Origin of the sequence: Nocardiopsis sp. B62 (assembly GCF_018070675.1) — a bacterium.
Lineage (GTDB): Bacteria > Actinomycetota > Actinomycetes > Streptosporangiales > Streptosporangiaceae > Nocardiopsis > Nocardiopsis prasina.
Genome location: NZ_JAGPXK010000010.1, coordinates 115,344 through 170,573, shown reverse-complemented (window position 1 = coordinate 170,573; position 55,230 = coordinate 115,344). Strand labels below are relative to the sequence as shown.

Sequence of the window (55,230 nt, the reverse complement as noted above, 5' to 3'; positions counted from 1 at the left end):
CGTCCATGGACTGGACGAAGGCGGCCAGGGCCGCGTCGCGGTCAACCGTCTGACCGAGAGCGTCGAACATCAGCTCCGACACGTAGTTCTCGCGGCTGGCTGCCGGACGGTACCGCCAAGCACGACCCTCGCGTGCCCGGTCGACGACCTTCTTCTTGGCCAGTCGGTCGAGCACCGTCATGACGGTCGTGTGGGCCAGGTCCCGCTCGGCGAGAGCCTTACCGACCTCGCGAACCGTCATTGGTTCGTTGCGTGCCCACAGTACATCCATCACCGCGCGTTCAAGTTCGCCAAGCCGATTCATGAAAGCAAGTCTACGACCAGTAGTACTACTCGCCGTGGCACCCCCACGTTAATTCTCGATGGCTTTCGGGGTAGGGGTTTGGGACGCGGCCGACAGGGCCCGGGAACCGCCTCCGACGAGGGGCGGGACGGGCCGGGGGTGACCGAGGTCCCGCTCCTCCCGGGGCGGGCGGCCGAGGGGGAGACATGACTGACCGAGGAGAAGCGCCGTCCGAGGGGACGCGGTTCCAGCTTTCGATGGGTGACATCACCGAGCACCGGGCGGACGCGATCGTCAACGCCGCCAACAGCTCCCTGCTGGGCGGCGGCGGGGTGGACGGGGCCATCCACCGCAGGGGCGGCGGGGCGATCCTGGAGGAGTGCCGCGCCCTGCGCGCCTCCCGCTACGGGAAGGGGTTGCCCGCGGGTGGGGCGGTGGCGACCACGGCGGGGAGGTTGCCCGCCCGCTGGGTGATCCACACCGTCGGTCCGGTGTACAGCGGGACCGAGGACCGGTCGGCGGTGCTGGCCTCCTGTTTCACTGAGTCACTGCGGGTCGCCCACGAGCTGGGCGCGGAGTCGGTGGCCTTCCCCGCGATCTCCACGGGGGTGTACCGCTGGCCCCTGGACGACGCGGCTCGGATCGCCGCGCGGGCGCTGCGCACCGCGCCGGTCCGGGTGCCCAGGGTGGACCTGGTGCTCTTCGACGAGGCCGCCCTGGCCGCGTTCCGGCGGGCCTTCGAACCGGGCTGAGGAGGAGCGCGGCTCGATCGTGGCTCCCGCCCCCGTCTACCGCGCCGCCCGCGTCCGTCGTACGCTCCGTTCCATGGGACACCGGCATCCGAGCAAGCTCAAGAACCCCGAGGTGAGTCACGCGCGTGCCCGCTGGCTGTTGCGCGCGGAACTCGCGGGGTGTGACGCCTGCCGCTCCGAAGGCGACGAGGACGCCCTGGCCGACCTCGCGTCAGGCGGTGTCTTCGACTCCCTGATCACGGGTTTCGTGCTGTCCCGCGTCCAACAGTGGCACTCTCCGAGCCGCCCGTCCGAGTACCCGGCCACCGTGTACCGGATCGCCCCCATCGACGAACGCGACTTCTGGCGGCCCCCGACCCAGCACTGCATGCGTGTGTGCACGGTGACGGGGGCCGAGGGCGACGGCGTGGACACCCTCCCCGCGCTCCGGGAACTGCGTCTGATGTCGGCGCTGGACCGCTCCCTGGTCCTGGACGACATCATCGACGGTCTGGCCGAGACGGAGGGTTGACCTCGGGTCCCGTGCTCCGGCCTCCCCTGCTGGCCGCGCCCGGCCGCCGTTTGTCCCCCAATCACGACAAGCCGACCGCGGGCCGGTGCGAGAGGTGCGGCGAGTACCCGGAAGCGGGCGTGCGCACCTGCCCCCACCGCGGTCACCGCAACGGGTGAGCCGCTACTTACCGGGATCGGCGATCGGCGCCGGGTAGCCCTCGACACCCTCCCCGAACCCCTCCAGCCAGGGCGTGTGCGCTCGCGCGCCCGACAGCTCCGCGAGTTCGGGGACGTACCGGCGCACGTAGACGCCCTCGGGGTCGAACCGCCGCGCCTGCCGGGAGGGGTTGAACGCCCGGTTGGGTCGGGTGTCGTTGCCGGTACCCGCCGTCCACTGCCAGTTGCCGTACTCGTTGGCGACGTCTCCGTCGGTGAGGTGGGCGTCGAAGTGCGCGGCTCCCTCCCGCCAGTGCACCAGCAGCGTCTTGGTGAGGAAGGCGGCGGTGATCATGCGGGCGCGGTTGTGCATGAACCCCTCCTGGAGCAGCTGCCGCATGCCCGCGTCCACGATCGGCACACCGGTCCGGCCCTCCTTCCAGGCGGCCAGGGCGTCCCTGTCGTCGCGCCACTCGCGGTCACGCGCTCGGTAGTCACGGGTGTTGATCCACGGGAACGCCGCCGTGACCTGGTGGTGGAAGTCGCGCCAGGCGAGCTGGCGCACGTACTCGCTGCCGCCGGGGAGGTCCCGGGCGGCGGTGGCGATCTCCAGTGGTGAGAGGCAGCCGAACCTGAGGTCCGCGGACAGACGCGAGGTGGCCGCCCCGGGGAGGTCGTCGTTGCGATCCCCGTAGTCGGCCAGCCCCTCGTCGAGCCAGGCGCGCAGTCGTTCGCGCGCCATGGTCCAGCCGCCGGTCTGCCGGTCCGGGGCGAGGGCGCCGATCCCCTCGGCGTCGCTGTCCAGCTCGGGCAGGTCACCCGGTTCGAGCCCCTCGGGCAGTTCGAGGGCCTCCGGCGCGGGCAGCACCTCGCGCCAGCGCGCCCCCTCCCACGCCCGCCAGTAGGGGGTGAACACCTTGTAGTGGTCGCCGCTGGCCGGGGTGAGATCGCCGGGCGGCACCACGGTCAGCCCGGGGTGCTCGCACACCTCCAGTCCGGTGGCGCGCAGCGAGTCCAGCCGCCGTGCAGCGAACCGGGTCACGCCCGCGCTGAGGTGGACGGTGCGCGCTCCGGTCTCCCTGGCCAACCTCCCGACCTCGGTCGCCGTGTCGCCCCGGCGAAGGAGGAGGTCGCCGCCTCTCTCCCGCAGGCCCGAGCGCAGGTCCGCGAGGGCCTCGGCCAGGTGGGCGCGGCGGTTGCGGGCGGCGCGCGCCAGGAGGCCGGGTTCGAGGACGAAAACGGGGACCACCTGCGGGGAGGCGTGCAGGGCCGCGCTGAGCGCGGGGTGGTCGTTCGGGCGCAGGTCCTGCGTGAACAGGACGATGACGGGGGTGCCCAACAAGGACTCCTTCACTTTTCGACACCTTCACACTACTGGGTGTGTTCATTGGCGATTACCCGAGGTGGTCGGGGGTAGAGCCCCACCATGAACCCGCCTCCCCGTCCCGTCGTCGGAGTCTCCAGCTGCCTCATCGGCGCACCCGTGCGCTACAACGGCGGGCACTCGCGCTTCCGGTTCCTCACCGACGAGCTGGACCGGCACGTGGACTGGCTGCCGGTCTGCCCGGAGGCGGAGATCGGGCTCGGCGTGCCCCGCCCCACCCTGCGTCTCCAGGAGCGGCCTGAAACCGCCCCCGGTGAGGAGCGGGTCATCTCCAGCAAGGGCGGCGCCGACCACACGGACGACCTCGCCCGAGTCGCCGACCGGCACCTGCCCGAGCTGCGCCGCCTGGACGGATACGTGCTCAAGAACAAGTCGCCGAGCTGCGGCCTGTTCGCCCTGCCGGTCTTCGACGACCACGGCGACCGGGTGCGCGGGAACGGCCGGGGCGCCTTCGCCGCGCGGCTCACCGAGCTGTTGCCGCAACTACCCATGGAGGAGCAGGGCCGCCTGTCCGACCCCGTCCTGCGCGAGCACTTCGTGGAGCGGGTGTTCGCGCACTCCCGGCTGCGCGCCCTGCTGGAGGATGACTGGCGCCCGCGGGACCTCGTGGCGTTCCACACCCGGCACAAACTCCAGCTGATGGCGCACTCCCCGGACGGCTACCGCGAGACCGGGCGGATCGTGGCCCGGGCGGGCACCGGCGATCCCGAGGAGGTCGCGGCCACCTACGCGGAGGCCTTCCACCGGACCCTCGCTGTCAAGGGCAGTCGGGGCCGGCACGCCAACGTGCTCCAGCACGTCTTCGGGATGATCAGCCCGTTGTTGGACGACGCCCGCAGGCATGACCTGCTGGCCGCGATCGAGGACTACCGGGAGGGGCAGGCCCCGCTCAGCCTGCCGGTCGCGCTGTTGCGGCACCACTGTTCCGCCGAGGCCATGACCTGGGCCAACGAACAGACCTATCTGCGCCCCTACCCCGAGGCGCTGCGGCTGCGGCACCCGGTGGCGGTCTGATCCCACGTCGGAGTCGGACCCGGGGGAAGCCGGAGTCGGACTCGAGGGAAGAGCGCGGCGGGGCGGTTCGGGACGGCACCCGACAGCACGCGGCGCACCCCTGCGCAGCGAACACGTTCGGCTACATTGGGTGACAGTTCCCGGCCGCGTCGTGCGCGGTTTCCGGTTGCCCCCGACCCGAGGTCCCCGACGTGTTCGTCTCCCTGCCCCGACGCGCCGCTGTGCTCGTCTCCTCCTGCGCCGTCGTGCTGCTCGCCACGTCCCTGGCCACCGCTCCCCCGGAGCGCCTGGTCGAGCGGATCGGCCACCACCTGTCGCCCCCGAAACCGGAACTGACCCACGGCCACGCCCTCCTCCCCCCGTATCCGGCGACCACCCCCGCGCCCATCCCCAACCCGGGGCAGGTCGCCGTCTGCCAGGAACCCGGGCGCGACCAGGTCGTCACCCTGCCCGACCCCTCCGACGAGGAGGGCCGCCCCCTGTGGATACGCCGTCCACCCGGGCCCGACAGCACCGACCTGCCCGTCCTCTATCTGCTGCACGGCTCGGCCTCCACCCACCGGACCCTCATGGAAGCGGACCTGGGCACCCACCTGGACCGGCAGATGTGCCGCTCGGGGGTCGAGTTCGTCGTCGCGGCCCCCTACGGGCAGGAGGGCGGGGGCTCCACCACCGAATGGGGGGACGCCCACGACGGCCGCTTCTCGCTGGAGAGCTTCGTCACCCGGGACACCGTCGACGCGGTCGAGGGCGACCACCCGCGTCCCCGGTCTCTGCGGGCGATCGGCGGCTTCTCCATGGGCGGCTACGGCGCCGCCGCCCTGGCCCTGCGCCACCCCGACCTCTACACCCAGGTGGTCGGCTGGGCCGGGTACTACCGCGTGGACGATCCGCACGGAACCTTCGGCGGGGACACCGCGGCGCACTCCCCCGACCTCCTCCTGGGATCGGAGGACGTGCACGACCTCAGGTTCATGCTGGTGGAGGGCCGAGCGGACCACACCCCGCTCCAGGAGGGGAGCATCCAGGGGGAGGCCGAACGCTTCTCGGAACTGCTCGCCGATCACGGTATGACGGTCGACACCCTCAGGCCCCGGGGCGGCCACGACCTGGAGACCTGGCGGAGCACCTTCCCCGAGGCAGTGGACTTCCTGGTGTCCGGGTGGGCGGGTACACGGTGATCCGGGCCGGGTCAACCCCGGCCCCCTCGGACGTTCCGGTGGGGAACAGTGTGTACCTTCGTCGCTGTTGACGACTACGGCTCGCACACTCGTTGCTGACACGACTCGGAGGAACCACCGGTGTCCGGACCCCTGCCGCTGGGACAACAGACGGCGGTTCCCTCAAGGATCGCGACCGTCAGTCTGCACACCTCCCCGCTCGACCAGCCCGGCACCGGCGACGCCGGAGGGCTCAACGTGTACGTGGTCGAGGTGGCCCGGCGGATGGCCGAACGCAACGTGGCCGTGGACGTGTTCACCCGCGCGACCAGCGCCGACCTCCCTCCGGTCGTCGAGCTGGCGCCGGGTGTGAACGTGCGGCACATACCCGCCGGACCCTACGGCCACCTCGACAAGAACACCCTCGCCGACCACCTGTGTCCGTTCGTGTTCGGGATGCTGCGCGCCGAGGCCCAGGCCGACCCGGGCCACTACGACCTCGTCCACGGCCACTACTGGCTCTCCGGCAGGGCCGGGGTGATGGCCGCCCGCCGTTGGGGCGTGCCCATGGTGCAGTCCATGCACACCATGGCCCGGGTGAAGAACGCCGCGCTGGCCGAGGGCGACTCCCCCGAACCGGAGGCGCGGGTGCGCGGCGAGGACCAGCTGGTGCGCCAGGCGGACCGGCTCATCGCCAACACCGACGACGAGGCGCGCCAGCTCACCGGCTTCTACGGTGCCCGGAACGAGCAGATCAACACGATCCCGCCCGGGGTCGACCTGGAGACCTTCACCCCCGGCTCACGCACGGAGGCCCTGGAGCGGGTCGGGCTGCCCCGGGACGCCGAACTCCTGCTGTTCGTGGGCCGTGTCCAGCGGCTCAAGGCCCCCGACGTGCTCATCCGCGCCGCCGCCGACCTGCTCGAACGCGACCCGTCCCTGCGCTCCCGCCTGGTGGTCGGGGTCGTCGGGGGACTCTCCGGGGGCGGCCGACACGAACCACGGCTGCTCACCGACCTCGCGCGATCGCTGGGCGTCGCCGACGTGGTCCGGATGGAACCCCCCCAGGACCGCGCGCGCCTGGCCGACTACTACCGGGCCGCGACCGTGACCGTCGTCCCCTCCTACTCCGAGTCCTTCGGTCTGGTGGCCGTGGAGTCGCAGGCCTGCGGCACCCCCGTTCTGGCCGCACGGGTCGGCGGCCTGACCACGGCGGTCTCCGAGGGCGTCTCCGGGATCCTCGTGGACGGGCACGACCCCCGGCACTACGCCGCCGAGCTGCACCGGATGATCACCGAACCGGCCTGGCGTGCCAAGCTGGCCGGGGCGGGTCCACGCCACGCCGCCACCCTGGGGTGGTCGCGGACGGTGGACGAACTCCTGGACGTGTACCGGGACACCCTCAACCCGCGCGGGCTCCGGCTCGCCGCGGCCCGTTGACCGCGGGGGGTCGCACCGAAGTGACGAGAGGCGAGGACGTGGCAGCGGAAACAGAGCGCGAGAGCGCCATCAGGGCGATCGACGAAGCCGTCACCGAGGCCGGTCTCGAGGTCGAACGCCCGCGTGAGGGGTCGTTCCTGGTGACGATCCCCGGCACGGCCAAGCTCAGGACCATGGTGTGGCTGGAGGCCGGACCGCACAGCCTCACCCTCACCTCGTTCTTCTGCCGCCAGCCCGACGAGAACCACGCCGGGTTCTACCAGTGGCTGACCCGGCGCAGCTCCGACATGTACGGGATGGCGTTCGTCTCCGATGACGTCGGCGACGTGTACGTGCGGGGACGCCTTCCGCTGGGCGGCGTGACCCCCGCCGAGGTGGACCGGCTTCTGGGCTGCGTGCTCACCTACTCCGACGAGAACTTCAACACCGCGCTGGAGCTGGGCTTCGCCACGGCGATCCGCAAGGAGTGGAAGTGGCGGACCGCCCGCGGCCACGACACCCGCAACCTGAGCGCCTTCGCGCACCTGGCCGAACCCGAACAGTAGGCCCCGCCGTGGGCGGTCACCCGCGCGGCATCGCTAGGCTGGCTCCCATGGGAACTCTGGTACTGCTTCGACACGGCGAGAGTGTCTGGAACGCGAAGGGCCTGTTCACCGGCTGGGTGGACGTGGACCTCTCCGCGCAGGGCGAGGAGGAGGCCCGCCGCGGCGGCGAACTCCTCAAGGCCGCCGGGGTGACCCCGGACATCCTGCACACCTCTCTGCTCAAGCGCGCGATCCGCACCGCGAACCTCGCGCTGGAGACCGCCGACCTGCACTGGCTGCCGGTCCAGCGGTCCTGGCGCCTCAACGAGCGCCACTACGGCGCCCTCCAGGGCAAGGACAAGGCGCAGACCCGCGAGGAGTACGGCGACGACCAGTTCATGGTCTGGCGCCGCTCCTACGACACGCCCCCGCCGCCCATCGCCGACGACGACCCCTACTCGCAGGCCGGGGACGCGCGTTACGGCCTGCTCCCGTCGGAGCTGCTGCCGCGCACCGAGTGCCTGAAGGACGTCCTGGACCGCGCCCTGCCGTACTGGTACGACAACATCGTCCCGGACCTGGCCGCCGGCAGGACCGTCCTGGTCACCGCGCACGGCAACTCGCTGCGCGCGCTGGTCAAGCACCTCGACGGGATCAGCGACGCCGACATCGCGGGGCTGAACATCCCCACCGGCATCCCGCTGGTGTACGAGCTGGACGACCAGTTCCAGCCCACCAACCCGGGCGGCACCTACCTCGACCCGGAGGCCGCGAAGTCGGCCATCGAGGCCGTGGCCAACCAGGGCAAGAAGTAGTCCGAACCCCGATCTCCCGTGCCCGCGCCGCCACCAGGCGGTGCGGGCACCGTCGTGTCGGGGGTCAGTAGACCAGGGCCTGGGCGCCGTCCCGGAGGCTCTCCTCCACGAAGGTGGCCGCTCCCGCGATGCGCACGCCCTCGAGCAGGTCGTCCTGGGTGAGCTCCCTGCGGGCCGCGCACTGCGTGCAGACCGTGACGCCGCCCGCGGCGAGCACCGCCGCCAGCAGGTCCTGGAGCGGGGCGGCGTGGGGGAGGTCGAACTTCTCGGCTCGGCCGGGCACCGCGAACCACGCGGCCTCGCCGGTCAGCCAGAGCGACACGTCCACGCCGCTGGCGACCGCCGTGGCCGCGACGGTGAAGGCCTGGTTGCAGCGCTCCGGGGAGTCCTCACCGGCGGTGACCTTGATCACCAGGGAACGAGTCATGCGGTCAGCCTACTCAGAACGCGGCGGCGGTGACGACCGTGCCGGCGATCGCGCAGAGGGCGAAGGCGGTCAGGAGCAGGACGGCCTCACGGCGGCGGGGCGAGACGCGGGCAGGGCCCTCCTCCACGCCGTGCTCGACGGTGAGCGGGGCGCCCTCGGAGGCGATCAGCACCACGCGGCCGTCGCGCACGTCGACCTCGCCGCTGACACGCACGCGCGCCCCCTGGCGGATGATCCACTCGCGGTACTCGAACTCGATCGTCTCGCCCCGGAAGACGCCGGAGATACGGCCGCGCACGCGCGGCAGCAGGTCGTCGGCGGCGGCGGCGACCCCGGGCTGGGGGCGGCCGACCAGGCGCTTGAGGCACAGCTCGGGGTCACGCGGCTCCGCACCGGCGGGGTCGACGTAGACGCGCTCGGCCGCACCGGTGCGTCCCTCGGCGACCAGCCCGAACAGCTCGTCGGAGCCGTAGTCGGCGATCGAGTCGCAGGCCCGCTCGGTGACCGCGCCCTCGGCCCGGTCGCGGACCAGCGGCCGGTAGTGGCGCAGCACCTCGTGGCCGTGCCACACGCACTCCGAACCCGCCAGCCCGGACTCGATGAGACCGGAGGGCCCGGCGGCGGCGACACCGGTGAGCGTCACCCGCTGGCCCTTGCGGGGCACCAGGGCGCCGGGCAGGAGCTGGGCCAGCCCGCGCTGTCGCAGCCAGCGGCGCAGGGCGACGACGGTCAACGGCAGGAGGACCACCGCGACGGCGAGCAGCGCCACACCGATCACCATGAACACAGGCAGCCCCTTAGTAAGCGCGTCGGAGGTCAAGGACGACTGCGGGCGCCGAGCCCCAAGGACACACCGCGTCTGCTGACAATCTTTACCAGTTCTCCAGGAAAGCGGGGCCAATTGGGCATGTCCAGTCCAAGGCTCCTCGACGGCACGGAACGCACCCCTGCCGGGTGTTCGCCGAACATGCCCTAGGCTCGGTGGCTATGGATGCTGAGGTACACCCCGATCTGGAGAAACTGTCGTTCCTGTTCGGGCGCTGGGAGGGCGTCGGCGTGGCCGGTTACGCCGACGAGGAGGAGCTCCAGTTCGGACAGGAGGTCGAGTTCACCGTCAGGGACGGTTCCCCGTACCTGGACTACCGGAGCCGGGCCTGGCGCATGAAGGCCGACGGGACGCTCGGAGAGCTCATCACCGAGGAGTCCGGTTACTGGCGCGCGCTGTCCGAGGAGGACACCGCCCGGTACGCCAAGGACGACGAGAAGAACATCATCCACCTGGAAGTGCTGGTCGCTCACAACGAGGGCTTCATCGAGTCCTACCTGGGCAACGTGTTCGCGAACCGGGTGGAGATGGCCACCAACGCGGTGGTGCACACCATCACGGGACTTGAGGTCCAGGCCTCACACCGTCTCTACGGGCTGTTCGGCGAGGACCGGGACACCCTGGGCTACGCCTGGGACCTGGCCGCGCGCGGGCACGACCTGCGCTCGTACATGTCGGCGCAGCTCAAGAAGGCCGGAAGCAAGTAGCAGTGGCCGCGCTCCGACCGTGGTCGGAGGAGGGCATGGGCGAACCCCGGGCTCTGTCCCGCGGGTGCGGGGCCGGTCGGACCAGATCCGGCAGCCCGGGGTTCGGGTGTCCGTCAGGTATTCGCACGAACGACGTCGAGCGAATGCTCGGCGTCGCCCTAGCGGACGGCCACCTCGCCAGTCCTTGAGTGAATCATTTCTCGGACCACCTCCTTTCCTGCGTGCTCCGAAGGTACGTCCCGTGGCCGGGGTGGGGCAAGTGATTTTCGGAGCTCCGTATTCCCTGTTCAGAGCGGTGCTCCGGGGTGTTTGGCGGGCCGGATAACCTCGGTTCCATGACTTCGCCGTTGCTGACCACACCGGGTGCCGTGAGCGCCGACAGCCCCGACTCCGACGTCGCCGCGCACTACGGCGACCCCTCCCACGAGGCACGCGCGATGGAACGCTCCAGCGCCTGGGTGGACCGGAGCAACCGTGGCGTGGTGCGCGTGACCGGACCGGACCGCCTGAGCTGGCTCAACGACATCACCAGCCAGCTGACCCGCGACCTGGCCCCCGGGGTCGCCACCGAGTCGCTGGTCCTGGACACCCGGGGCCACCTGCGACACCACCTGTCCCTGGTGGACGACGGTGAGACGACCTGGATCCACACCGAACCCGGTGGCGGACCCGCGCTGGCGGAGTTCCTGGACTCGATGGTGTTCATGCTGCGGGTGGAGGTCGAGGACCGGTCCGACGCGCTCTCCGTGCTGACCGTGCTGGGCCCGGAGCGCTCCCGCGTGGCGACCGTGGCCGAGGGCCTGGTCCAGCGGGACGCAGAGGACCAGATCGACCTGTTCGTGCCCTCGGGCGACCTCGTGGCCGTCACCGAGAAGCTCACCGCCGCCGGAGCCCGCCCGGCGGGCATGTGGCCCTACGAGGCCCACCGGATCGCCGCGCACCGCGCCCGCCCGGGGCTGGACTCGGACGAGCGGTCCATCCCGCACGAGATGGACTGGATCGGCTCCGCCGTTCACCTGGAGAAGGGCTGCTACCCCGGCCAGGAGACGGTGGCACGGGTGCACAACCTGGGCCGCCCGCCGCGCCGCCTGGTGATGCTGCACCTGGACGGAACCGTAGAGCGGCTGCCGAAGCTGGGGAGTGACATCGAGCTGGCCGGGCGCAAGGTGGGCCGGGTCGGGACGTCGTCCCGTCACCACGAACTGGGCCCGATCGCCCTCGGCCTGGTCAAGCGCACCGTCCCGGTCGACGCCGACGTGGTCGTGGACGGGATCGCCGCGGGCCAGGAGGTCGTCGTGGACCCGGACACGGGCGCCAACGCGAACCTCGACGACTTCCGCCGCAAGCCCAGGTAGCCGTCACCGGTCGGGTCGGGGCGCGGCCCCGACCGGTCGTCCCGGTCCTGCGGACCGGACGCGACGATGCGGGCGACGCAGGGGCGGCGACGGGTGCGAGACGACAGCCTCCCGGCCACACACGGCTCCCACAGGGCGGATGTCCTCTGGCGGAGGCCGCCTGGCCGCGTCGCGTTGACAGGGACTCCCCTGGCGGGTGTGAACTGTGGTGAACCACCGGACGCTGCTGAAGGGGAACCCCGTGAGCCCGAATATCGCCACCAACACCGCCGTCGACCGGGAGGCGCTGATCGAGTTCGTCACACCCCGGCACAGGGCGCTGCTGATCACCCAGCGCAGGGACGGCTCCCCGCAGGCCTCCCCGGTCACCTGCGGAGTGGACGGCCAGGGACGGATCGTGGTGTCCACCTACCCCGAGCGCGCCAAGGCACGTAACGCGGCGCGCGAGGGGCGGGTGAGCGTGGTCGTGCTCTCCGACGACTTCGAGGGCCCCTGGGTGCAGGTCGACGGGACCGCCGAGGTGCTCAGCGGGAAGGAGGCGGTCGAACCGCTGGTGGAGTACTTCCGGGTGATCTCCGGGGAGCACCCCGACTGGGAGGAGTACCGCCAGGCGATGCGCGGCCAGGGCAAGGCACTGGTGCGCGTCACTCCGCGGCGGTGGGGGCCGGTGGCCACCGGAGGGTTCCCGGCGGGCAGGGCTCCGCAGGCCTGAGCCGGAGGCCACTCCCGGCTGTTGGAGGCCGCCCGGACACGCGGCGGGGCCCGGTGGCGGTGCCAGGACACGGCCACGGGCACGGTGGACATGTGCGCCTGCTGGAGGTGCTCGGCCCGGACGTGGGCGTCGCCCGACTCATCGGCGGACTGCTCGTCCCGGTCACCCCGAGGACGACACGGCGTCCTCGGTGACGCCTCCGAGTGGGTCCTGTCCCACCTGGGGTGGCTCCCCAACCCGGGTGTGACCACCCTTCTCGCCCTTCTCACCCACACCCCGGAGCGCCCCGAGCACCCGGACGCCTGGGCGCCCGGACGCCCCGACCACGGTCGGGAAAGGTGTGACCCGACGACGGACGCGACGTGCGCCCCGGCGACGCTCACCGCAGAGCCCGGCACCGATCACGCGGGCCTCGATGCCTCCCACGGTGCCGTCGCCCGCGTCGCCGGGGCGCCCTCGCGAACTCGGGGCGTCAGACCGTGAGGACGATCTTGCCCCGCGTGCGACCGGTCTGGTTCAGGCGCCAGGCCTCGGCCGCCTCCGCCAACGGGAACTCCCTGTCGATGTGCACGCTCAGCACGCCCCGGTCCGCCAGACCGGAGAGTTCGACCAGGTCATCGTGGTCGGGCCGGACCCACACGTACTGCCCACCGGTCGCGAGGACCTCGTGGTCGGCGATCGAGACCACCCTCTCCGGGTTCTCGGTGACCGGAAGCGCGGCCACCCCGCCGCCGACGAAGTCGAGGACCGCGTCCACGCCCTCGGGGGCCAGTGCCCGAACCCGCTCGGTGAGACCGTCGCCGTAGGTGACCGGCTCGGCGCCCAGCGCTCGGAGGTGGTCGTGGTTGCGCTCGCTCGCCGTACCGATGACCCTCGCGCCCAGCGCGACCGCGATCTGCACGGCGAACGCGCCCACGCCGCCCGCGGCGGCGTGCACCAGCACCGTGTCACCGGAACCCGCCGAGACGCGCTTGAGGGACTGCAGGGCCGTGAGGCCCGCGAGGGGCACCCCCGCCGCCTCCTGCCAACTCAGCGTGGCGGGCTTGGGCGCGATCAGTCGCACGCTCGCGGAGACCAGCTCGGCGTAGGTGCCGTTCTTGGCCCAGTCCTTGCGGACGTACCCGTAGACCTCGTCGCCGACCGCGTACTCCCCCGCGTCGAACCCGACGGCCTCGACGACACCGGCCACGTCCCACCCCGGGATGAGCGGGAAGCCCGCCTCCATCACGGGATCCAGACCACCGGTGGCGAGCTTCCAGTCCACGGGGTTCACCCCGGCCGCGCGCACGCGGATCAGGACCTCCCCCGGGGCCACCTTGGGATCGGGCAGATCCACCAGGGCGAGGTCGTCGGCGGAACCGTACTGCTGTAGTGCTATTGCCTTCATGTCGGGTGACAAGGCGGTGACCTTGCGATTCATTCCTTACACAAGCGGCCGGGCCCGGTGGGAAGTCCCACCGGGCCCGGTCGTTTCGCACCGGTACGCCGGTGCCGCGGTGCGCGAGGCGCCCTAGCGCAGGGCGGCGGCCAGACGCTCGTCGTGCAGGCGCTCGCCCCAGGCCGGGGGAAGCGGGTTCAACTGACCCACGCGCCAGCGCAGCAGCAGGTCGGCCAGCTGCGGGTTGCGCGGCAGGGCCGGGCCGTGCAGGTAGGTGCCCAGGATCTGGCCCTGGTAGGCACCCTCGGTGTGGTCGTCGTTGCCGATGCCCTTCACCGTGGTGGACAGCGGACGGGCCTGCGGGCCGATCGCGGTGCGCCCCTGGTGGTTCTCGAAACCGGTGATCCGGCCGACTCCCAGGGCAGGCTCGACGTCCGCGACGATCTCGCCCACCGCGCGGGTCTGGCCGCGGGTGCTGCGGATGTCGAGGATGCCCACGCCCGGAAGCGGGTTGGCCTCGTCGTCGCCGTAGCTCTCACCGATGATCTGGTAGCCCGCGCAGACCGCGAACACGCACGCGCCGCGCGCGGCGGCCCGGGCCAGGCCTCCGTCGGCGCGGAGCCGGTCGGCGGCCAGGATCTGCGGCCGGTCCTCGCCGCCGCCGAGCAGGTAGATGTCTCCCTGCTCGGGCACCGAGTCGCTGGAGTGGACGTGCACGATCTCGGTGGGGATGCCGCGCAGTTCCGCGCGGCGCTTGAGGATGAGGACGTTGCCCTGGTCCCCGTAGGTGCTGAGCAGGTCGGGGTAGATCCACACGATCCGCAGGGCGCTGCTGGTGTTCGACATGGGTGTGTGTCTCCTACTGGACGCGGCCGTACGCCGTGCGGATCTGCTGGAAGGCTGTGTAGTTGGCGATGACGTCGACCTTGGTGATGTCGGGGCGCTCGGCCTTGAGCTTGGCCAGCACCTCGTCCACGCGGTCGGCGACCTCGAAGGGCACCTCGTCGGTCTCCAGGCGCAGCGCGAGGTCGGTGCGGCGCTCGCCCATGACGAACACCCTCCGGTCGCGCAGCACCGTGTAGTCCACGTCCCAGAGCCAGGAGGTGTCCTTGCCGTCGGGGATCTGGGCGTTCACCGCGAGGATCACGGGGACGCGGGGCGGGTCCAGGACCGCGAAGGACTCCAGCCATCCGGCCGGGTTCTTGGAGAGCAGGAGGCGGACCTCGACGCCCATGGTGACCACCGAGGTGTAGCGCCCGGCCACCGAGGTAACCTCGCGCAGCCGCTCGATGGTGCGCTCGGGGTGCATGCCGTAACCGGCGGCCGTGGCAGCGGCGATCGCGGCGTTGGCCCGGTTCGCGTCGCCGGGCAGGTTCATCCGGAGCTTGATCTGCTGACCGTCGGGGGCGACCAGCACGTCGTTGTCGTTGTCCACTGCCCACGTGGCGCTGGGACGGGCCAGGCCGCACTCGGGGCACTCCCAGTGCGGGTCGGTCTCGCGCTTGAGGTGGCCGCCGCACTCGGGGCAGCACCAGGAGTCCTCCTTCCAGCGCTGACCGGCCGACACCCAGGTGGCGTTGGGGGCGCCGAGCCCCGCCCAGGCCACCAACGGGTCGTCGGCGTTGGCGATGACGTGGGTGTCGGTCTGCGCGAGGGCGGTCCGCCACTTCTTCGCGAGCAGGTTGATCTCCGAGGCGCGGTCCATCTGGTCGCGGCTCAGGTTCATCAGGACCACGAAGGAGGGGTTGGTGGCCTTGAGCACCTGCGGGAGGTACTTCTCGTCCACCTCCAGCACACCGTTGACCGCCGACTTGTTGTCGGACAGGGCGGTGATGTGCCCGGTGGGCATGTTCGCGCCGTACTCGTTGGTCGCCACGTCACCGAACTCGCGCAGGGCCTGCGCGATGAGCCGGGTGGTGGTCGTCTTGCCGTTGGTGGCACTGATCAGGGCCAGGCGACGGCCCTGGGCGAGCTTGGCGAGCAGGTCGGGTTCGACCTTGAGGGCGACGCGCCCACCGATGACGGAGCCGTCTCCGCGTCCGGTGGCCCTGGACAGGCTCGCTGCGCTCCTGCCAAGTACCGAGGCCAGTTGGGCGCGCAAGGGAAGCTCGCTCATCAAATCTCCACGATCGGTAGATCACCCGCACGAACGCGCTTCGGCGGCGGGCGATGTGTCGGGCCAAGCTTATTGTCCACCGAACCTCAGACCCGCCAGTCCAGACGCTCGGGCGGCGGCCCGAGGTTGGGCGGGACCTTCTCGGGGTCGGTGCGGCCCACGGTTCCGAGCGCCTCGGCGGCGTTGGGACCGTCGTCCCCCCTGGTCGCCCCGGGGGTGTCGTCCCGAACCATGCGGTCCGGTGCGGCGGCGCCCTCCGGTGTCGCGGTGCCCCCGGACGGTTCGGAACGGCCCGCGTGCGCCCTTCGGAGCCCGCCGTTCCCTGTGCCGCCCCGGGACGCCGGTGCTCTGGTGGTGGCTCCGGTGCCACCACTCGACCCAACGTTCCCGCTGGTACCGGTGTTCCGGGTGTCGTCCACCGTAGCCAGGGTGGCCGTGGACAGGGTGAGGATACCCGGGTTGGTGTCGGCGAGGATCGGCCCGCCCGGGGTCAGGACGAGGGCTGCGGTGGACGGCAGCCCTCGAAGGGCTCGCGCGTCCAGGCCGAGGGAGCGCGCACCCGGCCCCTGCTCCTCGTCTGTGGGTGCCGGGGTGTCGATCTCGGCGGCCTGGCTGGTGACCCGGCCCCACGCCGTGGTCGATCTCACATGGCGGACCAGGTCGAGGGGGACGATCGAAGCGGCGGCGTTGCGGATCAGCGCACCGGACTCGGTGTGCGGTGAGGGGAACAGGAGATCGTCGTCCTCCTCGTCGTCCTCGGACGGTTCGAGCACCGTGCCGCCCACCGCCGCACCGATCACCTCGGTGAGCCGGTGCACCTCCAGGTCGCGCGGGTCGGCCGCGACGGAGACCGCCGCCTCCACCGCTCTCGCGACCTCCTCGGCGTCGTCGTCCAGGCCCATCACCACCGGCAGGCAGGCCGGGTCGGAGAAACGTTCGAGAGCCGCGGGGACGGCGGTGCGGAACAGCAGGACCACCTCCACGTCCCCCTCGGACGCCGCCGCCAGGACCTGTTCCACCTCGTCCTTCGGGAGGGTCTCCGCGCCGCAGACCACCACGCTGCGCGTCCGCCGCGACCGGGCACCGGGACGCCGTCCGCCGGTGGCGGGTTCGGGGGCGCGGGCCTCCAGCAGTTCACTGAGCGCGGCCACGGCGTAGGTCCCGTAGACCCTGGCCGCGCCCTCGCCCGAGGCCCGGTCCGTGGAGATGATCTTGACCTGGGCGTAGGCTCCGTCGTCGGCCCGGGTGCCCACGGCCTCGAAGGGGCTGAGCCGGTTCTCCAGCGTCCACGCCCGTTCGCGTATCCCGGGGTCGTCCGCGCACCGCTCCCGCACCCGAGCGCGCTCCGCCTCCGTGAGCAGGGCCAGGGCGGGGTCGTCCTCGGCCGTGTCGTCCTCGGGGGTGACCAGGGCGCGCAGTCCGCCGATGAGTCGGGCGACGCCCACGCCCGGGCCGAGCACCTCCAGCAGGCGCAGCAGCAGGGTCTCGTCGGCGTCCGCGTCCTCCAACCTCCCGGAGGCCGCGGCCGCCGCCGAGAGGATGCGGGCCCGCTGTCCGGCGTCCAGGTTGGTGCCCAGGGTCATCCGTGGCAGGTCGGCCGGGAGCACCCAGCGACGGGGCCCCACGGCGCAGCGCCGGGCCAGCCGGACCAGCTCGCTGGTGACGGAGCGCCCGGTGAGGTCCACGACGGTGAGGTCGCCGCCCTCGCGGAGCCGGGAGATCCCGATCGTGGTGAGCAGCGCGGACCAGCCCGCCTCCCGGCCGCCGACCACGAGCACCGACGAGACCCCCGCGGGCACCGTCACGCCGTACCAGCGGGGCTGGGCCTCGAAGGCGCGCGCGGCGGCCTGCCACTCGGTGTACCGGCGCGCGTGTTCGCGCTGCTGCTCGTGCAGGGCCCGCTCCCGTTCGGCCCGTTCCTCGGCCAGACGCGCCTCGGCGCGTTCGAGCCGGGTGGCCATCACCTGCCTGCTCTGGAGCAGCGCGAAGACCACCGGCGCCGCGATCGCCGCGCAGGCGCACACGCCGCCCAGGGCCAGGCTCCCGGGGAGGATCCTCAGGGTCCACAGCAGTGGGCAGAGCAGGGCGAACAACCCCAGCCCACCCAGGGCGAAGTAGAGCGGCCGGTTGGTCTGGGCCTCACTGTCGAGCTGCCCGGCGACCCACTCCCGGCTCAGCGTCCGGGCGTCCGAGGGCGCGGGACGGCGAGGGGCCGGTCCCGGCGGCGGCAGCACGACTCTGTGCCGCCAACCGAGGTAGGTGCGTCCCGCCTCGCCTCGCGTGCTGGCCGCGGCCGCTGACGACCGTGCTGTGGGCACCGTCCGAACACCTCCTGACCGGCGGGGGGAGTACCACCGGAATACCTTCACGCGGGGTCCGGCCAGGGGGTCGGAGGTCGGGGCTGGGGGCCCGCGCCCGGCGTGCTTGCCACGGGCCGCGTCCCGCCGGGGAGCGGGCGCCGGGGGCGTCCGGACCCTCCGCAGGACACGAACCGTGATCTTCAGTCAAGCAGGGCCGTCCACCGCTTTCCAGCCCCCGTCCCGGGCCTGGGGAAAACCCGCCATCCGAAGGTCCGGACCCGCCTTGGGCGCGGGTCCGATGTTTCCGAGCCCTCGGCGGGGCATGGAACAAGGGACAGAGGAACCAGAGATCGAGTCCGTTCCAAAGGAGTGACCCCCATCCCGGAACAGATCCTCCTCGCAGCTCCGTCCTCCCCCGTGTTCCCCTTGGCCGCGGCCCTGATCCTCGCCGCCCTCGTCACCTGCCTGTTCATGGCTTTCAGATGGAACCGGCGGTACCGCGGACCGACCGGAGGGGCGTCGGCCGCCGAGGCCCCCACCCGTGAGGAGCGCGGTCGGGTCGCCCCGTACCTGCGCTCCGGCGAGACCGCCCCCGGCCCCGAACTGAGTCGGCTGACGGTGGCCTCCGCACGGGAGCTCCTGCGGGTGTGGGAGAACCCGTGGGCCGCGTACGGATTTCTCCTGTACCTGGCGTGGATGGCTCTGAGTCTGGGACGAACGGTGTGGAGCGGCGCCGCGTCCCCGGGCGTCCTGGCCGCCTTCCTGCCCGTGCTGGCGCTCCTGGCCCTGGTCTTCGTGCTGAGACGGCGCCGGGTCCTGTGCCGCTCCCGACAGGCGATCGAAGCCAACGCGGACCTGGCCGCGTGGGCCCCGCCCCCGGAGCCCGCGACCGGCTGGGACCAGCTCCGCAGGCCCTACTGACCCCAGGCACGAGGAGGCGATTGGACGTGCCGGAACTGATGGTGCGGGTGGGACTGCTGGTCCTCGCCCTGGTCTTCCTGTCAGCGTTCCTGTTCACCCTGGTCCGCTCACGCCGATGGCGACGCGAACACGGCGAGGCGGCGGAGCCGCCGCTCGTCGACCCCGAGCTGACTCGGTTCGGAACGCCCTTCTCCCCGACCCGGACCCGAGCGGCCCGGTTGGTGCGGGAGGGACGCGCCGCCGACGATCCCGCCACGGCGCACGTGGTCGTCCTGCTCGCGGAGCGGGAACTCGGGACGACCGAGAACCCGTGGCGGTCACGCGGCGGGGTCCTGCTCCTCCTGGCTCAGCTCCAGCTGGTCCTCTCCCAACTCCTCACCCTGGGAGTCGGACCGCCCGTCATCCTCGTGACCCTGGCGCTGCTCGCGGGGTTCACCGTGGGCTTGGGTGCGCTGGGCGCACGGGGCGCCCTGAGACGGCGGGAGCGAACCGAACACGCGCTGAAGGTCAACCAGGCCCTGGCCGCCGAGCTCGACGGGACCCCGAGGCCCCGAGAAAAGGGGCCGACATAATGGGTGCGAGCGCGCGCTCGGGAAACCCCCCGGGGCGCGGTCGCCTGGGCCTCCCTCCCCCATCCCCCGTCACACGCCCCGCCCAGGTGCTCCCGGGCGCGCGGGTCCGGATGACGAGGAGTCCCCCATGTCCGACCCCCAGTTCTCCGCCTTCGTCCTGCAGCCGATCGCGCTCCTACTCCAGACCGCCGGTCTGGTCCACCTGATCCTGGCCGTGCTCTGGAACCGGCGGCGGGGGCGGTACGGCTGGAGCGAACGGGCCCGGTGGCTCAGTGCCCCTGGGAGCGCGGAGACGAGCCGGGTCCGCCCCTACCTGCGCGACGGAGCGACCGCCCCCGACCCCGAACTGGCCCACCTCACGGTGAGGGTGGCCGAGCACCGTGTGCGGCAGTTCGAGAACCCCTGGCAGGTCACGGGCGCGAGCCTGGCCGCGATGGGGATCGGCCTCTTCGCGGTCGGCCAGGCGTACTCCGGGCACGCCCCTCACATCCTGTGGTTGGGGCTCGTCCTGTTCACCCTCGCCACGACCGCGCCCCTCTACCGCCGGAGCGTGCTCGACCGGGCGGAGCGGGCGCTGGAGACCAACCGGGACCTGGCCTCGCAGTACGACGGTCCCGTCGGCGAGCCTCCGCAGCAAGCGGCGCCCCGCGAGCGCTGAGGACACACGAAACGGCGCGGCGCCGGTGTCGGACGGAGCGATTCGTCCGGCACGGGCGCCGCGCGCGGGTGGTACTGGTGTCAGGCCTCGACCTGAACGTCGATGACCTTGCCGACCTCGGCCGTCACACGGAACTCCCCGGTGAAGCCCTGGGAGGCCAGGACCCGCAGCTTCCACTCGCCGTCGGCGGCGAAGAAGCGGAAGGTGCCCTCGTCCCCGGTGGCGACCTCCCCGACGAAGTCGTCGGAGGAGTTCAGCAGACGCGCGTAGGCGCCGCGCAGGGGCTGACCGTCACGGGTCACCGTGCCCTGGATGACCGCCTGGTTGCCCGCGTCGACGTCGGCCAGGGCCACGCCTCCCTCGGGTGCTCCGCAGCTGTCACTCACTTGGCCTCAGCCTCTCCGAGCTCGACCGGAACGCCCACGAGGGAGCCGTACTCGGTCCACGAGCCGTCGTAGTTCTTGACGTTCTCCAGCCCGACGATCTCGTGCAGGGCGAACCAGGTGTGCGAGGAGCGCTCGCCGATACGGCAGTAGGCGATGATGTCCTTGTCGAGGTCCACCCCGGCATCGGTGTAGAGCTCGCGCAGCTCTTCGGCGGTCTTGAAGGTGCCGTCCTCGTTGGCCGTCTTGGCCCACGGGATGTTGCGCGCGGTCGGGATGTGGCCCGGACGCTGCGAGGTCTCCTGCGGCAGGTGCGCGGGGGCCAGCAGCTTGCCCGTGAACTCGTCGGGCGAGCGGACGTCGACCAGGTCCTTGGTGCCGATGGCCTCGACGACCTCGTCACGGAAGGCGCGGATCGAGGAGTCCTGCTCCTTGGCCTGGTAGTCGGTGGCGGCCCGCTCCGGGACCTCCTCCACGAGCTCGCGGGAGTCGAGCTCCCACTTCTTGCGGCCGCCGTCGAGCAGGCGGACGTTGTCGTGGCCGTAGAGCTTGAAGTACCAGTAGGCGTAGGCGGCGAACCAGTTGTTGTTGCCGCCGTACAGGATGACCTGGTCGTCGTTGCCGATGCCCTTGGCGGACAGCAGCTTCTCGAAGCCGGTGCGGTCCACGAAGTCGCGGCGGACCGGGTCCTGGAGGTCCGTCTTCCAGTCGATCTTGACGGCGCCGGGGATGTGGCCCTTGTCGTAGGCGGACGTGTCCTCGTCCACCTCGACCAGAACGACGTTGGCGTCGTCCAGGTGAGCCTCCACCCATTCGGCGTCCACGAGGACGTCGGAGCGGCTCATGAGGAACCTCCTGTGCTTTCTGTGTGTCGCGTGTGCGGTCGGTGCGTCGCGTTCCGGGCGCGCGGTGCCCGGAACAGGGGTCTCAGGCGGCCTTCCCTTCCCTGACGACCCCCGGGTCTTCCGGAGGTGGGGAGGGAGAGGAGAGGCGTTACGCGTGGGAAAGGGCGGTCGCGGCGGCGGTGGCGAGTCGTTCCGGGCACGGTGGCGGGTGTCCTCGGGGTCGCCGACGGAGAACGACGGAGGAGAGATCCGCCGCGGGTTCGTCGGGTTCCGGGAGTGACGACGGACGAAGGCCGTCGTCTCCACGTGTGCTCGAGAGGGGGTGCCGGTCGCACGGAGCGAGCGGGGGCTCGGAAGTGGCCCGTCCGCCCTAGGGACACGGACAGAGCGCGGCAGCGACGCGGCAGAAGTCCACCGCTCGTCGCTTCGTCAGATACGCGCTCGTCAAGGAAGTCACGTCCTAGACGCTACAGCCCGCACGGCGATCTTGTCACGGGTGTCCTGGATCACAGGACGACCGTCCCAGCATGTGGGACGGGGGCCGTGGAATCGCCGGATTGTCGGACGTCGTCAGCGCACGGCCTCGCCGAGGGCGGCGATCACGTCGGCCTTGCGGGGCTGGCCTCCGGCCCTTCGAACCACCCGGCCGTCCGCGTCGAGCACGAACACCGTCGGGGTCCCCTGGACCTCCAGCCGACGCACGAGGTCAAGCCGGGACTCGGCGTCGACCTCCACGTGCGCCACCCCCTCGACCATGCCCGCCACGTCCTCCAGGACACGGCGGGTGGCGCGGCAGGGCTGGCAGAAGGCGCTGGAGAACTGCACGAGCGTGGCCCGCGCGCCCAGCTCGGCACCGAGCAGGTCGGGGCCGAGCGTCTCCACCGCCGAGGCCATCAGACGGCCTCGGAGCCCATCAGCGGGACGTCGCTGCCCGTACCGGTGATCCTGAGGCCGTTCGAGGTGGCCTCCATGTCCCTGGCGGTCAGGCCGAAGGGCAGCTCGGGCACCTGGGCGCTGAAGGTCAGCATGTTCGAGACCATGGCGTCGACGTTGACGGGGACGTCCGCCACCTCGATGCCGACCGGGGTCACGTACAGGGTGTCCCCGTCGACGGAGAACTCGCCACCGCTGGAGACCGAGACGCTCCGGCCCATCTCGGGGACGGCCAGCTCGCCGTTGATGCGCGGCTCACCGTTCTCGGTCGTGATGGTCATGCCCTCGGGCAGGTACGGGTTGAAGTAGGCGTAGGGCACCACGAAGGAACCGTCCACCTGGCCGGCGGTCACGGTGGGCTGGTCCATGAGGTCGCTCAGCGGCGCGTCGACGTCGGAGGCGGTGGCCTCGATCTGCTCGACCGTCACACCGCCCATCGTGGCGCTGTCGGCCTGGATGTTGACCTCGGTGTAGGTACCGCTGACCACCTGGGGCAGGAAGGCCCAGCCCTCGATGGACACGTCCGGTTCGTCGGACATCTCCATCTGCTGTGCCAGGCGCTCGGCCAGGGTGTTCTGCGCGAACGAACGCGCTCCCACGTCAGCCACCACTACGAGGGCGGCGAGAAGGATCAGGAAGACGACAAGGAACTTGCGCATCGGGGCTCCCAGCAACTTTCTTTCGCTCCGGCGCGGCTCTCGGCTGGGTCATCCGGCCGGTCTCGGTCACACGCCATCGGCACCCGACGGGCGCCGGTCATGAAAAACCTGTAGGGAAGGGTACTTCACCCGGGATGAGACGCGGGGCGCCCGGAATTGGTTGCGCCGGGGGCGTGGTCACGGGCGGTACGGCGTCCCTCCGACCCACGCCGGAGGGACTTTCTGGGGCACGAAGTGCCTGGTCAGCGGGGCATCAGCATGGCGGCGAGGCCGTCCGTGGCAGCCGCACCGGAGAGGGAGAGCTCGATCACGTTGGTGGCCACCACGTGCCCGGAGAGGCGGCGTGTGAACTCCATGACGTGCGGCTGCTGCTCGTGCTCCTCCTGGGCCAGCTCGTCGCGGTAGATCGCGTAGACGATCCGCTGGAGGGGAGCGCTGGGCACGGTGTGCGAAGCGAACAGCAGGGTGTCCGGCTCGCGCTTGGAGACCTCGGCCACGACGGCGTTGGCGAGCTGGTCGAACCCGCCGCCCTCGCCGTCGGCGAGCGTGTAGATGGTGATGACGCCGCGGACCTTGCTGGGCGCCGCGGCGGGCGCGCCCTCGTAGAGGTCGTCGTAGTTCTCGGCGTTGCGGCGCTTGCGGCGCACGGGCTCCTCCTGGGGCTCGTCGTCGAGTTCGTCTTCGTCGTCGTACTCGTCGTCGAAGTAGTCGTCGTACCCGTCGTCATAGGGGTCGCGGCGCGGCTTGGCGGCCAGCGCCCCGGCGCCCCAGAGGGAGGAGACCGCGCCGAGGACCAGCAGCGGGCCGAGGGCGCCCAGCCCCAGGCGTCCGACCACGACGGCGAGGAGCACGGAGAGCGCGACCAGACCCAGCACCGCCAGGTCGGTCCGTCCGGGGCCGCGGGTCCCGCGCCGCACGACGGCGACGATCGCGATGACGAGGAGGACGGCGACGAAGCCCTGCACGCCGTTGGTGAGCGAGCGAGGGATGAGGTCGTAGTGGTCTCCCAGCGGGGGGAAGGCCGCGTCGAACCGGCCGCTGATGCGGTCGACGCTGAGCACCACCAGGGGAACGATGGTCAGGGCGGTGACGAAGAGGCGCGTGGTGAAGAGACCGTTGGGTGAACGGACCGCGAACTCCATGGCGCCCCAGGCCGCGTAGAGCGGACCCAGGAGGCTGACGCCGATGTGCAGCAGTCGGAAGGTGAGCTGCCCGAAGTCGAAGAGCACCCCGATGACCGCGGCGCTGAGGCCGACGGTGACCGCCAGGGACGCGATCAGCCATGCGATCGCGGAGACACTGGGACGGCGTTGGGCATACGCGGTCAGCGCGGCGGTGGCGCTCCAGCCCACCAACGCGCTGATGAATGTCAGTCCTACCGTGACCATCCCGACCATGATGCTGCACCGCAAAGGGTGGATGTGCACCGCGTGCACTATTAGCGGGAAGCCGACCGGGAAGATCCCGCAGAGTGGAGGCCGAAACCGTGTTTGACACTGTGATCTTCATCACCAGGTTTGGCGCTCTCGCCCTGTCGCGGCATGGCACCCGTGGGTGGTCATAAGCTCGCAGTACGCGGGGAAGCGCCACCCCGGACATCCGGAGGGCTGCCTCCCCCACCACAGCCAGGAGAGAACCGTGTCACACGACGCCGTTTCCCCGAAACCGGTCGGCCCCGGAGCCGCTTTCTTCGACGTGGACAACACGCTCATGCGAGGCGCGTCGATCTACCACTTCGCCCGCGGACTGGCCTCCCGGGACCTCTTCACCACCAGGGACCTGATGCGGTTCGCGTGGGGACAGACGGTGTTCCGGGTGACCGGCAGCGAGCAGCCGGAGCACATCAACGCCGCGCGCGAGGCCGCCCTGGCCTTCGTCGCCGGACACGGCGTCGACGACCTGGTCGCGCTGTGCGAGGAGATCTACGACGACACCATGGCCGACCGCATCTGGGAGGGCACCCGGGCACTCGTGCAGGAGCACCTGGACGCGGGCCGACCGGTGTGGCTGGTCACCGCGACCCCGGTGGAGCTGGCACAGATCATCCGCCGCCGCCTGGGGCTGACCGGCGCGCTGGGCACCGAGGCGGAGTGCGTCGACGGTGTGTACACGGGGCGGCTCAACGGCGACCTCATGCACGGTCCGGCCAAGGCCGTGGCGGTGCGCGCGCTGGCGCGGAGGGAGGGGTGGGACCTGTCGGCCTGTTCGGCCTACAGCGACTCCTCGAACGACCTGCCCCTGCTGTCGTTGGTCGGCGACCCGCACGCGGTCAACCCGGACGGGGACCTTCGCCGCTACGCGCGCACCCACGAATGGCCGGTGCACGACTTCCGCAGACACCGGGCAGCCCTGAAGGTGGCCCTGCCCGCCGCTGTGGCGGGCGCTGTGGCCGGAGCCGTGGCCGTGCGTGCCGTCAGACACCGCAGAGCCCTCAGCCTGCGCTGAGCACTCCAGGACCTGCTCCGAGCACTCCAGGAGCGGGCCCGGCCCCGGGACCACGCGCGGTTCGCCGGTGGGACCCGCACGCGCCCACGGCACCCGCGACCGTCACCGTCGCCGATAGAACACGGGCAGAGCCCGCATGCGCTCCTCTCGCAGGGCGTCGCGGATCCTCCCGAAGAAGCTCGGCCTGGTGATCTGGGCGACCAGGAAGCGCACCGGACCGCCGGGCAGGCGCACGTGGTTCACGAGCGTGTAGGGCGCCTCGTCCAGGGGCTGGAGCAGCGTGGAGTTGTCCACCCCCACCCTGTCGACGTACCAGTGGGCCAGCTCCTCCCACACCTCGACCGCGCGTTCGGGGTCGGGGGCGGTGAAGTGGTTGAGCAGGTACGTGGCCGAGGGGTCGTCGCCGGTCTCACCGATGCGCCGCGTGTTGCGGGCGGTCATCAGGAGCTCGCCGTCGAGTTGGCGGTAGGCGTCGGAGTCCAGCACGTCCGCCACGTCGTCGGGTGAGGTCACGGCGACGAGCAGGACGACGTCGTAGCCGGGTCCGCCCTCCAGCGGCGGCATGAGCACCGCCTCGTACACCGTGGTCGCGACCACCGAGGGCAGCTCCTCCAGTTCGTCGGCCAGCACCCGGAACCTCGCCAGGGTGCGTTCCCTCTCCTCGTCGCGCCACACGAAGGGGCCCCGTGCGGGCGGGGCCACCCGTGCGCCCACGTACACGTAGCCGTACGGGTGGGGTTCGAGGAAACCGGTCCGGTCCGACTCCGGGCTGTTCCTGGGCATGGCGTGCGCCTCCTCCGTCGCGGGGCGTGGAGGCCCCCTCACCGTCCGTACGAACGACTCTATCCCCGAAGCTTTGCCTTCCCCAACAGTTCGGGAAGACAAATCATATGATCGTAGACATGACTGAAGACAGGGCACCGGAGTCCCCGGACGAACGGGACCGCGCACTCCTGGCGGAGCTGGGCGTCGTTCCGCAGTTGGAGGTCTACTTCCGCCGAGCGCGGGTGGACATGCCCGCCGACATCGCGGAGGTGTTCTCCCTGCACGGACTGACCGCGCGCCACGGCGGAGTGCTCGGGCAACTGGCGGTGGTGCCGTCGATCGGCGTGAGCGAACTGGCCAGGCGGATGGCGGTGTCCCTGCCGACCACCAGTGAGCTGGCCGGAGACCTCAGACGCGCCGGACTCGTGGTGGCGGAGGAGGACCCGGACAACCGCAGACGCACTCTGCTGAGCCTGGCCGACGACTACCGGCCCTCTGTGGAGTCACTGGTGGCGGCGCGGGCGGCGCCTCTGCGGCGCGCGATGGAACGCCTGCCGGAACGGGACAGACAGGGGTTCGCCGCCGGACTGCGCGCCTGGGCGGACGAGATGCGCGACTGCTGAGGCCCGACGGGGCGGTGACTACCGGCCCAGGGTCGCGCGGGCCAGGGCCAGGACGTGCACCGGACGGAGCCCGGAGCCCCGAGGCGAGCCGCCCCGGCTGTGCGCGTAGGACTCGAAGGCCTCGACGGAGCTGTAGGACGGTGCCCAGTCCAGGGCGCGGCTGAGCGGCGCGGGGTCCAGCGCCGAAGCGCTCAGTCCCTCACGCACCGCGCGGGCGCCGCTGGAGCTGGCGTAGTCGATCCGTCCGTGCCTGGCCACTCCGCGCAGCACTCTGAGGCCGCGTGCGGGCACCGGGAGGCGCCGACCGCCGATACGGCGAAGGCAGTGGGAGAGCGGGACCGCGTCGGCCCCGGAGACGTCGAAGAACCCGGTCCGGTCGCTGAGCGCCATGCGCACGAGCGCCTCGGCCCCGTCGTCCTCGTGCAGGAACTGCACGCGCGGGTCGCGGCCCATCACGGTGGGCACGACACGGGAGTCCATGTAACGGGTGAGTGGGGTGTCCACGGAGGGACCGATGAGGTTCGCGAACCTCAGGACGGCCACGGACAGGTCCGGGCGGCGGCGCTGGAGGCCGCGCGTGTGGCGTTCGACCTCGGCCGCGTCGTCGGCGTCGAGGGTGGCGCTGGAGCGCACCACCAGCCGACGAACGGTGGAGGAGCGCTGGGCTGCACCGAGGACCCGCATGGTGCCCAGGAGGTTGTCCTCCCGGTTGGGGTCGTTCGTGGTGTCCAGGCCCAGGTGCAGGACCAGGTCGGCGCCGGACTCGGCGACGATGCGGTCCAGGCTGCCGTCGTGCAGGTCGACGTGCTGGTACTCGACCCCGGTGGTGCCTCTCGGTGGAGGGGCGGAGTCGGCCCCGATCACCCGGTGCACACCGGGCCCCTGGCTCAGGGTCTGGGCGACCCCGGCCGCGAGGGGGCTGGAGACCCCGGTGACGAGTACGACACGAGCCATGGAGACACGTTCCTTGGAAGGAGACGGCGGTGGTCCGGATGGGCCACGTACCGCTCACCCCGACGGAGGCGACCCGGTGAAGGTGACCTGTGATTCACAACAGTGGTGCACCCGGAAAATTCCGTTGCCCCGGCTGACGCCGGGCAAGGGAAGTGAAGTGTCTCCGCGTCCGGGGCGTGCCAGCGGCCCGCCCGCGCCCGCGGAGAGACAACCTACGTCGCGAAAGCTCCTACTTCTTGTTGCGACGCGCCACACGCGTGCGCTTGAGCAGCTTGCGGTGCTTCTTCTTCGCCATCCGCTTGCGGCGCTTCTTGATGACGGAACCCATGGGATCACCTTCTCGCTGACGAGTGAGTACGGACATGCCGAACCACTGGTGACGAACACCTGCTGGCTCGGATGCGGTTGCTGGGCTCGCCCGGGCACACGCGCGCTGAGCGCGGGTGGCCGGTGCGACCGGGGCGGGCCCCGGGGAGGACGACGGTCACTTGTACACACGTCTACCGCACCCGTGGGCCCAGCTTACCGCTAAGGGCAACCCGGGCGGATCACGCCCCCGGGACGGACGGACCGTCACCGTAGAGCACGGCGGCCGGTTCGGCATAGCTGACACTGGCCAGTCGCTGATCCGCGAAGGTCAGCGACGTGACACTGGCGAGGTTACATTCCCGCAGGTCGGGTCGGTGCCACAGGCGCCTGCCCTCGGCCGCGCGACGGGCCATCCAGATCGGCAGCTGGTGGCTGACACACACGGCCTCGCGCCCCCAGGCGGCCCGACGGACGACCTTGATGACCTCGACCATGCGGTTGACGATGTCCTGGTAAGGCTCGCCCCACGAGGGCCGGAAGGGGTTGTACAAGCGCTTGAGCACCTGGGGGTCGCGCGCCGACTTGGAGGACAGCGACATCCCCTCGAACTTGTTGGCCGCCTCGACCAACCGGTCGTCCAGGGTCACCGGAAGGTCGAACGCCTTCTGGAGGGGGACGGAGGTCTCCTGGGTGCGGTCCAGCGGCGACGAGTACAGGGCGGCGATGTCGTGGCCCTCGAACCAGTCGGAGGCCATCTCCGCCATCCGCTGTCCCCGGTCACTCAGGTGGTAGTCGGGGAGTCTGCCGTACAGGACCTTCTCGGGGTTGTACACCTCTCCGTGCCGGAGCAGGTGGACGACGGTGGTGGTGGTCATCGTGGAGGTACTTCCTTCCGGGAAGCGGGTCGGGTCAGCCCTGGGACTGGGCCTGTGCCGCGGCCCGGGCGGCCGCGGGCAGGGCCTCGACCACCCTGTCGACGGCGGCCTCGTCGTGCGCGGAGGAGAAGAACCACGCTTCGAAGGCGGCGGGCGGCAGGTAGACGCCCTGTTCGAGCATGGAGTGGAAGAACGCGGCGAACACCCTGGTGTCCGTCGTGCGGGCGCTGTCGAAGTCCGTGACCTCTCGGTCGGTGAAGAAGACCGTGAACAGGTTGCCGCCGCCCTGGATGCGGTGGGTGACGCCCTCCGCGCTGAGCGCCTTGGAGATCTCGCTCTCCACCTGGGCGGAGACCCGGTCGATGTGCGCGTAGACCTCGGGGGTCGCACCGCGCAGGGTGGCCAGTCCAGCAGCCGTGGCCAGCGGGTTCCCGGAGAGCGTGCCCGCCTGGTACACGGGGCCGTTCGGGGCGAGGCGGTCCATGATCTCGGCGCGGCCGCCGAACGCCGCGGCGGGAAGGCCACCGCCCATGACCTTGCCGAACGTCATGAGGTCGGGGGCCACACCCTCCAGGCCGAACCAGCCGGAGGCACTGACCCGGAAGCCGGTGAGGACCTCGTCGAGGACCAGCAGGGCGCCGTGGGCGTGCGCGATCTCCTTGAGGCGGGCGTTGAACCCGGCCCTGGGCGGGACGACGCCCATGTTGGCGGGGCAGGCCTCGGCGATCACGCAGGCGATCTCGTCACCGTGCTCGGCGAAGGCGCGCTCCACGGCCTCGACGTCGTTGTAGGGCAGCACCAGGGTGTCGGCGGCGCTGGCCCCGGTGACGCCCGGGGAGTCCGGCAGGGCGAAGGTGGCCAGGCCCGAACCGGCGGCGGCCAGGAGGGCGTCGACGTGGCCGTGGTAGTTGCCCGCGAACTTGACGATCTTGCTGCGCCCGGTGAACCCGCGCGCGAGGCGGATCGCGGACATGGTGGCCTCGGTCCCGGAGTTGACCAGGCGGACCTTCTCGACGGGGGTGCGCTCGACGATCAGCTCGGCCAGCTCGACCTCACCGGGGGTCGGGGCGCCGTAGGAGGTTCCGGCCGCGACGGCGCCGTGGAGGGCCTCCACGACGCTGGGGGCGGCGTGCCCGAGGACGAGTGGCCCCCACGAGCAGACGAGGTCGACGTACTGGCGACCGTCGGAGTCCGTGAGGTAGGGGCCTTCACCCTTGACGAAGAACGGCGGGGTGCCGCCGACCGCCCCGAAGGCGCGCACGGGCGAGTTCACGCCGCCGGGAACCACGGCGGACGCCCGCTGGAAGAGCTCTGCTGAAGTCTGTTGAGTACCCACCTCACCAGTGTGTCAGCTGTGTTCTCCCCCGCGACCGTGACCCGCCCCGCAACGCACGCGTGCCCCGCCGGGGGGAGGACGGGGCACGCGTGGAGGGGGAGGTTGGCTCAGACGTTGCTGTGGGAGTCCTGGCCGATGCGCTCGGCCTCGGGGCCGTGCTCCGAGCCCTGGGCGCGCACCAGGGGGCGCAGGCGGTCGTTCTCGGCCAGTTTGTCGACGACCGCGGTCATCGGGCGGGCGGCCAGCAGCGAGACCAGGGTGGCCACGATGGCACCGACGAGCAGGCCCACGGTGACGTCGTGGGGGTAGTGGGCGCCGACGAAGACCCGGGAGAAGGCCTCCAGGACGGCGAAGACCGCGGCCACGACGGCGAACCGGCGCCAGGCGACGATCACCGCGGCGGCCGCGGCACCGGCGATGGCGGCGTGGTTGCTCGGGAAGGACCAGTCACCGATGGGGTCGCACGTGGCGATGGTGTTCAGGTCCGTCATGGCCTGGCAGGGGCGCAGCTGTTCGAAGAACGACTTGATGGTCCTGCTGACCGCGTAGGCGATGACGGTGGCGACCGGGGCGAAGAGCGCGAGGCCGACCAGGCGCGAGCTGACGGAGCGGGCTCGCCACCAGGCCATGAGGAAGAGGATCGCGAACACACCGAGGAAGAGGTCGGTGCCCCATTCCGCGGCCGTCTGCATCCAGGGGTCGAGTCCGTCCGCGAACTCGATCACGGATCGTGACCAGGCGGCGCTGACGTCGAAGATGTCGGAGACCATCTCTCTCCAGGGGTGGTACGGGGAGGAGAGTCGCCCTGACGGCAGGGGGAAGACGGGGCGACGTCCCGGTGACGGGACTCCCACGAGCGAATGAAGGGAAGGTCCTTATCCTGTCATCCGCTCGACCCCCCTGAGTCCCGGGAAGCCGAACAACGAAGAAAGACACATGGTCAGCCCCCGTCGAAGTGACACGCGGCCCCGGCCGCGACCCCGCTTCTACCGAGAAGTAACTTGGGTCCCGTCCACTCGCTCACTCACGGACCGGAGCTGGCATGGCAACGGACTTCACCACGGCGGACCTGATCGACGACCACGGCGACACCCTGCGCAGCTGCTCCACGCAGTTCCGGCAGTACGGGGGGCACCGGGTGTTCTCCGGGCCGGTCCGCACCGTCCGCTGCCACGAGGACAACGGCCTGGTCAAGCAGATCCTCAACACCCCCGGCGAGGGCGCCGTCCTGGTGGTGGACGGCAACGGCTCCCTGCGCAGCGCCCTGATGGGCGACATGATCGCCGAGGCCGCCGTGCGCAACGGCTGGGCCGGGGTGGTCGTCAACGGCGCCGTCCGCGACACCGTCGCCCTGGGCGGGCTGGCGCTCGGGGTGAAGGCCCTGGGCTCCAACCCCCGCAAGTCCCTCAAGGACGCCGCCGGACGCCAGGACGTACCGGTGACCTTCGGGGACGTCACGTTCGTCCCGGGAGAGTGGCTCTACAGCGACCACGACGGGATCGTGGTCAACGCCACCGAGGTCTAGGTCGCGCTTCTTGGATCATTCCGCGCTCGGGCCGTCTGGCCCGTTACGCCAGGACTGGTCCCCGACGAAGGGCACCGCGCATCCCAGCAGGATCACGGGCATCAACAGCACCCCCGTGAGGGCCGCCCACCGGGGCTCCGGAAGGAGGCCGACGGCCCCCGTGAGAACCCCGACCGCCACGACACCCCCGCCCACGGACCAGCGCGCCCGGTTCCACCATCGGACGGCGGGGGTGTCGTGTCCCTCACGGGCGCGCACCACCAAAACCAGCAGGCCGAGGGCCATCAGGAAGACGGCCAGGAGGAGGGCCATCAGCTGGTCGGTGGACATCGGCAGCTCACGCCCGGACTCCGAGTGCAGCATGACCACGTGGACGGCCAGCAGGAACGCGGCCAGCACGGCCAGGTTCAGGTCCAGCAGCCTGCCCAGCGAACGCCCGGACCAGAACACCGGCAGCCGGAGCGCACGTTGGAAACCGGCTCCCAGGCGAGCGCCGACGGTCAGTGCCGTGACCAGCAGCAGGATGGTCCCCGGCACTGCCGTGGTGAACAGCCAGCGGGGGGTCATCGTGGGCTCCCCGTCGAGCCCGACCTTCCCGCTGGGGACCACCTCCGGAATCTCCGGCCACAGGGTCACCGTCACCCCCACGGCGACCAGCGCCATGAGCGAGGCAAGGACCGCTCCGACCCACGGAACGGGAACAGCTCCACTTCCGACAACGGTTTCCGACGAGTTCGCCGCCATCCGACTCCCACCCTTCGATTCACGCTCTTTCTCGATGGGAGAAACGCTAGGAATTCCGCGCGGCGGGCGCATCGGCCCGGGGGCACACACGGGTCATGTGCCTGGCCAGGGGCGGACCATGCCGGAGGTCATGGTCCGAACGTGCCCTTGTCCATGACCCTTCGCGCATTCTCGTGAACGGCCCCGCGGCTACTCTCGAAGAATGCGGAAGAACGATTCCCTGCCCGACCTCTCCTCCTGGGTGGCGCTCCGCGCAGACCGCCCTCCCCGGGTCCTGAACCTGCTGTTCTGGGCTGCCGTGGTCTCCACCGGACTCACCTACGGGTTCGTGTTCCTCGTCGCCCCGGAGTTGTTTCCTTCCGGCGACCCGCTGGTCGACGTGGTGATCCTGGTGATCATCGTGTGTCTGGTGGTCTCCTGCGCGCTGTGGCCGCTGCTGGCCTGGTCGCCCTCGGCCTGGTGGGGACACCGGGCGGCCAGCGTCCTGTTCCTGGCCGTGTCCGTGTTCTCGCTGGCCTCCAACAACTACACCGTGCTGGTCCTGGTGTGTCTGGCCACCATGAACGCGATCGCCGTGTTCGGGATCGCCGGAGCCTGCGGCTACGCGGCCTTCCTCGGCGGGGTGAACCTCCTGCTGGTCCTGTTGGTCCCCGGCGACCCGCTGCTGATCGGCCTCGTGACGACCGGCAGCTCCCTGGTCCTGGTGCTGGCCTCGGGCCTGGTGTACGTCGCCCTGCTCGTGGCCTCCCAGCGGGCCGAACGGACCCGGGAGCTGCTGGCCGAACTGGAGGAGGCCCACGCGGAACTGGGCCGCCACGCGGAGCGCGTGCGTGAGCTGACCGTCTCCGAGGAGCGGGCGCGGATGTCGAGGGAGATGCACGACAGCACCGGGCACTACCTGACCGCCCTGGCCATGACGCTCTCGAACGCGTCGCGCTTTCGCACCGCCCGCCCCGAGGCGGCCTGGGCGGAGGTGGAGCAGGCCCGGGAACTGGCCCGGGACGCCCTCACCGACACCCGCCGCTGGGTGCGCGCCCTGCGCCCGCTCCAGCTGGAGGGGCACGCGGGCACGACGGCCATGCGGGCGATGGCCGAGTCCTTCGACGGCGGCGGTGCGCGCATCGTCTTCACCGATGCCGGGGCCTGGCCTCGTCTGTCTCAGGAGGCCGAGCTGGTCTGTTACCGGGCGCTCCAAGAGGGGCTGACCAACGCGATGCGTCACTCCGGTGGAGACCGGGTCGAGGTGGAGGTGGGCGGATCGGCGGAGGGCGCGTGCGTGTCGGTGACCGACAACGGCACCGGCGCCGAGGAGGGCGCGGCCCGAGGCGGGTTCGGCCTGCGCGGCCTGCGCGAGCGGGTGGCCTCCGTGGCCGGATCCATGGACACCGAGAAGCCGCCGGGTGGCGGGTTCCGGCTCCTGGTGACCGTTCCCGCCGAGTCCCGGGCCGAGAGCACCGCCCCGGTCATGGCCGGGGGTGCCGGGTGAGGCCGGTCTCGGTGCTGATCGTGGACGACCAGATCCTGCTCCGGCAGGGCCTGCGCAAACTGCTGGAGATCGAGGACGGCGTCGAGGTCGTCGGCGACGCGTCCGACGGGGTCGAGGCACTGGAGTTCCTGGCCTCGGCGCCGCCGCCGGACGTCGCCCTGGTGGACGCCCGTATGCCGCGCATGGACGGGATCGAACTCATCACTCGGATGCGCGCGGAGCATCCGGGCGTGCCCGCGGTCATCCTGACCACGTTCGACGACGACGAACTCGTCTTCGGCGGGCTGCGCTCGGGCGCCCGGGGCTATCTGCTCAAGGACGTCCCTCCCGAGGAGCTGGTGCTGGCGATCCGCCAAGCCGCGCGGGGCGAGACCGTCCTGGGCGGCCCGGCCGCGGACCACCTGGTGGCCGCCCTGACCGCTCCCCCGGCACCGGTGCCCTCCCCCGTGCGGCCGTCGGCGCTGTCGGAGCGCGAGTGGGAGGTGGCGCGCGTGGTGGGCACGGGCGCCACCAACCGGGAGATCGCCCGCACCCTGTTCATCACCGAGGGCACGGCCAAGAACCACGTCACGAGCATCCTGCGCAAACTGGACCTGCGCGACCGCACCGCACTGGCCCTGTGGGTCGGGGAGCACCGCGCCTGACCGGCGACGTCAGACCGCACAGAACTCCAGGATGGGGTCCCGGGTGTCCGCGACCCGCGAGAGCGCCTTGGCCAGGCCGGGCTCGTCACCGAAGTCGAGTTCCACCAGCACGGCATGGACCGCGTCGGCCCGCTCGGTCACCTCTCTGACCGGACCGTCGCGGGAGAGGAGCTCCTCCAGGGCCTCGACGTCGAGTAGGTGCTGGTCCAGGTCGGTGTAGTGCTGGTCCTGGAAGGGCACCCCGTCGACCAGCAGGTCCTGCTCCAGGGACTCCGCAGCGGTGTCCACGATGTCGATGTGCGTCTCGATGTCGGCACAGAGGCTCTCCACCCCCTCGGCGTCGACACCTTCCGGCTCGTCCACTCCGGAGGTCTCCGCGACGGGACGGGGTCCGAAGGGGGCCGGCCCTCCGGGGACGCACCCGACGGCCAGGAACAGCAAGGGGAGGAGGGCGGGGAGGACCCGGGCCCGCGCTGCCCGGGACCGGCGCGGGGATGGGGACCGGGGTGGGGGAAGTGTGTGGGTGGGTTCGCTCACAGGGGAGAAGTTACGGCATCGCGGCGATCCGGGCGCGTGGTCACGGCACCCGGCCGCGCGGCCCTCAGGCACCCGGGAGCGCGAACTCCTCGCTGGCGTCGTTGAGGATGTCCAGGACGGCGATCGGGTCCGGCAGGACCACCGCGCCCTCCACGTCGCGGGGGTTGCGGATCCAGGTGACGCGTCCCCCGGAAGCCAGCACGGAGGGAGCGCCCAGGACGAAGCTGTCCCGGCAGTGCCAGCGCAGACCCGGCATCGCCTCCACGGCCTCCGGGACGCAGTCCAGATGACACGACCACCACTCGTCCTCGTCCATCGGGGAGCGGGTGGCGACGAAGAACATGTAACGCGAGTCCAGGGCCGCGACCGGGCCCGCCGGTACGCCCGCGCGGCCCATGCGCGCCAGAGCCATCACACCGGCCTCACGGGGAACGTCCAGGACGTCGAAGACCCGGCCGGTCGGGAGCACGATGTTCGCCTGGGGGCTGGCCGTCCACCACCGGCGGATCGTCTCCGCGTCGGTGCTGGCCTCCACACCCCAGGCCGCGGTCACCGGGTGCGCAGCCGGGTCCGGACAGCCCATCCGGTCGCACGTACACGCCCGGTCCTCACCCGGGGCCGTGCCCCGCACCACCGGCCAGCCCAGTTCGGCGAAGCGCAGGGCCGACTCCATCATGCTGTCCGTAGCGTGGCGTCGTTTCCGTCGGTACAACACGTCGGCCATTTGGAACTCCCCGGTCGTGATCGGTGCGGGCGCGGCCGGGTGGAAGGGCCGGGCGCCCGGCGGCCGCGACCGGGGCGTGGGCCTCGCCGCGTCAACGCAGCAGGCGGGCCGCCTCGGTGGCCCAGTACGTCAGGATCTGTTCGGCCCCCGCGCGCCGGTAGGAGGTCAGGGTCTCCAGGATGGCCCGCTCACGGTCGAGCCAGCCCCTCTCGGCCGCCGCCTCGATCATCGCGTACTCGCCACTGACCTGATAGGCCGACACGGGTACCGGAGAGGACTCGGCGACCTTGGCGACCACGTCGAGGTAGGCCAGGCCCGGCTTCACCATGACCATGTCGGCGCCCTCGGCGACGTCCAGGGCCACCTCGCGCAGGGACTCTCGGACGTTGGCCGGGTCCTGCTGGTATCCGGAGCGGTCCCCGGACTGGGGGGCGCCCTCGGCGGCCTCACGGAAGGGACCGTAGAACACCGAGGCGTACTTGGCCGCGTAGGCCAGGATCGGCACGTGCGGGAAGCCCGCCCGGTCGAGCCCGTCGCGGATCGCCCCGACCTGGCCGTCCATCATGCCGCTGGGTGCCACCACGGCGGCCCCGGCCTCGGCCTGGGCGACGGCGATGGACGCGTACCGCTCCAGGGTGAGGTCGTTGTTGACGTGCCCGTCCTCCTCGAGCGGACCGCAGTGGCCGTGGTCGGTGTACTCGCACAGGCAGAGGTCGGCCATCACCACGATGTCGTCGCCGACCTCGGCCGCGAGGTCGCGCAGCGCCACCTGAACCACCCCGTCGGGGTCGTCGGCCTGCGAGCCCACCGAGTCCTTGTGCTCGGGGATGCCGAACAGCATGAGCCCGCCGACCCCGGCCTCCACCGCCTCACGGGCGGCCTTGCGCAGGCTGTCCCGTGTGTGCTGCACCTGACCGGGCATCGAGGAGATCGCCACCGGATCGGTGAGCCCCTCCTTGACGAACATGGGCAGGATCAGGTTCTCCGGGAGAACCCGGGTCTGCGCGACCAGGCGGCGCAGCGCCGGTCCTCGGCGCAGTCGGCGCGGCCGGGCGACGGGGAACTCCGCGTCATGGCTGGCGGTCATGGGTACTCCCGGATGGGCTGGTGGTGGTCGGGAGCCGAGGGCACGGCTCGGGGTTCGCTGTTCAGAGCTTGCGGCGGCGACCGCGGCGCTTCTGGCTGGGCTTGAGGACCGGCTTGCCCGCGTTGATCGCTTCCTGGCGCCTGGCCGCACCGTACTCCGAAAGCGCCTCCGCGAGGGCGGAAACCGAGGCTTTCGGCGCGACCACGTCCACGCGCAGGCCGAACTCGATGGCGGTCTTCTCGGTCTCCGGGCCGATCACGGCGATCGCGGTGGTGTTGTGCGGCTTGCCCGCGATCCCCACGAGGTTGCGCACCGTGGACGAGGACGTGAAGAGCACCGCGTCGAAGCCGCCGCCCTTGATCGCCTCGCGGACCGGCTGGGGCGGGGGCGCCGCCCGCACGGTGCGGTAGGCGGTGACGTCGTCGATCTCCCAGCCGAGGTCGGTGAGCCCGGCGGCGAGGGTCTCGGTGGCGATGTCCGCGCGCGGCAGCAGGACCCTCTCGATGGGGTCGATCTCGGCGTCGTAGGGCGGCCAGACCTCAACCAGGCCCTTGCTGGACTGGGCGTCCTCGGCGGGCTCCAGGTCGGGCTGGATACCGAAGTCGCGGACGGCCTGCGCGGTGGCCTCGCCGACCACGGCGACCTTGACCCCCGCGAACGCGCGGGCGTCCAGGCCGTACGACTCCAGGCGCTCGCGGATGGCCCGGACGGCGTTGACGGAGGTGAAGGCCACCCACTGGTAGCGGCCGGTCACCAGGCCCCGCACGGCGCGTTCCATCTGCTGCGGGGTGCGCGGCGGCTCCACCGAGATGGTGGGCACCTCCTCGGGCACCGCTCCGTAGCCGCGCAGCTGGTCGGAGAGGGCCACGGCCTGCTCCTTGGTGCGGGGCACCAGGACCCGCCATCCGAACAGCGGGCGGGTCTCGTACCAGGACTGCTCGGCCTGGCGGGCCACCGGGGAGCCGACGATCATCAGCGCGGGCGCCGTGACGTGGTGGTTCTTGGCGTCGGTGGACTTGAGTTCGGCAACCAGGCGGGCCAGCGTCGAGGTGACGGTGGTCTGCCGGGTGGTGCCGCCCGCGCGCACGACCGCCACGGGGGTGGTGGCGGGACGGCCACCGGCGATGAGGGCCTTGCACACGACGTCGAAGCCGGGTCCCCGGTGCTCGGGCGCCTCCTCCGGCGGGGCGTCGGCGCCCAGGATGACCAGGGGAGCGTCGCTGGCGGCGGCCTCCTGCCAGTCGACCTCCTTGTCGCCGTGCGGTCGGGCGTGCAACACACGCAGCTCGGCCTCGTCGTCGCCGAGCAGGGAGATGCCACCGAAGGTCGGGACGGAGGTGATCGAGGAGACCCCGGGGGCGACCTCAGCCTCGATCCCGGCCTCCCGGCAGGCGGCGACCAGGGCGGCGCCCCGGCAGCCGAAGAACGGGTCACCCGAGTACAGGCGCACCACCCGCTGGCCCTCGCGGGCATGGGTGACGGCGAGCGAGTTGACGTCGCCGCCGCACTGGGCGGCCTCCACCACCGTGACGTCCTCGGAGCAGTGCGCGAGCAGCTCCTCGCGGAAACCGGCGAGCTCCTCGGCCGCGGGCTCCCTGAGGGTGATGACCACGTCGGCCCGGCGCAGCAGCTCGGCGCCGCGCAGGGTCAGGAGGTCGGCGCCTCCCGGACCGGCACCGACCAGGGCGACGTGACCGGCCCCGCGCTCGCGGCGACGCGGTTCCTCCGGCTGGGGGCTGGCGTTGGCGTTCACGTACTGGCTCCTCGTTTGTGGGTCGCCCGCGCCCCGGGGTGCGGAGTCCGGGGCGGTGACGGGGAGGTGGTGGTGCGGTGGCGTCCGGACCCTTTCTCGCGGGGCGCGGGCGAAGTTGCCCCTGCTGTGCCTTGCTCCGCGGGCCCCGCCGTGTCGCACGGCGGGGGCCCACCCGGGTTCGGCCGCCCGCCCGGCGCGTTCGGCGGCGTGCGGGACGTCAGTGGACCGGGTCGCACGGCCTAGGGGGTGTCCCGCTCGGCGAAGGCCTCGGCGACGATGCGGTCGGCGCCCTCGGCGATCATCTGGCGGGCGAGCTCCCGGCCGAGCCCGACGGCGGCGTCGAGGTCCTCCGGCGAGTCCAGGTCGATGGTGCGCTCGCGCCGCACGGCGGTGGCGCCGTTGGTGGCGACCACGGCTGCGCGCAGGCGCAGGCGGCCCTCCGCGTACTCGGCGAAGGCGCCGACCGGGGCAGCGCACCCGGCCTCCAGCTCGGACAGCACGGTGCGCTCGGCGACGACCTCGGCGCGGGTGACCGGGTGGTCGACGGAACCCAGGTAGGCGAGGTCGGTCCCGGCGCGCTCGGTGCGGCACTCCACGGCGAGGGCGCCCTGACCGGGGGCGGGCAGCATCTGCTCTGGCTCGAAAACGTCGGTGACGTCGTCGCGGCGGCCCACGCGGCCCAGACCGGCGTAGGCCAGGACCACGGCGTCGAGTTCGCCGGAGGAGACCTTGCCCAGGCGGGTCTCGGCGTTGCCCCGGATGGGGAGGTAGACCAGGTCGGGGCGGAGCGCGGACAGCTGGGCGACGCGGCGGGGAGAGCCCGTGCCGACCTTCGCCCCGGCGGGCAGGTCCGCGAACTTGAGGCCGTCGCGGGCGCAGAGGGCGTCCCTGGGGTCGTCCCGCTCGGGGATGGCCGCCAGGACCAGCCCCTCGGAGGGGGCCGTGGGCAGGTCCTTGAGGGAGTGCACCGCGAAGTCGATGGTTCCGGCGACCAGCTCGTCGCGCAGGGCGTTGACGAACACGCCGGTGCCGCCGAGCTGGGTCAGGTGGGCCTTGGTGACGTCGCCGAAGCTCGTGATGAGCTCCAGCTCGATCGCCTGGCCGGTCCGCTCGGTGATCGTGTCGGCGACCCCCTGGGACTGGGTGGTGGCCATGGTGCTGCGGCGGGTGCCGAGCTTGGCGGGTACGGCGGTGGTGCCTTCTGCGGTCATGCCTTCTCCTGTGCGGGCCGCGCGGCGGGGCTGCGGCGACCGGGACAGGTCTCCCCGTCCGGGTCCTTCGGGATCTGGAGGTCGAGGTCGAACAGCTGGCGCAGGGCGGCCTCGTAGGACTCGCCGTCCGGGGCCGCGGCCAGTTCCTTCACGCGCACGGTCGGTCTGTGCAGCAGTTTGTCGGCGACACGGCGCATGGCGCGGCCGATCTCCTCGCGGGTGCGGTCGTCGAGGTCGTCGGGGAGGCGTCCGTGGAGACGGGAGAGCTCGGAGTCCACCACGTCACGGGCCTGGGCGCGCAGGGCGACGACGGTGGGCGCGACCTCGTTGGCGCGGCGGATCGCGCGGAACTCGTTGACCTCCTCGTCGACGATCCCGCGCACGAGCGGGAGCGCGTTGGAGCGGCCGGGGTCGTGGTCCGTTCCGGAGGCGACGGCCTGGCGCAGGTCCTCGATGTCCACGAGGTGGACACCGGGCAGCTCGCGCACGCCGGGGTCGATGTCGCGGGGCAGGGCCAGGTCCAGGAAGACCAGGGGGCGGGTGCGGCCCCGGGTGGCGGCGGCCACGGCCTCGGCGGTGAGCACGAGGCCCTGGGCGCCGGTGCAGGAGATGACGAGGTCGACGTCGGCGAGCGTAGCGGCGGCCTCGGCGAAGGGCACGGAGCCGGCTCGCACGGTGTCGTAGGCCTCGTTGAGGCACTCGGCCAGACGCGCGGCGCGCTCGGGCGTGCGGTTGGCGACGATGACCGTCCCGGCACCCTGGCGGGCCACGGTGTTGGCGGACAGTGCGCTCATGGAACCCGCGCCGAGGACCAGCACGCGGGAGCCGGTGAGCGGGCCGGAAGGGAGAGCGGCGCCGAGGCTGCGGGGTTCGGCGGGGTCGGAGAGGGCGCCCCTGCCGGACATGGGGCAGCCGGCGGGCGGGGTGACCTCGGCGGCGGGCAGCGACGGGTCCGGGGTGACCGCGAGCTCCCGGGTGGCGATGGTGAGGCCGAAGCTGACCATGTCGGCCCCGGCGTGGTCCAGGTGGGTCTCGGTGTGGGCGCGCTTGCCCACGCGCAGGGCCCGCTGTCCGAGGTCGTTGAGGACCCGGCCGACGGAGCCGGTCTCCTGGCCCTCCTTGAGGGCGTCGCGGACCTGGCCGAGGATCTGGCCCTCGCCGACGACCATGGAGTCGAGGCCGCAGGTGACGGAGAACAGGTGCTGGACGGCGTGGTCCTCGAAGTGCGCGTAGAGGTGCTCGTTGAGCTCGCCGAGGGTCACACCGGTGTGCCAGGAGAGGAGTTCGGTGATCGCCGCGACCCCGCCGTGCGGGTTCTCGACGTCGGCGTAGACCTCGGTGCGGTTGCAGGTGGAGACCACCATGACCTCGTTGACCGCGTCGGAGCCGACCATCTCACCGACCGCCCTGGTACGCGTCTCGCCGTTCAACGCGACACGTTCGAGCAGCGCCACCGGCGAACTCCGATGACTCAACCCCACGGCCAGGACACTCATCCGCACTCCTATGCAGGCACTATGTCTCTCCATGTTCGGGTACGGACGGGGACCACCGCCGTCTACCCCCCGAAACGCGGCGAACGCTCGCTCATCGCCGCCGCTCGAGCCTTGGGGACCCTGCCCCAGGACCCGGTCCGTCTCATGTCACTTCCAGCCCCGACCTGTGCGTCTGACCGTCGCCGTCGGCCCTGCGCTGCGCGTGGAAGGCGAGGATCTGGAGTTCGATGGACAAGTCGACCTTACGCACATCGACCCCGTCCGGCACATTCAGCACGACGGGGGCGAAGTTGAGGATGCTGGTCACTCCCGCTTCCACGAAGCGGCTGGCGACACCCTGCGCGGAACCGGCCGGTGTGGCGATCACCCCGATCGACACACCCCTGGAACGCACAACCTCCTCCAGGCTGTCAATATGCCTCACGTCCAGCGACGCCACGGACCGTCCGACCACGTCCGGGTCGGCGTCGAGCAGGGCCGCTATCCGGAAGCCACGGGTGCCGAAGCCCCCGTAGTTGGCCAGTGCGCGCCCCAGGTTGCCGATGCCGACGATGGCCACTGACCAGTCCTGGGTGAGACCAAGCTCACGCGAGATCTGGTAGATGAGGTACTCGACCTCGTAGCCCACGCCTCTCGTCCCGTAGGAGCCCAGATGGGAGAGGTCCTTGCGGAGCTTCGCCGAGTTGACTCCCGCGGCGCCGGCGAGCCCCTCGGAGGAGACGGTGGCGGTGCCACGGTCCTGGAGTGACTGGAGGGCGCGCAGGTAGACCGGAAGCCGGGCGACGGTGGCCTCCGGTATTCCCCTCTCCCGGGGCCGAGGCGGACGAGTTGTCACAGGGTGGCGCTCCTGGGGAGAGGTCGGTTCGGGCGGGTGCGGGGTACGGAGTTCGCGGCTCCGACACCGACGGCCCCGGACACGCGCCTCCCCCGCCCTACGGGTCGTGGGACCCCCAGATTACGTGCTTGTGAAAGCACGCACAAAGTGGGGTCCGATGTGACGCCCCGCGGGCGAGTTCCCACAAATGCACCCCCGTGAGCCCGCTGCGGAACAGGAGATCACATCGCACGCATTCCGGACGGAGGACACCGCCAGCGCGGAACCGGTGAGTAAGTCGCGGAGGCCTCCGACCCGCAACCGGGAAGCGACGCGTGAGCGATGCGGAAAAGGCACCGTCGGCAATAGCGGTGGCACCGCCACGCGCTCGACGGCGCCCATTCCCACACCCGCCCGTTCTCGGAAGTGACTCCGCGAGAGTTCCCCTCAGGAGGAGAGCGCGGAGCGCAGACGCCCCTCGGACACCCGCCAGAAATCGTGCCTCCGTCCGTCGACGAAGGTCACCGGGACCTTGTCCCAGTACTCCTCGCGGTCGACCTCCGAGACCTCCGCCAGGTCGTGCCCGGCCCGGTCCACGCCGAGGTCGTCCGTCACGCCCTCGATGACCGACCACGCCTCCTCGCAGAGGTGGCACCCGGCCTTGCCGAGCATGACCACGCGCGCCTTCCGCGTCCACTGCTGGGTTTCCGTCATGTTTCGCTCCGATTCCGCCACGCTGTCGGACACCTCACCCGCCCGCGAAGGGCGGTAGGACCTCGATCACAGTCCCGTCCGTGACCGGCACCTCACTGTGTGCCCGCCGACCCACGGGCCGTTCGTCCACCAGAAGCGACGAAGCCCCCAGCACGCGCTGGAAACGGTCGTCAGCGTGCAGGAGACACGCCGCTTCGAGGGCTGCCGCGAGGGTGTCGGCTTCGACTGTCTCCTCAGCCGTTCCGGCGGCTTCCTTCGCGGAAGCCCAGTACCGGATAGTGCACTTCGCCATGAGTTGATTATCCTTGGTGTTGCTCGGAGGCGACGTATTCGACAAATCTTCACCGGGGGCAATGGCGCCTTCGATCGCCCGACACAAGCGGGCCGACGAGAAGAGACGCATGAGCCATCTGCTGTTACTCACGAACTCGAACGAACCGTCCGACCACGTTCTTCCCGCCCTCGGACTCCTCCTGCACTCCGTGCGGGTGGCTCCCGCTGAGGCCGGGGCCCTGCTGGCCTCCGGAGTCAGCGGGAACCCGAGCGCCCCGGTTGACGCCATTCTGGTCGATGCGCGAACGGACCTGGCGGCTGCCCGTAACTTCTGCCGGCTTCTGGACACCACCGGACTGGACTGCCCGCTGCTGGTCGTCCTCACCGAGGGCGGCGTCGCGGCGCTGACCCCGGACTGGCAGGCCGACGACTTCATCCTGGTCACCGCGGGTCCGGCCGAGGTCGAGGCCCGTCTGCGCCTGGCGGTCGGGGCTGCCGAGGCCGGGTCCGACGACCCGGACGAGATCCGCCGGGGCGACCTGGTGATCGACGAGGCCACCTACATCGCGCGTCTGCGCGGCCGCATCCTCGACCTCACCTTCAAGGAGTTCGAGCTGCTCAAGTTCCTGGCGCAGCACCCCGGGCGCGTGTTCACCCGGGCCCAACTGCTCCAGGAGGTCTGGGGCTACGACTACTACGGCGGCACCAGGACGATCGACGTGCACGTGCGTCGCCTGCGCGCCAAGCTGGGCTCGGAGAACGAGTCCCTGATCGGCACGGTCCGCAACGTGGGCTACCGCTTCGTACCAGACCCCGTCTCGAAGTCCGGGTCGGCCCAGAAGCCGACCGGCGAGGCGGCCGAGACGACGGAGGCCACGGAGACGGCGGAGGCCGTGCCCGCCACCCGTTCCGCCGGGGCCTCCTGACGACGGCCCCACCCGGCTCCGACCGCTCTCCGGGGCGCCCATGGCCATGGGCGCCCCGGAGTCGTGTCCGGGACCGCGGCCCGACTCGGAGCCCGTCCCCCCATCCGACCAATTGGACGGCGCGCGCCCTCGTGCTCGGCGCCCCCACGCCCTAAGATCGGTGGGGCACCCGACGGACGGGGCTTGGCAGGCGTGGCGGAGTCGCGTCGCCGGGTGCGGCCCGAGTCGCTGAAGGCGCGCCCCCGGAGGAGTGAGATCGCACCGATGCCGACCCCCGCTACCCACGCCCCCCACAGACCCCGCCTGAGCAGCGTCATCGGCGCGGCCTTCGTCGGTTCCACACTGATCGCCGTGATGTCGCCGGCCCACGCCGACCCCGCCGACCCCGTTGCCTCCGCCGTCATCACCTTCTCCAGTGAGGCCGACTCCGTCGAACTCGGGGAGGCGGCCCCGCCCAACACGCTCTCGGTGACCAACACCGGGGACATCCCGATCTGCCTGCTCGAACTGCGGACCGACTCCGACGAGCTCCCGGCGGGCGCCCCCACCGCCTCCGTGATCGCACCCGAGATCACGACCCAGAGCACGGTCACCGGCGCGCCCCGGCAGGACACCACCGTGACGGCGACCCTGCGCTACGCGGCCGCCCCCGGTGAGGGCTGCCAGGGAGTCGACGAGAGCCAGGTGAAGGAGGTCGCGTCGAACCCGTGGACGGTGACGGTCACCGACCCCGAGCCCTCGCCCTCCCCCACTCCCACGGAGTCGCCTTCGGAGACCCCCACGGAGGAGCCGACCGAGCAGCCCACCAGGACTCCGAGTCCGTCGCCGACACCGTCCCCGACGAACTCCGAGAGCCCCACGCCGGCCCCGCCCCCGTCCGGCACGCCCACGCCCTCCCCCTCGGCGAGCGAGAGCAGCGCGGGCGGCGGTTCCGGGAACGAGCGCGGCCCCGCCCGGACCCCGAACCAGCCACCGCGTTCGACCGTGAGCACTGCCCCCACCAGCGGCGCGAGCATCCCCACGCTTCCCCGCAACGAGGCGGACCTGCCCGACCTCTCTCCCGGGGAGGCCGAGGACCTGGCCGAACTGCCGCTGGTCACGCCCACGGCCGACGAGGACACCGAGACCGAGGTCGCAGCCGACCACTCGGACATGGGCCCCTCGATCGCACCGGCCGTCCTGCTCGCGGCGTTCCTGCTCGCCCTGTTGCTCGCCACCCCGCTGGCACCCACCCGCCGGGTCCGGCTCGGCGGCGGTTACCAGGGCAGGCGACGCAAGGTCTGACACATCGACGAGCGGCCCGGGGCCACGAACGCGCGTTCCGGCCCCGGGTCCGCTCACGTCCGCCCACCGGATCGCCGTCCAGGGAGGCAGTACGGGCGTCGACGTGGGGAATTCGGCCAACACGATCTAGGATTCTGGCTCATGAGTACCCCGCTAGTCACTGACAACCTCGCACCGGAGATGGCCGGGCCCGTACTGGCCCTGGCCGAGGCCGCGCGCGTGCGGGACGGGGCCGCCGCCCTGTCCGAGCACACCCTGCTCCGGATCAGACACGGCGCCCCCTCCGGCAGCAGCCGCTTCCACGTCGTCTCCCACGACGACCGGGTCGTGGGGTTCGCGTTCGTGGAGAGAGGCGAGGGCGAGCCGGACTCCGGCGAGGTCGTCGTGCACCCCGAGCACCGCCGAAGCGGACACGGATCCACGCTGCTGCGCTCGATCCGTGAGGACGCGGGTCCCCACGGGGTGCGGGTGTGGGCTCACGGGCGCACACCCGGTGCGGTCTCGGTGGCGGAGTCCGAGGGCTGGGAGCCGGTCCGGGAGCTGCACAAGATGCGCATGCCCCTGCGCGACCTGGGCCCCGAGGTCCCGGGCGGCCCGTGGACCGCGCCCGAGCTGCCCGAGCCCGTCCTGCGGCCCGAGGTCTCCGAGAAGGTGCGCATCCGGCCGTTCGTCGTGGGCCAGGACGAGCAGCCGTGGCTGAGGGCCAACGCGCTCGCCTTCGCCGACCACCCCGAACAGGGTTCGCTCACCCTGGACGACCTGCTCCAGCGCGAGGTCGAGGACTGGTTCGACCCCCGGGGGTTCCTGGTGGCGTCCACCAACAGCGGCGCGATCGCCGCCTACCACTGGACCAAGACGCACGCCGACGGTGCCGGACTGAGCGACGACGAGGCCGTCGGCGAGGTCTACGTGGTGGGGGTCGACCCCGCGTGGCAGGGCACCGGGCTGGGCCGCGCCCTGACCCTGGCCGGACTCGTCCACCTGCGCGACGCCGGGCTGCCCTGGGTCCACCTGTACGTGGACGGTGACAACGAGGCCGCGGTGCGCCTGTACGAGTCCCTCGGCTTCACCATGTGGGACACGGACGTGATGTACGCCCCCTCCGAGCCCCGGAGCTGAACGCCGGTGCGGGCCGCCCCCGAAGGCCCGCGCGACGTGCGGCTTGTCACATTCACCGGACGAACCCCGGTGCGCCACAAGAGTGCGACACCGCGTTCACCTTCCGTTCATCTTCTCTGGGACAACTGGTCACTTCCTGCGCCTACCTTCGCAATCGGCGCGGTTCGGCTGTTTTCCGTGCGTTGGCCCTGGCACCGCGGTCGGGTCCCGCGTGGTTCACCGCCGTCCCGCTGGGACGCGGACCGATGACCAGCCCCGCACAAACTTCCGAACCGGAGAATCCATGACGACCACGGACGCGCCCAAGGCGGCACCCCCGCCCACGGGCAAGCGCCGGATCGGCGATGTCGTTTTCGCCGGGCTCGCCCGAGGATCGGGGCTCCTGATCCTGCTGATCCTCGCGGGTGTGGCCGCCTTCCTCCTGGTCCAGGCCTGGCCGTCGCTGCTGGCCAACACCTCGAACTTCCTGACGGACCAGTCGTGGAACGCCAACGTCCGGGAGAACCCGTCGTTCGGTGTGGCGGCACTGGCCTTCGGTACCGTCATGGCCGCCGCGATCGCGCTCCTGCTGGCCACCCCGGTGGCGATCGGCATCGCGCTGTTCATCGTCTACTACGCGCCCCGACGGCTCGCCACGACGCTCGGTTACCTGGTCGACCTGCTCGCCGCCATCCCCAGCGTGGTCTACGGCCTGTGGGGCATGATGGTGCTGGCCCCGCAGCTGGTGCCCGTCTACGAGGGCATGACGAAGTACCTGGGCTGGATCCCCCTCTTCGCGGGCCCCGCCTCCACCTCCGCCCGCACGCTGCTCACCGCGGGCGTCGTCCTGGCCGTGATGATCCTGCCGATCATCACCGCGATGTCCCGCGACGTGTTCCACCAGGTCCCGCAGGGCCACCGCGAGGCCGCGCTCGCCATGGGCGCCACCCGCTGGGAGATGATCCGCCTCGCCGTCCTGCCCTTCGGCAAGTCCGGGATCGTCGGCGGCGCCATGCTCGGCATGGGCCGCGCGCTGGGCGAGACCATGGCCGTCGCCATGATCCTCTCCCCGTCCCTGGCGATCTCCTTCAACCTGCTCCAGAGCGGCAACCAGACCATCGCCGCGCACATCGCCCTCCAGTACCCGGAGGCCACCGGCTACGGCGTGTCCGCGCTGATCGCCGCGGGCCTGGTGCTGTTCGCGATCACCCTGGCCGTCAACATGGGCGCCCGCTACGTCGTGGCCCGGGGCAACAAGGAGTCCGCATGAGCATGACGACGACGCAGCCTCCTGCCCCCGACGCGGGCCCGGCCGGGAACCACCTCCGCTCCGGCGCCCTGCCCAACCGCTTCCCGCTGGTCCTGCTGGTCGCGTGCGGCATGGTGGTGGCGGGCGTGCTGGCCGCCTTCTCCTCCTTCGGCGTGGTCCTGTGGGCCCTGCTCACCGCCGTCTCCTACGTGGTCATCGTCGTGACCGCCTCGGCGCGGATCGAGGGCGGCCGCAAGGCCAAGGACCGCCTGGTCACCTCGCTGGTCTACTCCGCGTTCCTGCTCGCCATGGCGCCGCTGGTGTCGCTGCTGTACACGGTGGTCGGCTACGGGCTGGACCGCTTCGACGGCCACTTCCTGTCCGTGTCGATGAACGGCGTGCTGCCGAGCATGGACGCGGGCGGCGTGTATCACGCGATCGTCGGAACCCTGGCGATCACCGGGATGGCCACGCTGATCTCGGTGCCGATCGGCGTGCTCACCGCCGTCTACCTGGTCGAGTACGCCCAGGGCCGCCTGAAGAAGGTCATCACGTTCTTCGTGGACGTCATGACCGGCATCCCGTCCATCGTCGCCGGTCTCTTCGTGGTGGCGCTGTGGATGATGCTGTTCGGCCCCGGCAAGACCAACGGCGCGGCGGGCGCGATCTCCCTCGCCGTGCTGATGATCCCGGTCGTGGTCCGCTCCAGCGAGGAGATGCTCCGCCTGGTCCCCCGCGACCTGCGTGAGGCCTCCTACGCCCTGGGCGTGCCCAAGTGGCGCACGATCACCAAGGTGGTGCTCCCCACCTCCGCGGCCGGGCTGACCACCGGAATCATGCTCGCCATCGCGCGCGTTATCGGAGAGACGGCACCGCTGGTCCTCACCGCCGGGTCGTCGGCCGTGTCCATCAACTGGAACCTGTTCGACGGCCAGATGATGAGCCTGCCGGTGTTCATCTACTCGCAGTTCCGCATGGGTGGGGCCGTCAACTACGAGAGGGCCTGGGCCGCCGCCCTGACGCTGGTCCTGACGGTCATGCTGCTGTTCGTCCTGGCCCGCGTGATCGGCCGCCTCTTCGCACCCAAGACCCGCTAAAACGAGGAACACCCTGTGGCGAAACGAATCGACGTCTCCGGACTGCACGTCTACTACAGCGACTTCCTCGCGGTCGAGGACGTGTCCATGACCATCGAACCCCGCTCCGTGACGGCGTTCATCGGCTCCTCCGGCTGCGGCAAGTCGACCTTCCTGCGCACCCTGAACCGCATGCACGAGGTCACCCCCGGCGCCCGCGCCGAGGGCAAGGTCCTCCTGGACGACCTCGACATCTACGGTCGCGAGGTCGACCCGGTGATGGTCCGCAGCGAGATCGGCATGGTCTTCCAGAAGGCCAACCCGTTCCCCACGATGTCGATCTACGACAACGTGATCGCCGGGGCCCGGCTCAACAACACGCGGATGAGCAAGTCCGAGGCGGACGGGCTGGTCGAGGAGTCGCTGCGCGGCGCCAACCTCTGGGAAGAGGTCAAGGACCGCCTGAACAAGCCCGGCTCGGGCCTGTCCGGCGGCCAGCAGCAGCGCCTGTGCATCGCCCGTGCCACGGCCGTGAAGCCGTCCGTGCTCCTCATGGACGAGCCCTGCTCGGCGCTGGACCCCATCTCGACCCTGGCGATCGAGGACCTCATTCACAAGCTGAAGGAGGACTACACGATCGTGATCGTCACCCACAACATGCAGCAGGCCGCCCGCGTCTCCGACCGGACCGCCTTCTTCAACCTCTCGGCCCCGGGCAAGCCCGGCAAGCTGATCGAGATGGGCGAGACGAACCAGATCTTCACCCGCCCGGAGAAGAAGGAGACCGAGAACTACATCACCGGCCGGTTCGGGTAGCCGACCACGGATCGGTTCGGCTCGAATCCGTTCTGTCACTGCCCTGTGCTTCCCTGAGGGGGTCCCGTTGATCGGGGCCCCTTCTGCGTTGGAAAGCAGGACATGTCACCTCCTGAGTACACCGCGTTCACGTCACCGATCCAGATCGAGAAGCTGGTCCTCACCGCCTGGGGAAAGCTGGGACCGAAGACGGACGCTGAGCCGCACGCGCTGATCTGCCACGCCCTGGACACCTACGCAGCGGCCGAGGCCCTGTACGAGGTCTTCCTGGGGCCGGAGATCCGCCGAGAACTGGAGGAGGGGCTGTCCCCTCTCGCGAATCAAGGTCTGGATCCGGAGGAGGCGAGGCAACAGGTTCGCGCCTGGATCTTCCTCCTGTGCGCCCTGCACGACCTCGGCAAGCTCTCCCCCGCGTTCCAGGCGCTCCGGAAGGACCGGGCCAGGGTCCACATCCCCGAGGAGTTCCACCGGAGCCTGGAGGGCGACTGGCGCAAGGCCCGCCACGAACGCGTGACCGCGGTGCACTTGGAGACATGGCTCGGAAAGCGGGGCGCGCCCTGGTCGGCCAGGTACAACATCATCGACGCGCTGGGCGGCCACCACGGTTGGCTCCCCCATCCGAAGCAGACCCGCCAGGCCGCGGCGCAGGCACACAACCTGGGTGACGAACGCTGGGAACGGGCGAGGCACCTCTTCATCGAACTCGTCGCCGGTGCCGTGGGACTGGCTCCGTACACCGAGGGTTGGCGGGAGACCCATCTCTCTCCGGCGGCTGCGGTGGGGCTGGCCGGGCTGACCATGGTCAGCGACTGGACCGCCTCGGACGAGACGACCCTGAAAGGTGAGTCCTACCCGCGTCGCAGCAGCCTTTCCGTGGACGAGCTGCCCGGCTACCTGGACAGCGCTCGTACCTGGATCCACACCAACCTCGGCCGGGTGAACTGGGTGCCCTGGGAACCTCCTGCGGACACCTCCTTCGGCTCTCTCTTTCCGAAGGAGAAGGGCGCCCGGCCGCTCCAACAGGCCGTCTCCCAGCTCCTGGAGGGAGTCAGCGGGCCCGGCATCCTCGTGGCTCAGGCGCCGACCGGAGAGGGCAAGACCAAGGCCGGGCTCCTGGCCTCCACCATCCTCGCCGCACGGCTGCGGCGGGCAGGTGCCTACCTCGCCTCTCCCAACCGTTCCCTGGCCCGGGACGTGCACGCTCAGGCGAACGACCTGCTGGACCGTGCCGGGTCGGGACTCCGCTCACACCTGCTGTACGCCAAGGATCCCCACGACCCGGACAGCGACCCCACCCTGCTCGAGACCCTCGCTCCGAGAGACGTCTGTCCTGAGGATCACGAGATCCGAAAGTGGGCCCTGAAGACGTTCCACATCAACCGAGGCATCATCTTTCCCTTCGGAACCGGAACCATCGACCAACTCCTCAAGGCCGCGATCCGCGGCAAGAGCGTCACCATGCGTCTGTCCGCCGTGAGCAACAAGGTCCTGCTCCTGGACGAGGTGCACTCCTACAACGCCCACATGTCCGCGTTCCTCGAAGTGCTGCTCTGGTGGTGCGGTCGTATGGGCGTTCCGGTCGTAATGCTGTCGGCGACCCTCACCGACGCCCAGAGGACGAAGCTCGTCAACTCCTGGCGCAACGGTGCCAGGGTGCGACAGGGACTCCGCCCCGAGTGGGTGGAGATCCCCTCCCAGTCGGGTGACCCATGGAAGCTCACCTGGGCCGAGCCCTCTGATATCCCGCAGGTCCAACCGGTGAAGCTGTCCGAGGACAACCCCCTCCGGACCATTGAATGGGAGCCAGTCCCCAACGACCCCCAGGAGATCGCCGGCCAGGTCCTCGATCGGCTGGGCGAGGGGGGTTGCGCGGCGGTCATCCGCAACACCAAGAACGGGGCTCGCGACGTGTTCGAGGCGTTGGAGCACCAGTTGGAAGCACGTGGGTGGAATGGGACCGCGACACTCCTCCACCTGACCGGTGATCGCACCTACCAGCGCCGCCGGCGGGAGAACGAGGCCACGCTCAACGAGCTGCGCGGTCCGGAGTCCGTTCAGCGGGAGAACGCCGGCGCCGAGCGAGTCATCGCCGTGGGTACCCAGGTGCTGGAGCACGGCGTGGACGTCGACTTCGATTTCATGGTGACGGACCCGGCACCGGTGGACCATCTGTGCCAGCGGCTCGGGCGGCTACACAGACACCGAGGGCGCTCACGGCCCGCACCGGTGGCCGAACCACGGGTCCTGATCATCAGGGGCAACACCCCCGGGACCTTTCCTCCCGGATCCGCGATCATCTATGCCAGGAGTCTGCTCCTGGCGACGGAGGGTCTTCTCTCCGAGCGGAGTTCCATCGCCCTGCCCCACGACCTGCCCGAGCTGGTGCGCAGAGCCTACGAGGACCACTCTTCCCTCCCTGTCGAGTACGGCCGAAGAGTCGCTTCCGCTGAACTCGAACGCCGAATCCGCATCGATCGGGAGTGGACCGGTGCTCAGACCCGCCGGATCGAACGCCTGGTGGACGGAGACCGCATCAACCAGCTCACCCACGACGCCCACTCCAGCCGAGGCACTCGGGACTGAGCCCGAAACGACGCTCCACACTCGAAGGAGGTTCCATGGACGAGGAACTGGATGGCCTGACGCTCATTCCCCTGTGGGAAACGGAGGGTGGGCACCGAACACATTTCGGCAGGAGAGTCAACCTGTCAGCGGTTCGGATCGACTCCGACACCGTGTCCGCGCTGAGAGACTCGTCGATCCTCCTGGAGGTCGACGAGGAGATCACCGAGGAGATACTCGAAGCCCTTCGTGATCAGCTCGACCTTCCAGAGTCCTTCGAGGCGACCGGTTGGTTGAGCGGGCACCGTGTCCTGCACGTGGGTCCTGACGACCGCGCGACCGTCGGACCATTCACCTTTACCCTGCATCCGGTGTTCGGGCTGGGGATCGTGAACTCGGACTCCGTCTGACCATTACCGGCCAGCTTTTTCCGGCGAGAGCTTTCGAATTCCGAACACAGGGCACAGCAGCTTGGATAGGGTCGGGCCCAGACTCCCTTCTTCCTTGCCACCCCTGGCCCCATCACTGATGAACGATCGGCACGGAAAGACGAGCATTGAGGTTCGACCTTCTCCGAGAACCCTGGATACCGGTAGTCACCCTCAAGGGCGAACCGGAAACTGTCGGTCTTCAGGAGGCCCTGGACAGGGCACACGAATTCCGCTGGCTCCAGGGTGAGACCCCCACTGTCACGGCAGCCCTGCACCGACTGCTGGTCACGCTGACCTTCCGCGTCTATTTCGACGGGATCGAGAGCGCGGGATGGCGCACGCGGTGGTCCGAGCTGTGGCACCGAGGGCCCTTCCCCACGGAGCGGCTGGACCGCTATCTGAACGGTGAGGGGGATTCCCCCGGATACCGCGACCGGTTCGACCTGTTCGGAGACCGCCCCTTCTTCCAGACGCCCGACATCCCGGAAGAGTTGCTCGGCTCCACCGCCAAGCTCACCATGTTCCGCGCCGCGGGCAACAACGCCACGCTCTTCGATCACAGCACCCAGGAAGACCAGGTGGAACTGAGCCCCGCCGAGGCGGCTCGGTGGCTGGTCACGGTTCAGGCCTTCGACACCGGCGGCCTCAAGACGGGGAAACATCCCTCGCAGCCGTCCCTGGGCAACAGCTCAGCGACGGTCCTCATCGAGGGTTCCACCCTGCGCGAGACCCTCCTGCTCAACACGACCCCGAACTGGGGCGACGACACTCTGGACCCGCGACCGGGGCCCGGCGATCGGCCCGTCTGGGAACGTGACCCCGCGGACTCCCAGGGTTCGCAGGAGGCCGACAAGCGAGGCCGCGCCCCCTATGGTCTGCTGGACCTCCTCACCTGGCCGTCACGCCACGTGCGGCTCCGTGGTCGGGTTGGCGCGAACGGCGTCGTCATCGACGGGGTGGCCATCCTTCCCGGCCCCCGGCTGAGTACGGATCTCCGTCTCGTCGAGAACATGGCGGCCTACCGTCGCACCTTCACCAAGAAGAAGAACGTGCCCGGCAAGGGAGTCGCCAGCCCTTGGAAGCCCGTCCAGCTGGAGGAGCTGCGTGGGGTGTGGCGGCACTGCCGCGAACTCCTGTTGGCCGACGAGGACAACGACAGTCAGCGAGAACGCTTCCGCCCCCGAAACCTGGACCACGTGGCCGAAAGGCACCAGGGGAGGGACGCCCTGCCCGAATCCACCGTCTACACGATCCGTGTGCTGGGGCAGCAGCTCGACCCCAACCGAGGCGCGGTGCACACCTGGCTGGAGGAGGTCGTGCCCGCCCCCGCAGCTGTGCTTCGGGCACGGCCGCAGGAGACACGGCTGGAACCCCTCATGGGATTGGCCGTTTCCCTGGCCGATGACGTGGGTGACGAACTCGGAAAACTGGAACGGGAATATCACGCACTACTCCGGGATACTCCGAGAGCGGAAAGGAAACTCCTCCAGCAGTGGTTCTGGCCTCGGCTCTCCGAGCACTTCAACGACTACCTGGTCGATCTCGGCGAGAAAATCAAGGAGGACCACGAAGGTGCCTTCGGGCCCACGGAGAACTGGGCGAACGTCGTTGAGGAGACCGCGGAGGAGGCCCAGCACCGATGGGTGGAGATCCTTCCCCGAAGATCAGCGAGAAACCTCCTGGCGCTCGCGGAATGCACCTCGGGGTTCCAGGAACGGGTGCGTGGGATCCGGCACGAATTCGACAGGAACCTGAGGAGCTACGACCCCAGGCCGAGGACAGAGGATGAGTGACATGAGCACCCCGGGCCCCCGGATCCACCGAGGCCGAAAGAACTTCGTCCACGGACTGTACTCACTGGGGCGTGACCTGGAGTCCCAGGAGGCGAGCCGGGTCGCGAGGGCGCGGAGGATCCTCGCCCGGGTACGTCGGAGTACCAACGATCCGCACTACCTGCCCGACGTCGTCGACCTCGTCCTCCCCCACTCACCCGAGCCGGACGAGAAGGAGGTCTGGAACTTCGTCGCGGTCCTGTTCTCCCTGAACCCGCGATCAGCCACGAGTGGATGGCGAAGGCCCCTCGGCATCGCCATGAGGGACTGCGGGACCGGCTCGTCCGCCGAGGCCCGTCTGCGCCAACTGCTCACCTCCGACTGGAACGTCCTCCAGAACCGGTTGCGCCAGGCCGTGCGGATGCTTCAGCAGCAGAAGGTGGCGCTGGACTACGGCCAACTCCTCGACGACCTGGTCGATCTCCGTCAGGCGCCAGCGGGGAGCCCACGTGCGCACCAGGTGCATCTGCGTTGGGCCGAGCACTTCCATACCGGTCGGACCGCGCCACGGGATCAGAGTCCCACCCGGTAACGCCTTCTCCCACCCCTCGACAGCACACACCGCACGGAGTCCGCACGTGAACATCGAACTGCACCTGCTCCAGTCCTTCCCCACCAGCAACCTGAACCGGGACGACGTCGGCCAGCCGAAGAGCGTCACCTTCGGCGGGGTCGTTCGCGGCAGGGTCTCCAGTCAGTGCCTGAAGCGCTCGGCCCGGACGCTCTTCCCCCGATACGGGCTCGACCAGTCGGAGCTCGGTGAGCGCACCAAACGCCTGCTACTCGTCACCGCACGGTTGCTCGACGGCGCGTCCGACGCCGATGTCCC

The 55,230-nt window shown here is 71.0% G+C and carries 59 protein-coding genes (2 of these 59 running past the window's edge); 29 read left to right on the top strand and 30 right to left on the bottom strand.

Translation table 11 applies throughout. The annotated features are described in order from the left end of the window. Positions 1-304 carry the 5' portion of a BlaI/MecI/CopY family transcriptional regulator gene (locus KBX21_RS13695; protein WP_082206639.1) on the bottom strand. Its footprint begins 59 nt before the window's first position, so the window shows 304 of its 363 coding nt (coding positions 1-304); its start codon is at positions 302-304; its stop codon lies off the left edge, out of view. A 185-nt stretch (positions 305-489) separates the two neighbouring features. On the opposite strand from KBX21_RS13695, the gene KBX21_RS13690 reads away from it, so the two are divergent. Both KBX21_RS13690 and KBX21_RS13685 read left to right on the top strand, forming a co-directional pair. Beyond that, positions 490-1,035: an O-acetyl-ADP-ribose deacetylase gene (locus KBX21_RS13690; RefSeq protein ID WP_374225722.1), complete on the top strand. Its 546-nt coding sequence runs from the start codon at positions 490-492 to the stop codon at positions 1,033-1,035. Between the two features lie 73 nt (positions 1,036-1,108). Then, on the top strand, positions 1,109-1,546 hold the full coding sequence (locus tag KBX21_RS13685) for a hypothetical protein (RefSeq protein ID WP_017544170.1): 438 nt from the start codon (positions 1,109-1,111) through the stop codon (positions 1,544-1,546). Between the two features lie 162 nt (positions 1,547-1,708). Here the strand turns inward: KBX21_RS13685 and KBX21_RS13680 are convergent, their stop codons facing one another. Next, on the bottom strand, positions 1,709-3,022 hold the full coding sequence (locus tag KBX21_RS13680) for a deoxyribodipyrimidine photo-lyase (RefSeq protein ID WP_210842126.1): 1,314 nt from the start codon (positions 3,020-3,022) through the stop codon (positions 1,709-1,711). Positions 3,023-3,109: 87 nt separating this feature from the next. Between KBX21_RS13680 and KBX21_RS13675 the strand changes: the two genes are divergently transcribed. The 5 genes from KBX21_RS13675 (at position 3,110) to KBX21_RS13655 (ending at position 8,020) form a co-directional block, all read left to right on the top strand. Then, positions 3,110-4,081, top strand: a complete 972-nt coding sequence (locus KBX21_RS13675; protein ID WP_210842125.1) for a DUF523 and DUF1722 domain-containing protein — start codon at positions 3,110-3,112, stop codon at positions 4,079-4,081. A gap of 191 nt (positions 4,082-4,272) precedes the next feature. Further along, a complete protein-coding gene (locus KBX21_RS13670) occupies positions 4,273-5,262 on the top strand; it encodes an alpha/beta hydrolase family protein (protein WP_210842124.1) in 990 nt (329 codons plus the stop codon). Positions 5,263-5,382: 120 nt separating this feature from the next. Continuing rightward, complete coding sequence (gene mshA / locus KBX21_RS13665; RefSeq protein WP_210842123.1) at positions 5,383-6,681, top strand: D-inositol-3-phosphate glycosyltransferase; 1,299 nt, start codon at positions 5,383-5,385, stop codon at positions 6,679-6,681. 38 nt (positions 6,682-6,719) lie between these two features. Then, on the top strand, positions 6,720-7,226 hold the full coding sequence (locus KBX21_RS13660) for a YbjN domain-containing protein (RefSeq protein ID WP_049579246.1): 507 nt from the start codon (positions 6,720-6,722) through the stop codon (positions 7,224-7,226). 47 nt (positions 7,227-7,273) lie between these two features. Beyond that, the gene (locus KBX21_RS13655) at positions 7,274-8,020 is read left to right on the top strand and encodes a phosphoglyceromutase (RefSeq protein ID WP_049579249.1); all 747 of its coding nucleotides are present in this window, start codon (positions 7,274-7,276) and stop codon (positions 8,018-8,020) included. Between the two features lie 64 nt (positions 8,021-8,084). Here the strand turns inward: KBX21_RS13655 and KBX21_RS13650 are convergent, their stop codons facing one another. Together KBX21_RS13650 and KBX21_RS13645 are read right to left on the bottom strand one after the other, a co-directional pair. Next, entirely contained in the window at positions 8,085-8,447 is a 363-nt protein-coding gene (locus KBX21_RS13650) for a DsrE family protein (protein ID WP_049579251.1), read from the bottom strand. Positions 8,448-8,460: 13 nt separating this feature from the next. Beyond that, on the bottom strand, positions 8,461-9,228 hold the full coding sequence (locus KBX21_RS13645; RefSeq protein ID WP_049579265.1) for a hypothetical protein: 768 nt from the start codon (positions 9,226-9,228) through the stop codon (positions 8,461-8,463). 206 nt (positions 9,229-9,434) lie between these two features. On the opposite strand from KBX21_RS13645, the gene KBX21_RS13640 reads away from it, so the two are divergent. The 3 genes from KBX21_RS13640 (at position 9,435) to KBX21_RS13630 (ending at position 12,047) form a co-directional block, all read left to right on the top strand. Further along, positions 9,435-9,980 carry an FABP family protein gene (locus KBX21_RS13640; protein WP_210842122.1) on the top strand — a complete coding sequence of 182 codons (546 nt, stop codon included), beginning with the start codon at positions 9,435-9,437 and terminating at the stop codon, positions 9,978-9,980. Positions 9,981-10,315: 335 nt separating this feature from the next. After that, complete coding sequence (locus tag KBX21_RS13635; RefSeq protein ID WP_210842121.1) at positions 10,316-11,335, top strand: folate-binding protein YgfZ; 1,020 nt, start codon at positions 10,316-10,318, stop codon at positions 11,333-11,335. Between the two features lie 241 nt (positions 11,336-11,576). Continuing rightward, positions 11,577-12,047 (top strand): PPOX class F420-dependent oxidoreductase, encoded by a 471-nt coding sequence (locus tag KBX21_RS13630; RefSeq protein WP_210842120.1) that lies wholly within the window; start codon positions 11,577-11,579, stop codon positions 12,045-12,047. A gap of 472 nt (positions 12,048-12,519) precedes the next feature. Here the strand turns inward: KBX21_RS13630 and KBX21_RS13625 are convergent, their stop codons facing one another. The 4 genes from KBX21_RS13625 to KBX21_RS13610 all read right to left on the bottom strand — a co-directional run bounded on the left by KBX21_RS13625 (position 12,520) and on the right by KBX21_RS13610 (position 17,859). Continuing rightward, complete coding sequence (locus tag KBX21_RS13625) at positions 12,520-13,434, bottom strand: NADP-dependent oxidoreductase (protein ID WP_049579255.1); 915 nt, start codon at positions 13,432-13,434, stop codon at positions 12,520-12,522. A gap of 123 nt (positions 13,435-13,557) precedes the next feature. Further along, entirely contained in the window at positions 13,558-14,271 is a 714-nt protein-coding gene (locus KBX21_RS13620; protein ID WP_210842119.1) for a type 1 glutamine amidotransferase, read from the bottom strand. 13 nt (positions 14,272-14,284) lie between these two features. Then, positions 14,285-15,541: a Mur ligase family protein gene (locus KBX21_RS13615; protein ID WP_210842118.1), complete on the bottom strand. Its 1,257-nt coding sequence runs from the start codon at positions 15,539-15,541 to the stop codon at positions 14,285-14,287. 86 nt (positions 15,542-15,627) lie between these two features. Further along, on the bottom strand, positions 15,628-17,859 hold the full coding sequence (locus KBX21_RS13610) for a hypothetical protein (protein WP_210842117.1): 2,232 nt from the start codon (positions 17,857-17,859) through the stop codon (positions 15,628-15,630). A 351-nt stretch (positions 17,860-18,210) separates the two neighbouring features. Between KBX21_RS13610 and KBX21_RS13605 the strand changes: the two genes are divergently transcribed. The 3 genes from KBX21_RS13605 (at position 18,211) to KBX21_RS13595 (ending at position 19,992) form a co-directional block, all read left to right on the top strand. Then, complete coding sequence (locus tag KBX21_RS13605) at positions 18,211-18,762, top strand: hypothetical protein (RefSeq protein ID WP_307869208.1); 552 nt, start codon at positions 18,211-18,213, stop codon at positions 18,760-18,762. Positions 18,763-18,788: 26 nt separating this feature from the next. Continuing rightward, positions 18,789-19,334, top strand: a complete 546-nt coding sequence (locus tag KBX21_RS13600; protein WP_156208165.1) for a hypothetical protein — start codon at positions 18,789-18,791, stop codon at positions 19,332-19,334. A 127-nt stretch (positions 19,335-19,461) separates the two neighbouring features. Further along, the gene (locus tag KBX21_RS13595) at positions 19,462-19,992 is read left to right on the top strand and encodes a hypothetical protein (protein ID WP_210842116.1); all 531 of its coding nucleotides are present in this window, start codon (positions 19,462-19,464) and stop codon (positions 19,990-19,992) included. An 80-nt stretch (positions 19,993-20,072) separates the two neighbouring features. Here the strand turns inward: KBX21_RS13595 and KBX21_RS13590 are convergent, their stop codons facing one another. The 6 genes from KBX21_RS13590 to KBX21_RS13570 all read right to left on the bottom strand — a co-directional run bounded on the left by KBX21_RS13590 (position 20,073) and on the right by KBX21_RS13570 (position 24,209). Beyond that, the gene (locus tag KBX21_RS13590) at positions 20,073-20,378 is read right to left on the bottom strand and encodes a DUF1416 domain-containing protein (RefSeq protein WP_026129190.1); all 306 of its coding nucleotides are present in this window, start codon (positions 20,376-20,378) and stop codon (positions 20,073-20,075) included. Beyond that, entirely contained in the window at positions 20,375-21,220 is an 846-nt protein-coding gene (locus KBX21_RS13585) for a sulfurtransferase (protein ID WP_049578941.1), read from the bottom strand. Before KBX21_RS13585 ends, KBX21_RS13590 begins: the two co-directional genes overlap by 4 nt. A 370-nt stretch (positions 21,221-21,590) precedes the next feature. Further along, on the bottom strand, positions 21,591-21,677 hold the full coding sequence (locus tag KBX21_RS27215; protein WP_355267795.1) for a putative leader peptide: 87 nt from the start codon (positions 21,675-21,677) through the stop codon (positions 21,591-21,593). A 113-nt stretch (positions 21,678-21,790) separates the two neighbouring features. Next, positions 21,791-22,114: a thioredoxin family protein gene (locus KBX21_RS13580; RefSeq protein WP_210842115.1), complete on the bottom strand. Its 324-nt coding sequence runs from the start codon at positions 22,112-22,114 to the stop codon at positions 21,791-21,793. Then, entirely contained in the window at positions 22,114-22,812 is a 699-nt protein-coding gene (locus tag KBX21_RS13575; protein ID WP_049578947.1) for a DUF2993 domain-containing protein, read from the bottom strand. The genes KBX21_RS13580 and KBX21_RS13575 overlap by 1 nt, the downstream gene beginning before the upstream one ends. 242 nt (positions 22,813-23,054) lie before the next feature. After that, positions 23,055-24,209 carry a putative quinol monooxygenase gene (locus KBX21_RS13570; protein WP_049578949.1) on the bottom strand — a complete coding sequence of 385 codons (1,155 nt, stop codon included), beginning with the start codon at positions 24,207-24,209 and terminating at the stop codon, positions 23,055-23,057. Between the two features lie 241 nt (positions 24,210-24,450). Between KBX21_RS13570 and KBX21_RS13565 the strand changes: the two genes are divergently transcribed. Beyond that, positions 24,451-25,257 carry an HAD family phosphatase gene (locus KBX21_RS13565; protein ID WP_049578951.1) on the top strand — a complete coding sequence of 269 codons (807 nt, stop codon included), beginning with the start codon at positions 24,451-24,453 and terminating at the stop codon, positions 25,255-25,257. A 102-nt stretch (positions 25,258-25,359) separates the two neighbouring features. On the opposite strand, the gene KBX21_RS13560 is transcribed toward KBX21_RS13565, so the two are convergent. Further along, a complete protein-coding gene (locus KBX21_RS13560; protein WP_049578953.1) occupies positions 25,360-26,040 on the bottom strand; it encodes a hypothetical protein in 681 nt (226 codons plus the stop codon). Positions 26,041-26,159: 119 nt separating this feature from the next. Here KBX21_RS13560 and KBX21_RS13555 point away from each other — a divergent pair, with 119 nt between their 5' ends. Further along, positions 26,160-26,645: a MarR family winged helix-turn-helix transcriptional regulator gene (locus KBX21_RS13555; protein WP_247665687.1), complete on the top strand. Its 486-nt coding sequence runs from the start codon at positions 26,160-26,162 to the stop codon at positions 26,643-26,645. Positions 26,646-26,663: 18 nt separating this feature from the next. Here KBX21_RS13555 and KBX21_RS13550 read toward each other — a convergent pair whose 3' ends face one another. The 5 genes from KBX21_RS13550 to KBX21_RS13530 all read right to left on the bottom strand — a co-directional run bounded on the left by KBX21_RS13550 (position 26,664) and on the right by KBX21_RS13530 (position 30,889). Then, positions 26,664-27,599 (bottom strand): NAD-dependent epimerase/dehydratase family protein, encoded by a 936-nt coding sequence (locus tag KBX21_RS13550; protein WP_017544193.1) that lies wholly within the window; start codon positions 27,597-27,599, stop codon positions 26,664-26,666. 229 nt (positions 27,600-27,828) lie between these two features. Further along, positions 27,829-27,927, bottom strand: coding sequence for a 30S ribosomal protein bS22 (locus tag KBX21_RS13545; RefSeq protein ID WP_013155353.1), 99 nt, complete (start codon positions 27,925-27,927; stop codon positions 27,829-27,831). A gap of 220 nt (positions 27,928-28,147) precedes the next feature. After that, positions 28,148-28,783 (bottom strand): histidine phosphatase family protein, encoded by a 636-nt coding sequence (locus tag KBX21_RS13540; protein ID WP_049578957.1) that lies wholly within the window; start codon positions 28,781-28,783, stop codon positions 28,148-28,150. Between the two features lie 34 nt (positions 28,784-28,817). Then, positions 28,818-30,119, bottom strand: coding sequence for a glutamate-1-semialdehyde 2,1-aminomutase (gene hemL, locus KBX21_RS13535; protein ID WP_210842113.1), 1,302 nt, complete (start codon positions 30,117-30,119; stop codon positions 28,818-28,820). Between the two features lie 107 nt (positions 30,120-30,226). After that, positions 30,227-30,889, bottom strand: coding sequence for a phosphatase PAP2 family protein (locus KBX21_RS13530; RefSeq protein WP_049578967.1), 663 nt, complete (start codon positions 30,887-30,889; stop codon positions 30,227-30,229). A 272-nt stretch (positions 30,890-31,161) separates the two neighbouring features. Between KBX21_RS13530 and rraA the strand changes: the two genes are divergently transcribed. Beyond that, the gene (gene rraA / locus KBX21_RS13525; RefSeq protein WP_049578969.1) at positions 31,162-31,644 is read left to right on the top strand and encodes a ribonuclease E activity regulator RraA; all 483 of its coding nucleotides are present in this window, start codon (positions 31,162-31,164) and stop codon (positions 31,642-31,644) included. 15 nt (positions 31,645-31,659) lie between these two features. Here rraA and KBX21_RS13520 read toward each other — a convergent pair whose 3' ends face one another. Beyond that, positions 31,660-32,307, bottom strand: a complete 648-nt coding sequence (locus KBX21_RS13520; RefSeq protein WP_247665686.1) for a hypothetical protein — start codon at positions 32,305-32,307, stop codon at positions 31,660-31,662. 283 nt (positions 32,308-32,590) lie between these two features. Between KBX21_RS13520 and KBX21_RS13515 the strand changes: the two genes are divergently transcribed. Together KBX21_RS13515 and KBX21_RS13510 are read left to right on the top strand one after the other, a co-directional pair. Beyond that, positions 32,591-33,874, top strand: coding sequence for a sensor histidine kinase (locus KBX21_RS13515; RefSeq protein WP_049578975.1), 1,284 nt, complete (start codon positions 32,591-32,593; stop codon positions 33,872-33,874). Further along, the gene (locus KBX21_RS13510; protein WP_210842111.1) at positions 33,871-34,518 is read left to right on the top strand and encodes a response regulator transcription factor; all 648 of its coding nucleotides are present in this window, start codon (positions 33,871-33,873) and stop codon (positions 34,516-34,518) included. Before KBX21_RS13515 ends, KBX21_RS13510 begins: the two co-directional genes overlap by 4 nt. 9 nt (positions 34,519-34,527) lie before the next feature. Here KBX21_RS13510 and KBX21_RS13505 read toward each other — a convergent pair whose 3' ends face one another. The 9 genes from KBX21_RS13505 to KBX21_RS13465 form a co-directional block, all read right to left on the bottom strand. Beyond that, positions 34,528-34,881 (bottom strand): hypothetical protein, encoded by a 354-nt coding sequence (locus KBX21_RS13505; RefSeq protein ID WP_210842110.1) that lies wholly within the window; start codon positions 34,879-34,881, stop codon positions 34,528-34,530. 238 nt (positions 34,882-35,119) lie between these two features. Then, positions 35,120-35,779: a bifunctional DNA primase/polymerase gene (locus KBX21_RS13500; protein WP_369801140.1), complete on the bottom strand. Its 660-nt coding sequence runs from the start codon at positions 35,777-35,779 to the stop codon at positions 35,120-35,122. A 91-nt stretch (positions 35,780-35,870) separates the two neighbouring features. Continuing rightward, positions 35,871-36,866 carry a porphobilinogen synthase gene (gene hemB / locus KBX21_RS13495; RefSeq protein WP_049579627.1) on the bottom strand — a complete coding sequence of 332 codons (996 nt, stop codon included), beginning with the start codon at positions 36,864-36,866 and terminating at the stop codon, positions 35,871-35,873. A gap of 61 nt (positions 36,867-36,927) precedes the next feature. Further along, a complete protein-coding gene (locus KBX21_RS13490) occupies positions 36,928-38,619 on the bottom strand; it encodes a uroporphyrinogen-III synthase (RefSeq protein WP_049579624.1) in 1,692 nt (563 codons plus the stop codon). Between the two features lie 239 nt (positions 38,620-38,858). Then, the gene (gene hemC, locus KBX21_RS13485) at positions 38,859-39,830 is read right to left on the bottom strand and encodes a hydroxymethylbilane synthase (RefSeq protein ID WP_049579621.1); all 972 of its coding nucleotides are present in this window, start codon (positions 39,828-39,830) and stop codon (positions 38,859-38,861) included. Next, entirely contained in the window at positions 39,827-41,326 is a 1,500-nt protein-coding gene (locus tag KBX21_RS13480) for a glutamyl-tRNA reductase (protein WP_210842109.1), read from the bottom strand. Before KBX21_RS13480 ends, hemC begins: the two co-directional genes overlap by 4 nt. Positions 41,327-41,468: 142 nt before the next feature. Beyond that, positions 41,469-42,161 (bottom strand): redox-sensing transcriptional repressor Rex, encoded by a 693-nt coding sequence (locus tag KBX21_RS13475; protein ID WP_049579615.1) that lies wholly within the window; start codon positions 42,159-42,161, stop codon positions 41,469-41,471. A 426-nt stretch (positions 42,162-42,587) separates the two neighbouring features. After that, positions 42,588-42,854, bottom strand: coding sequence for a glutaredoxin family protein (locus KBX21_RS13470; RefSeq protein ID WP_049579633.1), 267 nt, complete (start codon positions 42,852-42,854; stop codon positions 42,588-42,590). Positions 42,855-42,888: 34 nt separating this feature from the next. Beyond that, positions 42,889-43,146, bottom strand: a complete 258-nt coding sequence (locus KBX21_RS13465) for a MoaD/ThiS family protein (RefSeq protein ID WP_049579613.1) — start codon at positions 43,144-43,146, stop codon at positions 42,889-42,891. A gap of 109 nt (positions 43,147-43,255) precedes the next feature. Between KBX21_RS13465 and KBX21_RS13460 the strand changes: the two genes are divergently transcribed. The 11 genes from KBX21_RS13460 to cas7e all read left to right on the top strand — a co-directional run. Beyond that, the gene (locus tag KBX21_RS13460) at positions 43,256-44,053 is read left to right on the top strand and encodes a response regulator transcription factor (protein WP_210842108.1); all 798 of its coding nucleotides are present in this window, start codon (positions 43,256-43,258) and stop codon (positions 44,051-44,053) included. A gap of 264 nt (positions 44,054-44,317) precedes the next feature. After that, positions 44,318-45,337: a hypothetical protein gene (locus tag KBX21_RS13455; RefSeq protein ID WP_210842107.1), complete on the top strand. Its 1,020-nt coding sequence runs from the start codon at positions 44,318-44,320 to the stop codon at positions 45,335-45,337. 141 nt (positions 45,338-45,478) lie between these two features. Beyond that, positions 45,479-46,456, top strand: coding sequence for a mycothiol synthase (gene mshD / locus KBX21_RS13450; RefSeq protein WP_049573955.1), 978 nt, complete (start codon positions 45,479-45,481; stop codon positions 46,454-46,456). A 283-nt stretch (positions 46,457-46,739) separates the two neighbouring features. Continuing rightward, positions 46,740-47,705: a phosphate ABC transporter permease subunit PstC gene (pstC, locus tag KBX21_RS13445; protein WP_049573959.1), complete on the top strand. Its 966-nt coding sequence runs from the start codon at positions 46,740-46,742 to the stop codon at positions 47,703-47,705. Then, positions 47,702-48,781, top strand: a complete 1,080-nt coding sequence (pstA, locus tag KBX21_RS13440; protein WP_017544214.1) for a phosphate ABC transporter permease PstA — start codon at positions 47,702-47,704, stop codon at positions 48,779-48,781. The genes pstC and pstA overlap by 4 nt, the downstream gene beginning before the upstream one ends. 15 nt (positions 48,782-48,796) lie before the next feature. Next, positions 48,797-49,576 carry a phosphate ABC transporter ATP-binding protein PstB gene (gene pstB / locus KBX21_RS13435; protein WP_049573962.1) on the top strand — a complete coding sequence of 260 codons (780 nt, stop codon included), beginning with the start codon at positions 48,797-48,799 and terminating at the stop codon, positions 49,574-49,576. A 102-nt stretch (positions 49,577-49,678) separates the two neighbouring features. Next, positions 49,679-52,159 (top strand): CRISPR-associated helicase Cas3', encoded by a 2,481-nt coding sequence (gene cas3, locus KBX21_RS13430; protein WP_210842106.1) that lies wholly within the window; start codon positions 49,679-49,681, stop codon positions 52,157-52,159. A gap of 35 nt (positions 52,160-52,194) precedes the next feature. Beyond that, complete coding sequence (locus tag KBX21_RS13425; RefSeq protein WP_210842105.1) at positions 52,195-52,548, top strand: hypothetical protein; 354 nt, start codon at positions 52,195-52,197, stop codon at positions 52,546-52,548. Positions 52,549-52,694: 146 nt separating this feature from the next. Then, positions 52,695-54,362, top strand: coding sequence for a type I-E CRISPR-associated protein Cse1/CasA (gene casA / locus KBX21_RS13420; RefSeq protein ID WP_210842104.1), 1,668 nt, complete (start codon positions 52,695-52,697; stop codon positions 54,360-54,362). Further along, positions 54,355-54,933 carry a type I-E CRISPR-associated protein Cse2/CasB gene (casB, locus tag KBX21_RS13415; protein ID WP_156208091.1) on the top strand — a complete coding sequence of 193 codons (579 nt, stop codon included), beginning with the start codon at positions 54,355-54,357 and terminating at the stop codon, positions 54,931-54,933. The genes casA and casB overlap by 8 nt, the downstream gene beginning before the upstream one ends. A gap of 46 nt (positions 54,934-54,979) precedes the next feature. Beyond that, positions 54,980-55,230, top strand: partial view of a type I-E CRISPR-associated protein Cas7/Cse4/CasC gene (gene cas7e / locus KBX21_RS13410; protein WP_210842103.1) — the 5' end (the start) only. The gene runs 1,024 nt beyond the window's last position; 251 of the gene's 1,275 nt are visible here — the first part of the coding sequence; the start codon lies at positions 54,980-54,982; the stop codon falls past the right edge of the window.

What these genes read in the sequence shown, in the direction of transcription:
- KBX21_RS13570 (WP_049578949.1), bottom strand. Translation starts at nt 24,209, where the DNA reads ATGGTCGGGATGGTCACGGTAGGACTGACATTCATCAGCGCGTTGGTG.
- hemB (WP_049579627.1), bottom strand. Translation starts at nt 36,866, where the DNA reads ATGACCGCCAGCCATGACGCGGAGTTCCCCGTCGCCCGGCCGCGCCGA.
- KBX21_RS13550 (WP_017544193.1), bottom strand. Translation starts at nt 27,599, where the DNA reads ATGGCTCGTGTCGTACTCGTCACCGGGGTCTCCAGCCCCCTCGCGGCC.
- pstA (WP_017544214.1), top strand. Translation starts at nt 47,702, where the DNA reads ATGAGCATGACGACGACGCAGCCTCCTGCCCCCGACGCGGGCCCGGCC.
- KBX21_RS13575 (WP_049578947.1), bottom strand. Translation starts at nt 22,812, where the DNA reads ATGCGCAAGTTCCTTGTCGTCTTCCTGATCCTTCTCGCCGCCCTCGTA.
- KBX21_RS13650 (WP_049579251.1), bottom strand. Translation starts at nt 8,447, where the DNA reads ATGACTCGTTCCCTGGTGATCAAGGTCACCGCCGGTGAGGACTCCCCG.
- rraA (WP_049578969.1), top strand. Translation starts at nt 31,162, where the DNA reads ATGGCAACGGACTTCACCACGGCGGACCTGATCGACGACCACGGCGAC.
- KBX21_RS13540 (WP_049578957.1), bottom strand. Translation starts at nt 28,783, where the DNA reads ATGACCACCACCACCGTCGTCCACCTGCTCCGGCACGGAGAGGTGTAC.
- KBX21_RS13480 (WP_210842109.1), bottom strand. Translation starts at nt 41,326, where the DNA reads ATGAGTGTCCTGGCCGTGGGGTTGAGTCATCGGAGTTCGCCGGTGGCG.
- KBX21_RS13465 (WP_049579613.1), bottom strand. Translation starts at nt 43,146, where the DNA reads ATGGCGAAGTGCACTATCCGGTACTGGGCTTCCGCGAAGGAAGCCGCC.
- KBX21_RS13515 (WP_049578975.1), top strand. Translation starts at nt 32,591, where the DNA reads ATGCGGAAGAACGATTCCCTGCCCGACCTCTCCTCCTGGGTGGCGCTC.
- KBX21_RS13655 (WP_049579249.1), top strand. Translation starts at nt 7,274, where the DNA reads ATGGGAACTCTGGTACTGCTTCGACACGGCGAGAGTGTCTGGAACGCG.
- KBX21_RS13555 (WP_247665687.1), top strand. Translation starts at nt 26,160, where the DNA reads ATGACTGAAGACAGGGCACCGGAGTCCCCGGACGAACGGGACCGCGCA.
- KBX21_RS13645 (WP_049579265.1), bottom strand. Translation starts at nt 9,228, where the DNA reads ATGGTGATCGGTGTGGCGCTGCTCGCCGTCGCGGTGGTCCTCCTGCCG.
- pstC (WP_049573959.1), top strand. Translation starts at nt 46,740, where the DNA reads ATGACGACCACGGACGCGCCCAAGGCGGCACCCCCGCCCACGGGCAAG.
- cas3 (WP_210842106.1), top strand. Translation starts at nt 49,679, where the DNA reads ATGTCACCTCCTGAGTACACCGCGTTCACGTCACCGATCCAGATCGAG.
- casB (WP_156208091.1), top strand. Translation starts at nt 54,355, where the DNA reads ATGAGTGACATGAGCACCCCGGGCCCCCGGATCCACCGAGGCCGAAAG.
- KBX21_RS13690 (WP_374225722.1), top strand. Translation starts at nt 490, where the DNA reads ATGACTGACCGAGGAGAAGCGCCGTCCGAGGGGACGCGGTTCCAGCTT.
- hemC (WP_049579621.1), bottom strand. Translation starts at nt 39,830, where the DNA reads ATGACCGCAGAAGGCACCACCGCCGTACCCGCCAAGCTCGGCACCCGC.
- KBX21_RS13545 (WP_013155353.1), bottom strand. Translation starts at nt 27,927, where the DNA reads ATGGGTTCCGTCATCAAGAAGCGCCGCAAGCGGATGGCGAAGAAGAAG.
- KBX21_RS13470 (WP_049579633.1), bottom strand. Translation starts at nt 42,854, where the DNA reads ATGACGGAAACCCAGCAGTGGACGCGGAAGGCGCGCGTGGTCATGCTC.
- KBX21_RS13675 (WP_210842125.1), top strand. Translation starts at nt 3,110, where the DNA reads ATGAACCCGCCTCCCCGTCCCGTCGTCGGAGTCTCCAGCTGCCTCATC.
- KBX21_RS13685 (WP_017544170.1), top strand. Translation starts at nt 1,109, where the DNA reads ATGGGACACCGGCATCCGAGCAAGCTCAAGAACCCCGAGGTGAGTCAC.
- mshD (WP_049573955.1), top strand. Translation starts at nt 45,479, where the DNA reads ATGAGTACCCCGCTAGTCACTGACAACCTCGCACCGGAGATGGCCGGG.
- KBX21_RS13560 (WP_049578953.1), bottom strand. Translation starts at nt 26,040, where the DNA reads ATGCCCAGGAACAGCCCGGAGTCGGACCGGACCGGTTTCCTCGAACCC.
- KBX21_RS13640 (WP_210842122.1), top strand. Translation starts at nt 9,435, where the DNA reads ATGGATGCTGAGGTACACCCCGATCTGGAGAAACTGTCGTTCCTGTTC.
- KBX21_RS13595 (WP_210842116.1), top strand. Translation starts at nt 19,462, where the DNA reads ATGTCCGACCCCCAGTTCTCCGCCTTCGTCCTGCAGCCGATCGCGCTC.
- KBX21_RS13620 (WP_210842119.1), bottom strand. Translation starts at nt 14,271, where the DNA reads ATGTCGAACACCAGCAGCGCCCTGCGGATCGTGTGGATCTACCCCGAC.
- KBX21_RS13455 (WP_210842107.1), top strand. Translation starts at nt 44,318, where the DNA reads ATGCCGACCCCCGCTACCCACGCCCCCCACAGACCCCGCCTGAGCAGC.
- KBX21_RS13425 (WP_210842105.1), top strand. Translation starts at nt 52,195, where the DNA reads ATGGACGAGGAACTGGATGGCCTGACGCTCATTCCCCTGTGGGAAACG.
- KBX21_RS13585 (WP_049578941.1), bottom strand. Translation starts at nt 21,220, where the DNA reads ATGAGCCGCTCCGACGTCCTCGTGGACGCCGAATGGGTGGAGGCTCAC.
- KBX21_RS13625 (WP_049579255.1), bottom strand. Translation starts at nt 13,434, where the DNA reads ATGAAGGCAATAGCACTACAGCAGTACGGTTCCGCCGACGACCTCGCC.
- KBX21_RS13520 (WP_247665686.1), bottom strand. Translation starts at nt 32,307, where the DNA reads ATGGCGCTGGTCGCCGTGGGGGTGACGGTGACCCTGTGGCCGGAGATT.
- KBX21_RS13530 (WP_049578967.1), bottom strand. Translation starts at nt 30,889, where the DNA reads ATGGTCTCCGACATCTTCGACGTCAGCGCCGCCTGGTCACGATCCGTG.
- KBX21_RS13580 (WP_210842115.1), bottom strand. Translation starts at nt 22,114, where the DNA reads ATGGCCTCGGCGGTGGAGACGCTCGGCCCCGACCTGCTCGGTGCCGAG.
- KBX21_RS13615 (WP_210842118.1), bottom strand. Translation starts at nt 15,541, where the DNA reads ATGAGCGAGCTTCCCTTGCGCGCCCAACTGGCCTCGGTACTTGGCAGG.
- KBX21_RS13500 (WP_369801140.1), bottom strand. Translation starts at nt 35,779, where the DNA reads ATGGCCGACGTGTTGTACCGACGGAAACGACGCCACGCTACGGACAGC.
- KBX21_RS13635 (WP_210842121.1), top strand. Translation starts at nt 10,316, where the DNA reads ATGACTTCGCCGTTGCTGACCACACCGGGTGCCGTGAGCGCCGACAGC.
- KBX21_RS13460 (WP_210842108.1), top strand. Translation starts at nt 43,256, where the DNA reads ATGAGCCATCTGCTGTTACTCACGAACTCGAACGAACCGTCCGACCAC.